Annotated in this window: 58 protein-coding genes (1 of these 58 running past the window's edge); 47 read left to right on the top strand and 11 right to left on the bottom strand. The window is 56.6% G+C overall.

What is annotated here, in order from left to right; all coding sequences use genetic code 11:
* From VAE57_RS13715 to VAE57_RS13675, 9 genes are all read left to right on the top strand, one after another.
* Positions 1 to 904, top strand: partial view of a M24 family metallopeptidase gene (locus VAE57_RS13715; RefSeq protein WP_322822435.1) — the 3' portion only. The gene continues 344 nt to the left of window position 1, outside the view; only the last 904 of its 1,248 coding nucleotides appear in the window; its start codon lies beyond the left edge, outside the window; it ends in the stop codon at positions 902 to 904.
* A gap of 74 nt (positions 905 to 978) precedes the next feature.
* Positions 979 to 2,355, top strand: coding sequence for an MFS transporter (locus VAE57_RS13710; protein WP_322822434.1), 1,377 nt, complete (start codon positions 979 to 981; stop codon positions 2,353 to 2,355).
* Positions 2,356 to 2,416: 61 nt separating this feature from the next.
* On the top strand, positions 2,417 to 3,562 hold the full coding sequence (locus VAE57_RS13705) for a glycosyltransferase (protein ID WP_322822433.1): 1,146 nt from the start codon (positions 2,417 to 2,419) through the stop codon (positions 3,560 to 3,562).
* A 98-nt stretch (positions 3,563 to 3,660) separates the two neighbouring features.
* Positions 3,661 to 4,293, top strand: coding sequence for a lipopolysaccharide biosynthesis protein (locus VAE57_RS13700; protein WP_322822432.1), 633 nt, complete (start codon positions 3,661 to 3,663; stop codon positions 4,291 to 4,293).
* Positions 4,272 to 4,925 (top strand): YveK family protein, encoded by a 654-nt coding sequence (locus VAE57_RS13695; RefSeq protein ID WP_012256017.1) that lies wholly within the window; start codon positions 4,272 to 4,274, stop codon positions 4,923 to 4,925. The genes VAE57_RS13700 and VAE57_RS13695 overlap by 22 nt, the downstream gene beginning before the upstream one ends.
* A 74-nt stretch (positions 4,926 to 4,999) precedes the next feature.
* Positions 5,000 to 5,644, top strand: a complete 645-nt coding sequence (locus tag VAE57_RS13690) for a CpsD/CapB family tyrosine-protein kinase (RefSeq protein WP_322822431.1) — start codon at positions 5,000 to 5,002, stop codon at positions 5,642 to 5,644.
* A gap of 63 nt (positions 5,645 to 5,707) precedes the next feature.
* Entirely contained in the window at positions 5,708 to 6,394 is a 687-nt protein-coding gene (locus VAE57_RS13685) for a response regulator transcription factor (protein WP_322822430.1), read from the top strand.
* A 36-nt stretch (positions 6,395 to 6,430) separates the two neighbouring features.
* Positions 6,431 to 7,477, top strand: a complete 1,047-nt coding sequence (locus VAE57_RS13680; RefSeq protein ID WP_322822429.1) for a sensor histidine kinase — start codon at positions 6,431 to 6,433, stop codon at positions 7,475 to 7,477.
* Between the two features lie 656 nt (positions 7,478 to 8,133).
* Positions 8,134 to 8,667, top strand: a complete 534-nt coding sequence (locus VAE57_RS13675) for a hypothetical protein (RefSeq protein WP_322822428.1) — start codon at positions 8,134 to 8,136, stop codon at positions 8,665 to 8,667.
* A 582-nt stretch (positions 8,668 to 9,249) separates the two neighbouring features.
* Here VAE57_RS13675 and VAE57_RS13670 read toward each other — a convergent pair.
* From VAE57_RS13670 to VAE57_RS13655, 4 genes are read right to left on the bottom strand one after another with little or no spacing between them, the layout of a single operon-like run.
* Complete coding sequence (locus tag VAE57_RS13670; protein WP_322822427.1) at positions 9,250 to 11,547, bottom strand: penicillin-binding transpeptidase domain-containing protein; 2,298 nt, start codon at positions 11,545 to 11,547, stop codon at positions 9,250 to 9,252.
* A gap of 45 nt (positions 11,548 to 11,592) precedes the next feature.
* Positions 11,593 to 12,132: a rod shape-determining protein MreD gene (locus tag VAE57_RS13665; RefSeq protein ID WP_322822426.1), complete on the bottom strand. Its 540-nt coding sequence runs from the start codon at positions 12,130 to 12,132 to the stop codon at positions 11,593 to 11,595.
* Complete coding sequence (mreC, locus tag VAE57_RS13660; protein WP_322822425.1) at positions 12,105 to 13,013, bottom strand: rod shape-determining protein MreC; 909 nt, start codon at positions 13,011 to 13,013, stop codon at positions 12,105 to 12,107. Before mreC ends, VAE57_RS13665 begins: the two co-directional genes overlap by 28 nt.
* A gap of 3 nt (positions 13,014 to 13,016) precedes the next feature.
* Positions 13,017 to 14,096 (bottom strand): rod shape-determining protein, encoded by a 1,080-nt coding sequence (locus VAE57_RS13655; protein ID WP_322822424.1) that lies wholly within the window; start codon positions 14,094 to 14,096, stop codon positions 13,017 to 13,019.
* 360 nt (positions 14,097 to 14,456) lie between these two features.
* On the opposite strand from VAE57_RS13655, the gene VAE57_RS13650 reads away from it, so the two are divergent.
* The 6 genes from VAE57_RS13650 to jag all read left to right on the top strand — a co-directional run bounded on the left by VAE57_RS13650 (position 14,457) and on the right by jag (position 20,614).
* Entirely contained in the window at positions 14,457 to 16,550 is a 2,094-nt protein-coding gene (locus VAE57_RS13650) for a putative cobaltochelatase (RefSeq protein ID WP_322822423.1), read from the top strand.
* A gap of 89 nt (positions 16,551 to 16,639) precedes the next feature.
* Positions 16,640 to 18,157, top strand: a complete 1,518-nt coding sequence (locus tag VAE57_RS13645) for a S1 RNA-binding domain-containing protein (protein WP_322822422.1) — start codon at positions 16,640 to 16,642, stop codon at positions 18,155 to 18,157.
* A 133-nt stretch (positions 18,158 to 18,290) separates the two neighbouring features.
* Positions 18,291 to 18,464: a 50S ribosomal protein L34 gene (gene rpmH / locus VAE57_RS13640; protein WP_012256029.1), complete on the top strand. Its 174-nt coding sequence runs from the start codon at positions 18,291 to 18,293 to the stop codon at positions 18,462 to 18,464.
* 93 nt (positions 18,465 to 18,557) lie between these two features.
* Positions 18,558 to 18,965 carry a ribonuclease P protein component gene (rnpA, locus tag VAE57_RS13635; protein WP_322822421.1) on the top strand — a complete coding sequence of 136 codons (408 nt, stop codon included), beginning with the start codon at positions 18,558 to 18,560 and terminating at the stop codon, positions 18,963 to 18,965.
* Positions 18,962 to 19,906 carry a YidC/Oxa1 family membrane protein insertase gene (locus VAE57_RS13630; RefSeq protein ID WP_322822420.1) on the top strand — a complete coding sequence of 315 codons (945 nt, stop codon included), beginning with the start codon at positions 18,962 to 18,964 and terminating at the stop codon, positions 19,904 to 19,906. Before rnpA ends, VAE57_RS13630 begins: the two co-directional genes overlap by 4 nt.
* Positions 19,907 to 19,945: 39 nt before the next feature.
* Positions 19,946 to 20,614 (top strand): RNA-binding cell elongation regulator Jag/EloR, encoded by a 669-nt coding sequence (gene jag / locus VAE57_RS13625; RefSeq protein ID WP_322822419.1) that lies wholly within the window; start codon positions 19,946 to 19,948, stop codon positions 20,612 to 20,614.
* A gap of 567 nt (positions 20,615 to 21,181) precedes the next feature.
* Here the strand turns inward: jag and VAE57_RS13620 are convergent.
* Positions 21,182 to 21,565, bottom strand: coding sequence for a globin (locus tag VAE57_RS13620; protein WP_322822418.1), 384 nt, complete (start codon positions 21,563 to 21,565; stop codon positions 21,182 to 21,184).
* A 120-nt stretch (positions 21,566 to 21,685) separates the two neighbouring features.
* On the opposite strand from VAE57_RS13620, the gene VAE57_RS13615 reads away from it, so the two are divergent.
* From VAE57_RS13615 to VAE57_RS13515, 21 genes are all read left to right on the top strand, one after another.
* Positions 21,686 to 22,561 carry a hypothetical protein gene (locus VAE57_RS13615; protein WP_322822417.1) on the top strand — a complete coding sequence of 292 codons (876 nt, stop codon included), beginning with the start codon at positions 21,686 to 21,688 and terminating at the stop codon, positions 22,559 to 22,561.
* Positions 22,562 to 23,002: 441 nt separating this feature from the next.
* Positions 23,003 to 24,202 carry an ArsA family ATPase gene (locus VAE57_RS13610; RefSeq protein WP_322822416.1) on the top strand — a complete coding sequence of 400 codons (1,200 nt, stop codon included), beginning with the start codon at positions 23,003 to 23,005 and terminating at the stop codon, positions 24,200 to 24,202.
* Between the two features lie 82 nt (positions 24,203 to 24,284).
* Positions 24,285 to 24,527: a bacteriochlorophyll c-binding family protein gene (locus VAE57_RS13605; RefSeq protein WP_012256036.1), complete on the top strand. Its 243-nt coding sequence runs from the start codon at positions 24,285 to 24,287 to the stop codon at positions 24,525 to 24,527.
* 60 nt (positions 24,528 to 24,587) lie between these two features.
* On the top strand, positions 24,588 to 25,676 hold the full coding sequence (locus VAE57_RS13600) for a hypothetical protein (protein WP_322822415.1): 1,089 nt from the start codon (positions 24,588 to 24,590) through the stop codon (positions 25,674 to 25,676).
* 42 nt (positions 25,677 to 25,718) lie between these two features.
* Complete coding sequence (locus tag VAE57_RS13595; protein WP_322822414.1) at positions 25,719 to 27,068, top strand: hypothetical protein; 1,350 nt, start codon at positions 25,719 to 25,721, stop codon at positions 27,066 to 27,068.
* Between the two features lie 46 nt (positions 27,069 to 27,114).
* The gene (locus VAE57_RS13590) at positions 27,115 to 28,338 is read left to right on the top strand and encodes an ArsA family ATPase (RefSeq protein WP_322822413.1); all 1,224 of its coding nucleotides are present in this window, start codon (positions 27,115 to 27,117) and stop codon (positions 28,336 to 28,338) included.
* A 71-nt stretch (positions 28,339 to 28,409) separates the two neighbouring features.
* Positions 28,410 to 29,513, top strand: coding sequence for an ArsA family ATPase (locus tag VAE57_RS13585; protein ID WP_322822412.1), 1,104 nt, complete (start codon positions 28,410 to 28,412; stop codon positions 29,511 to 29,513).
* A gap of 14 nt (positions 29,514 to 29,527) precedes the next feature.
* A complete protein-coding gene (locus tag VAE57_RS13580) occupies positions 29,528 to 30,535 on the top strand; it encodes an alpha/beta hydrolase (protein WP_322822411.1) in 1,008 nt (335 codons plus the stop codon).
* Positions 30,536 to 30,547: 12 nt separating this feature from the next.
* Positions 30,548 to 31,429 carry a hypothetical protein gene (locus VAE57_RS13575; RefSeq protein WP_322822410.1) on the top strand — a complete coding sequence of 294 codons (882 nt, stop codon included), beginning with the start codon at positions 30,548 to 30,550 and terminating at the stop codon, positions 31,427 to 31,429.
* Between the two features lie 15 nt (positions 31,430 to 31,444).
* Positions 31,445 to 32,164 (top strand): hypothetical protein, encoded by a 720-nt coding sequence (locus tag VAE57_RS13570; RefSeq protein WP_322822409.1) that lies wholly within the window; start codon positions 31,445 to 31,447, stop codon positions 32,162 to 32,164.
* A gap of 3 nt (positions 32,165 to 32,167) precedes the next feature.
* The gene (locus VAE57_RS13565; RefSeq protein ID WP_322822408.1) at positions 32,168 to 32,854 is read left to right on the top strand and encodes an esterase/lipase family protein; all 687 of its coding nucleotides are present in this window, start codon (positions 32,168 to 32,170) and stop codon (positions 32,852 to 32,854) included.
* 8 nt (positions 32,855 to 32,862) lie between these two features.
* On the top strand, positions 32,863 to 33,576 hold the full coding sequence (locus tag VAE57_RS13560; protein ID WP_322822407.1) for a lipase: 714 nt from the start codon (positions 32,863 to 32,865) through the stop codon (positions 33,574 to 33,576).
* A gap of 33 nt (positions 33,577 to 33,609) precedes the next feature.
* Positions 33,610 to 34,110: a hypothetical protein gene (locus VAE57_RS13555; protein WP_322822406.1), complete on the top strand. Its 501-nt coding sequence runs from the start codon at positions 33,610 to 33,612 to the stop codon at positions 34,108 to 34,110.
* 30 nt (positions 34,111 to 34,140) lie between these two features.
* A complete protein-coding gene (gene bchU, locus VAE57_RS13550; RefSeq protein WP_322822405.1) occupies positions 34,141 to 35,205 on the top strand; it encodes a bacteriochlorophyllide d C-20 methyltransferase BchU in 1,065 nt (354 codons plus the stop codon).
* Between the two features lie 58 nt (positions 35,206 to 35,263).
* A complete protein-coding gene (gene bchG / locus VAE57_RS13545; protein ID WP_322822404.1) occupies positions 35,264 to 36,181 on the top strand; it encodes a (bacterio)chlorophyll synthase in 918 nt (305 codons plus the stop codon).
* 22 nt (positions 36,182 to 36,203) lie between these two features.
* A complete protein-coding gene (locus VAE57_RS13540) occupies positions 36,204 to 36,494 on the top strand; it encodes a hypothetical protein (protein ID WP_322822403.1) in 291 nt (96 codons plus the stop codon).
* 38 nt (positions 36,495 to 36,532) lie between these two features.
* A complete protein-coding gene (locus tag VAE57_RS13535; protein ID WP_322822402.1) occupies positions 36,533 to 36,970 on the top strand; it encodes a hypothetical protein in 438 nt (145 codons plus the stop codon).
* 194 nt (positions 36,971 to 37,164) lie between these two features.
* Positions 37,165 to 38,334 carry an NAD(P)/FAD-dependent oxidoreductase gene (locus VAE57_RS13530; protein WP_322822401.1) on the top strand — a complete coding sequence of 390 codons (1,170 nt, stop codon included), beginning with the start codon at positions 37,165 to 37,167 and terminating at the stop codon, positions 38,332 to 38,334.
* 15 nt (positions 38,335 to 38,349) lie between these two features.
* On the top strand, positions 38,350 to 38,805 hold the full coding sequence (locus VAE57_RS13525; protein ID WP_322822400.1) for an SRPBCC family protein: 456 nt from the start codon (positions 38,350 to 38,352) through the stop codon (positions 38,803 to 38,805).
* 165 nt (positions 38,806 to 38,970) lie between these two features.
* Positions 38,971 to 39,255: a hypothetical protein gene (locus tag VAE57_RS13520; RefSeq protein WP_322822399.1), complete on the top strand. Its 285-nt coding sequence runs from the start codon at positions 38,971 to 38,973 to the stop codon at positions 39,253 to 39,255.
* Between the two features lie 86 nt (positions 39,256 to 39,341).
* A complete protein-coding gene (locus VAE57_RS13515; RefSeq protein ID WP_322822398.1) occupies positions 39,342 to 40,304 on the top strand; it encodes a peptidoglycan DD-metalloendopeptidase family protein in 963 nt (320 codons plus the stop codon).
* A gap of 740 nt (positions 40,305 to 41,044) precedes the next feature.
* Here the strand turns inward: VAE57_RS13515 and VAE57_RS13510 are convergent.
* Together VAE57_RS13510 and VAE57_RS13505 are read right to left on the bottom strand one after the other, a co-directional pair.
* Positions 41,045 to 41,800: an ABC transporter permease gene (locus VAE57_RS13510; protein WP_322822397.1), complete on the bottom strand. Its 756-nt coding sequence runs from the start codon at positions 41,798 to 41,800 to the stop codon at positions 41,045 to 41,047.
* An 11-nt stretch (positions 41,801 to 41,811) separates the two neighbouring features.
* A complete protein-coding gene (locus tag VAE57_RS13505; protein ID WP_322822396.1) occupies positions 41,812 to 42,759 on the bottom strand; it encodes an ATP-binding cassette domain-containing protein in 948 nt (315 codons plus the stop codon).
* A gap of 352 nt (positions 42,760 to 43,111) precedes the next feature.
* Between VAE57_RS13505 and VAE57_RS13500 the strand changes: the two genes are divergently transcribed.
* Entirely contained in the window at positions 43,112 to 43,531 is a 420-nt protein-coding gene (locus tag VAE57_RS13500) for a YccF domain-containing protein (RefSeq protein WP_322822395.1), read from the top strand.
* Positions 43,532 to 44,241: 710 nt separating this feature from the next.
* Positions 44,242 to 46,092, top strand: a complete 1,851-nt coding sequence (locus VAE57_RS13495; protein WP_322822394.1) for an APC family permease — start codon at positions 44,242 to 44,244, stop codon at positions 46,090 to 46,092.
* 16 nt (positions 46,093 to 46,108) lie between these two features.
* Here VAE57_RS13495 and VAE57_RS13490 read toward each other — a convergent pair whose 3' ends face one another.
* The 4 genes from VAE57_RS13490 to VAE57_RS13475 all read right to left on the bottom strand — a co-directional run bounded on the left by VAE57_RS13490 (position 46,109) and on the right by VAE57_RS13475 (position 50,005).
* Positions 46,109 to 46,939 carry a PfkB family carbohydrate kinase gene (locus VAE57_RS13490; RefSeq protein WP_322822393.1) on the bottom strand — a complete coding sequence of 277 codons (831 nt, stop codon included), beginning with the start codon at positions 46,937 to 46,939 and terminating at the stop codon, positions 46,109 to 46,111.
* Between the two features lie 359 nt (positions 46,940 to 47,298).
* The gene (locus VAE57_RS13485; RefSeq protein ID WP_322822392.1) at positions 47,299 to 48,195 is read right to left on the bottom strand and encodes an alpha/beta fold hydrolase; all 897 of its coding nucleotides are present in this window, start codon (positions 48,193 to 48,195) and stop codon (positions 47,299 to 47,301) included.
* Between the two features lie 102 nt (positions 48,196 to 48,297).
* Positions 48,298 to 49,371, bottom strand: a complete 1,074-nt coding sequence (locus tag VAE57_RS13480) for a DUF4097 family beta strand repeat-containing protein (protein ID WP_322822391.1) — start codon at positions 49,369 to 49,371, stop codon at positions 48,298 to 48,300.
* A gap of 112 nt (positions 49,372 to 49,483) precedes the next feature.
* On the bottom strand, positions 49,484 to 50,005 hold the full coding sequence (locus tag VAE57_RS13475) for a protein-tyrosine phosphatase family protein (RefSeq protein ID WP_322822390.1): 522 nt from the start codon (positions 50,003 to 50,005) through the stop codon (positions 49,484 to 49,486).
* Between the two features lie 108 nt (positions 50,006 to 50,113).
* On the opposite strand from VAE57_RS13475, the gene VAE57_RS13470 reads away from it, so the two are divergent.
* From VAE57_RS13470 to VAE57_RS13430, 9 genes are all read left to right on the top strand, one after another.
* Positions 50,114 to 50,608 carry an NYN domain-containing protein gene (locus VAE57_RS13470; RefSeq protein WP_322822389.1) on the top strand — a complete coding sequence of 165 codons (495 nt, stop codon included), beginning with the start codon at positions 50,114 to 50,116 and terminating at the stop codon, positions 50,606 to 50,608.
* A gap of 4 nt (positions 50,609 to 50,612) precedes the next feature.
* Complete coding sequence (locus VAE57_RS13465; protein WP_416208458.1) at positions 50,613 to 51,476, top strand: class I SAM-dependent methyltransferase; 864 nt, start codon at positions 50,613 to 50,615, stop codon at positions 51,474 to 51,476.
* Positions 51,469 to 51,852 (top strand): dihydroneopterin aldolase, encoded by a 384-nt coding sequence (folB, locus tag VAE57_RS13460; protein ID WP_322822387.1) that lies wholly within the window; start codon positions 51,469 to 51,471, stop codon positions 51,850 to 51,852. Before VAE57_RS13465 ends, folB begins: the two co-directional genes overlap by 8 nt.
* Positions 51,849 to 52,514 (top strand): RibD family protein, encoded by a 666-nt coding sequence (locus VAE57_RS13455; RefSeq protein ID WP_322822386.1) that lies wholly within the window; start codon positions 51,849 to 51,851, stop codon positions 52,512 to 52,514. The genes folB and VAE57_RS13455 overlap by 4 nt, the downstream gene beginning before the upstream one ends.
* A 25-nt stretch (positions 52,515 to 52,539) precedes the next feature.
* On the top strand, positions 52,540 to 53,562 hold the full coding sequence (locus tag VAE57_RS13450; protein ID WP_322822385.1) for a zinc-binding dehydrogenase: 1,023 nt from the start codon (positions 52,540 to 52,542) through the stop codon (positions 53,560 to 53,562).
* A 192-nt stretch (positions 53,563 to 53,754) separates the two neighbouring features.
* Positions 53,755 to 54,135 (top strand): 6-carboxytetrahydropterin synthase, encoded by a 381-nt coding sequence (locus tag VAE57_RS13445; protein WP_322822384.1) that lies wholly within the window; start codon positions 53,755 to 53,757, stop codon positions 54,133 to 54,135.
* 4 nt (positions 54,136 to 54,139) lie between these two features.
* Positions 54,140 to 55,189 carry a glycosyltransferase gene (locus tag VAE57_RS13440; protein WP_322822383.1) on the top strand — a complete coding sequence of 350 codons (1,050 nt, stop codon included), beginning with the start codon at positions 54,140 to 54,142 and terminating at the stop codon, positions 55,187 to 55,189.
* A gap of 107 nt (positions 55,190 to 55,296) precedes the next feature.
* Positions 55,297 to 56,457, top strand: coding sequence for a hypothetical protein (locus VAE57_RS13435; RefSeq protein WP_322822382.1), 1,161 nt, complete (start codon positions 55,297 to 55,299; stop codon positions 56,455 to 56,457).
* A 477-nt stretch (positions 56,458 to 56,934) separates the two neighbouring features.
* Positions 56,935 to 57,237 carry a hypothetical protein gene (locus VAE57_RS13430; RefSeq protein ID WP_322822381.1) on the top strand — a complete coding sequence of 101 codons (303 nt, stop codon included), beginning with the start codon at positions 56,935 to 56,937 and terminating at the stop codon, positions 57,235 to 57,237.
* The last annotated feature ends 434 nt before the right edge of the window (positions 57,238 to 57,671 follow it).

Here is a 57,671-nt window from a genome sequence, read left to right as displayed (position 1 = left end):
TGAGTACGATCCGCAACGCATCGGTATCAACACCTCAGCTACCTTCGCCTTCGCCGATGGCCTTTCCCACCGCGAGTACGAACGCTTGCTGGCGGCACTCGGCCAACTCGCTGCCCGCTGTGTCAGCGCGGAGCCACTGGTCATCGGCTGGCTCGAACGACGTATCCCAGCGGAACTGGCTGTGTATGCAGAACTAGTTGCGCTTGGGCATCGGTTGATCGCTACCGCCTTCTCCCGTACCGTCATCACGCCCGGTATCACGACCACCGACGATGTCGTCTGGTGGCTACGGCAGACGATGCACGAGGCCGGTTTACGGGCATGGTTTCAGCCTACGGTCAGTATCCAGGCGCGTGGTATGCCGTTCAATACACCCGCGACGCGCAATCGTATCTGGCCCGGCGACCTGCTTCATTGCGATGTCGGTTTTTGTCATCTCGGTCTGTGTACCGATCAGCAACAGCACGCTTACGTTCTCGCCCGTGGTGAAACCGCACCCCCGCCCGGCCTGATCGCTGCCCTGGCACAGGCCAACCACGTACAAGATATTGTCATGGCCGAAATGCAGGTTGGACGCACCGGTAATCAGGTGCTGGCAGCCGCCCGTGAGCGGGCTATCAACGCAGGATTACAGCCGTCGATCTATTCGCATCCCCTCGGCTTTCACGGTCATGCGGCTGGCCCAACAATTGGCCTCTGGGACAGGCAAGATGGCGTTGCCGGTGCCGGTGATTACCCGCTCTACGACGAAACGGTTTACGCGATTGAGCTGAATAATGTGGCAATCGTGCCTGAGTGGGACGATCAGCCGGTACGTATCGCCCTGGAAGAAGACGCTGTGTTAACCGATGGTCGCATGGAGTGGCTGCACGGTCGGCAAACTCAATTACACGTGATCGAGTAACCTGACGCCGCCCGCTTAACCGGCAATTGCATGATCAGATCATAACAGCATTGACCAGCACAAAAGGAGGTCTCATGGCTTCAGTGGCTGTGCCTGAAACTGATACCCGCCGTGCCATTATGACGGTGCTGTTTGTAGGCGTCTTTATGTCCGCTCTCGACTCGGCGATTATCGGGCCGATAGTACCGGCGTTGCGCGCAGCATTCGCAATTGACAATACCCAGGTTGTGCTGGTCACCATCATTTTCACGCTCTGCTCACTCAGTAGCACGACGTTGATGGCGAGTCTGAGTGACCGCTACGGACGCCGCAATGTCTATCTGTTGAATGTGTTTGGCTTTGCCCTTGGCTCTCTGATCATCGCCCTCTCCCACGACCTGACGATGGTGCTGATTGGGCGGGCATTGCAGGGTGTCTGTGCCGGTGGAATTACGCCCACGGCCAGTGCTGTAATCGGTGACGTGTTACCGTCGGCGGAACGGGCGAAGGCGCTGGGTTTGATCGGCGCCACGTCGGGCATGGCCTTCCTGGTCGGCCCGGTGCTGGCGTCGCTCATCCTGGCGGTGGCCGCCTGGCAATGGATCTTTCTGCTCAATCTACCGGTCGCGGCTGCGGTTATTTTTTTAGGCTGGCGTGCGCTACCCCGTGCGACTGCCGTGCACCGGGCAACTGCCGCCACTGCCTTTGACTGGCCGGGACTGGTATTGCTGGTGCTGATTCTGGTCAGCATCACCCTGGGAATTAACCAGCTTCTTGATCGCTTGCTGGGTTTGACGCTCTGGCCGTGGCTCTTCCTGCTGGTTGCTCTACTCACCCCACTGCTGGCATGGCGTGAGGTACGCGCCCCGGTTCCGTTGCTGCCACCGCGTCTGTTTACCAATCGCCAGTTGCAGATCGTCTACCTGCTGGCTGCCGGTTCCGGGATTGCAATGGGCAGCATTATCTTTATCACCTCGGTAGCGGTCAACTTTGGCGTACCAATCAGTCAAGCCGGCTTCTTCTTGCTGCCGCTGGTCTTTCTGGCGTCTGTAACGTCGATCATCGCCGGACGCCTCCTGCCACGGATCGGCGGTCGCATGGCGATGCTGATCGGTTACGGTCAACTGATGATCGGGACGGGGTTGCTTGGCCTGCCCACCGCCCCCTTCTGGCTCTTTATTCTGGCAACGCTGATTATGGGGAGCGGCCTGGGCATCGTGGTCGGTGGCACCCTGCGCACTCTGGTGCTCGAAGAGGTTGCCGCCGGTGATCGCGGCGTAGCCCAGAGCGTCATTAACATCGCGATTAGCATCGGTACCCTGATCGCCGTTGCCCTGATGGCCAGTATCGCCGACGCCTTTGATCTCTCTACTGCATACCTAGCCTGCACCGGCGCCATGGCGTTGATGACCGCCATCAGTCTGGCCCTGCGCCGTCAATTCAGTCCACCATCCACACCCAATGCATCATAACTACCAACTTGTGCTATCCTATCCGGCAACGGCAATTGGCCGGGTAGGATAGGTATTGACCATGCGGGTCGCTCTTGTTCACGACTATCTCAATCAGTACGGTGGCGCCGAGCGCGTGCTCGAGGCGCTCCACGATCTTTTTCCAACGGCGCCGGTCTATACCTCGATCTTTGATCCAACCACCATGCCGGCTGCGTATCGAACCTGGGATATTCGCACCTCGTTCATGCAACAACTACCGGCCTGGCGAACCCAGTTTCGCCGTTACGTTGCCCTCTACCCAACCGCCTTTGAACGGTTTGATCTGAGCGGCTACGATCTCATTATCAGCAGTTCGAGCGCTTTTGCCAAAGGGATTATTCCGCGTCCGGGTGCGTTGCACATTTGCTATTGCCACACCCCGATGCGCTTCGCCTGGCGCACCGATGACTACGTGGCCCGTGAACAGATTAACGGTATCCAGGCCCACCTGCTGCCATTCCTGTTGAATTATCTCCGCATCTGGGACACGGTGAGCGCTAATCGGGTTGATCTGTTCGTGGCCAACTCGCACGAGGTTGCCGGACGAATCGCCCGTTACTATCGCCGTCCGGCAAAGGTTATTCCGCCCCCGGTCGATCTACCGCCGTATGAGCCGCAGCCACCTGAAGAGTTTTACCTCGCCGGTGGCCGGTTAATCCCGTACAAACGGCTAGAACTGGCGATTGAAGCATTTAATCGTTTACGGTTGCCGCTGAAAATCTTCGGTGATGGCCGCGACCGCGCCCGGCTTGAGCGGATGGCCGGCCCGAACATTGAATTTTTGGGGTGGGTCGATGAAGCCACCCGCCTCGATCTGTTCGCCCGCTGCCGTGCCTTCATCTTCCCCGGCGAAGAAGATTTTGGCATTACACCACTCGAAGTGCTGGCTGTAGGCCGCCCGGTCATTGCCTACGCAGCCGGTGGTGCGCTGGAAACTCTGATCGAGGGTGTCACCGGTCGCTTTTTCTATCAGCCCACCGCCGCCGCTTTGGCCGCTGCCGTCGCCCTCTCACGGACTGATACGATTGACCCGCTAGTACTCCGTCGCCACGCCGAACAGTTTAGCCGCGAGCGTTTTCTCAACACCTTCCGCAACTTTGTCACCGAAGCATTGACGGCACAGCGCGAAGGGCAGCTCTTCGAGTTTGAACAGTGCATGACCGGCCAACGCTTACTGTCCGTCTGAGCGATTATTTTTATGTCTACTAAACCACGTCATCTCGCACGACGCGGCAAAGTATAGTAAGATGGTGACGATAACAACGATGGGACTATTGCACGACTATGGAATTGACAACCCTTCTTCGCATTGTGCGCCGTTTCTGGCTGTTAATGCTCGTACCGGCGCTGCTCGCCGGTGGGCTAAGCCTTTGGCTAGACCTGCAACAGCCTCCCCGCTACACGGCCACTGCCCGGCTCTTGATTACCTATCCAGCGACAACAGCAACCGACTCGGCAGAGATCTGGCAGATAACCGAATATATCATTGACGATATGCCACAGGTGGTGAGCAGTGCCAGTTTTGCGGCAAAGGTTAGCCCACTGTTGGCAACACGTAACATCAATCTCACGCTGGCCGAGATTCAGCAAGGTTTGCGAATAAATCCGCTGCACCGTGCCGTTGACATCTCCGGCGAAGCATCGTCACCGGCGGCGGCACAGGCATTAGTCGAAGCGGCGATTACCGTGTTGCAAACCGAAGGTCTGGCATTCTGGGGTCGCACCGACACCCAACTGAGCGTGGTTGTTCTTGATGGCGTCGGCACTCCCCAACCGGCCACGTCACTGCGCTCAGTCGTATTTGACGCTGCCTTGCGCACGGCGCTTGGACTGATCGCCGGGTTCGCGCTGGCAGTTGCTGCTACTGTGCTCTACGAACGCAGGGAGAATCGATTATGGAAATCCGCGACTATGTAAATGTCCTGGTAAAACGCTGGTGGGTGATCGTGCTCACCGCTATCGCCGCGGTGGGCAGTGCCTATGTGATCAGCAAGCTACTCCCGCAAACCTATCGCTCGCAGGCGGTCTATCTGGCGCTGGCCAATCAGGCTGACAACGGCCTGAACATTGTGCTGCGTAATTCGATGAACAGCTACCGCGAGCTGGTGATGCAGCCCAGCGTGCTCGACCAGATCAGTCAGCAGATTGGGCTTGACATCAGCGGTGAACGGTTAATGGAAGATGTCAACATTCAACCGCGCCCCGATGAGCAGAAGATCGTGATCGAGGTCGATTTGCCCCGTCTCGATCAATCGCAGGCGCTGGCCGATGCCGTTGGCGAACGGATCGTCGCCGAAGTAAATCGAATTAACGCTACGCTGGAAGGCACCGCTCGCATCAACGTGACCCGAATTCAGCCGGCGCGTCTGGTCGAGATTCGCCCCAACACCCGCATCAATATGCTGGCCGGAGCGATTCTCGGCCTGGTCTTAGGGATCGTCCTGGCCTTCGTGCTCGAATATCTCGACGATACCCTGAAAACATCTGAAGATGTTGAACGTTTTGTTGGGCTGCCCACACTCGGCGCTATTCCGCTTAGCGAACGGTAGCAACTCGTCAGTCCGACCATCTTGTTGCGAGAGTGTAACCCGCGCTATGCATTGGGTTTGAACAGGTAGGAGTCATGATCGTGACCTCGTCGTCTGAGCAGGTGCTGATTACCTTGCGCGAACCGGCCTCTGCCGCTGCGGAAGCATATCGCACCCTTCGTACCAATATTCTCTTTTCGAGTCTTGACAAACCAATTCACACTCTGTTGATCACATCAGCCGAACCGACCCCAGAAAAGAGCCTGACCGCAGCGAATCTGGCCGTTACCATGGCCCAGGCCGAACAGCGCGTGTTGCTGGTCGATTGTGATCTGCGCCAGCCGATGCTGCACACGATCTTTGGGCTAGCCAACGATCAGGGACTGACCAGCGCCATCCTTGACCAGGAAGCACCGCTGGCGATTCAGCCCACTGAGGTGCCGGGACTGAGCCTGCTCCCAAGCGGCCCGCTTCCACCCCGTCCTGCCGATCTCCTCGGGTCACGGCGTATGGAAGGGCTATTACACCGTCTGCGCCAGGCCGCCGACATTGTCATCTTCGACACCCCACCGGTGCAGAACGTTACCGATGCGCTGGTGCTATCTACCCGTGTCGATGGGGTGCTCCTGGTGGTGCAGGCCGGTCGCTCGCGCCGTGATCGCGTGCGCGAGGCCCGTCAGAAACTTGAGAAGGTGAAAGCCAATCTCCTTGGCGTTGTGCTTAGCAATGCTCGCCTGTGAGATGTAGAGCGATAGTAGATAACGTCTCTACTACGTGAACAGCCAGTATCCGTGCGAGGGTGTATGCAGCAGACCATTCTCGTTGTCGATGACGAAGCCAGTATTCGCAATGTCGCTAAAGCCTACCTTGAACACGCCGGGTACCGCGTCTTATGTGCAACGACCGGCTCGGAAGGGTTGCAGATGGCGCTTGATGAGCAGCCTGATTTGATCATTCTCGATCTGATGCTGCCCGGTATGGACGGCATGGAGATCACTGCCCGCCTGCGCGAGCGTTCAGATGTCTACATCCTGATGCTGACTGCACGGAGCGACGAGATGGATCGGGTCGCCGGCTTGCGCGTTGGCGCCGATGACTACCTCACCAAGCCCTTCAGCCCACGCGAACTGGTGGCACGGGTAGAGGCTATTTTACGACGGCAACGCAATAAAACGGCCAAAAGTTCGCTGATGCGCTTTACGCACGTCGAGATTGACCCGGAAGCCCGCGAGGCCCGGGCCAATGGTCAACTGTTGGAGCTAACACCGACTGAATTCGATCTCTTGCTGGCCCTGGCCCGCAACCACAATCGTGTGCTCAGTCGCGAAGACCTGATTGAAAAGGTGTGGGGTAGCGATTTCTTCGGCACCGACCGGGTTGTCGATGTGTATGTCAGTCAGCTTCGGCGCAAGATCGAGGCTATTACCGGCGAAAATGTTATTCGGACGGCACGCGGCGTTGGCTATCGCTTTGTTGATACACCGGCTTAGCTGATGTCAATGCGATAATGGTGAAAGTGGCAAGTCATGCGCTTCTGGCGACAACTACGCTGGCAAATGATCGGTGCTCAAATGCTGGTGGTGGTGGTTGGGGTAGTGACACTCAACCTCACCGCCAATATACTTATCGAACAGAGCATCGCCCCAGACCAGGTTGCCACTGTACGTACCGCGGTCGTGCAAGCCTTAACGGTCGCCGCAGTGGCTGCTACCATTGCCGGTCTTACCACCAGCATTCTGTTGGTTCAGGTCATTCTGCGTTCGCTGCGCAGCATTGCCCGCAGTAGTCGCCGCATTGCTGCCGGACGCTACGATGAACGGGTTACGGTTCCCGCCAGCGACGAACTACGTGCCGTCGCCGAGAGTTTCAACCAGATGGCCGAGGCACTGGAGCAGATTGAACAACGGCGCATCACCATGATTGACAACGTCGCCCACGAGTTGCGCACACCGCTCGCCGGCATTGAAGGCTACCTCGAAGGGTTGATCGACGGCGTACTACCCAACACCGCCGATACGTTCCTCGACATGAAACAGGAAGTACGTCGTCTGCGCCGGCTGGTTGATGATCTTCAGACCCTCTCGCGAGTTGAAGCCGGTCAAATCGCACTCCACTTCACGACCTTCGATGTCAACGACGTCATCCGGCGGGTCGTGGCGCAAATTCAACCACAAGTGCTCGACAGTTGTCTCCAGGTACAGTTTGCCCCTGACCAGCAACTGATCCTGGTTCATGCCGACGCTGACCGTGTCGCCCAAATCCTACTCAACCTGCTAGGCAATGCAGTACGCTACACCCCAGAAGGCGGTTGTATTACTGTGCGTTCCGAACTCAACAACGACAATGTACAGGTCATCGTGGAAGACACCGGGATCGGGATTTCTGCCGAACACCTGCCCTTCATCTTTGAACGCTTCTACCGGGCCGACCCTTCGCGCACCCGTGCCAGTGGTGGCAGTGGGATCGGTCTCACCATTGCCCGCCATCCATTGCCCGCCATCTGGCCTGGGCCATGGGTGGCGACATCAGCGCCGCCAGTGCCGGCATTGGCAAGGGAAGCACCTTCACGCTGACATTGCCGCGAGCAGGGTAGAACTTATCTCTCAAAGCGGTGCGGTCGTGCTACCCGATCATCGCACAGGCATATAAACGTCTGCTAATCACCAAAGACTGCCTGTCCTGCTCACAACCCATTTATGCAAGAGCGTCGCTCCGGTCGTGCCATCACACGCTGGATTGGTTGTCTTGTCCGCTTGTCATGTATGTGTCGCATCGTTTGGAGTGCGGCAGCCATGCTGCCGCAACAGCCGTGCTCACGATCCGGCGTGTGTCACAGCGTTTACCCTGCTGGTCACAGGGATGTGTGTGTTATCGTCACATTCTGGAGTCTGTCAGTAATTGACAACTTCCAGTGTGTCTGAAGCGTCCTGCCATACTGAATATGACGACAACCCCACCTCACGTTGTCCCCCCTCCAACACAATATGGGAAATACCTGGTATACACCAACCTGCGTTGCGTTGTGAGGAAGAGTGTCAGCAGGGTATAATGCCAGAAGAAGCATCAGAACGACTCACTTTTACCCAAAAGCCTCTGTAACTGGCACAGCTTTACCGCTGGAGCAAGTTGTGCAAACGCTATAACCCAAAAACCCGTATGTTCGCATTCCCGCCGTCGTGCTGCCAGAGGTAACGGTTCATCGGATGCATTTCTGGATCGGAGAACCGCTTTGCAACAATTACCAGACTTATCGCGGATATTACACCACATCCGTTGGGCACTGGTTGGTGCAATAGCTCTACGCGCCTACGCTCCAGAGCGTCTTACTCAGGACGTCGATATTATCATTCATGCTCGCGATGAACAGGTAGCACGAGCGGCGTTTACCGCTGCCGGCTATCGCATTGACAACCCCTTGCCCATCAGCAGATTTACGGCACATTCACAGGATGAAACCGGTTACAGTATTGATGTGCTGGCATCGAACGAACCCTGGCTGGACGAAACACTGGCGCAGCCAGTGTACGATTGTGCCGGCTTCCCGGTATTGGCGCGACAATTTCTGATCCTGATGAAGCTCCAGGCAGGTCGGGCACAGGATATTGCAGACATCACCCGTCTGCTGCGTCGCACAGATCACACCGAACGCTCAATTGCCCGTACAACTGTAGCCACATATGCCCCCGATCTGATCGACGACTTCGATGCACTGGTTGTACTGACCGATTTGGAGTTTGGAACGGGATCATCAGCGGCAACGTAGCACTTCTCTGGCAAGGTGGCACCACCCAAGAGAACGCTGGTATAGTTCATCGCTCACGCTTATGCCTGTGGTGCGTGGCCTGGAGTGTAGAAACCATACCCTCGCCCTGGCCGTGATCTACGTCAGGCGTATGTCGCATCGAGCAGTGGCCAATTGAGAGCACAGAAACACGGCATAATCCACTCTGACGTTGCCCTTGAGCACGAATGTGGCAGTCGTCTCCCATACCCGTAACCACTCATCAGCGGCTCACTGATAGCGTTTCAGCACAGGAATGCCCCCTGATACCATATCGTTCAGGTGTGCCTCCAGGCCGTAGGGGCGACGCATGCGTCGCCCCTATCGTCCGGCAGTGCCTCGTTCTGGTGCAATAATAATAGCTGCCCGGTTTGGCCTAACCTCATATTCTGCTAGATTTGATATGATGATGCCCATTTGTGAGCAAGAGGCGGGTATAACCTTATGAACTGATGAGATGAACTGACATTATCAGGTGATGAATCACGCAACAGCTATGAGTCACATCTCTCGTCTATTCTGCTCATCCAGTTACACTGGCACACGTTCAGCATACCGACGAGATCACTCTCCCGGCAACACCGGGCAGATCGCCGGTCGGTTAGCCGGTGGCGTGATCCCAAAATAGGACTGCATGATCTGTGTTACCGCCGGCACGGCAATCGTTGACGAGCCATCGTTCAGGTCACCAACACCCTCAACCAGCACAGCCACCACAATCTCCGGGTTTTCGTAGGGGGTGAACCCGACAAACCAGGCGTGGCTTTGCCGCACCAACCGCCCATCCGCCGTCGTCAAGAGTGGGCCAAACTCCGCCGTTCCGGTTTTGCCGGCAATGCGTAAGCCTGAACAGACTTCACGGGCTGCAATACCCAGACCATTAGTGATCGACGCAAACAGTCCCTCACGGATCGTCGCTAGATGTCGGGGGTCAACCGGCACTTGCCCAATCGGTTCCGGCTGCATCTGCTGAATAAGCTGACCATTTTCATCGACAATTCGATCAACCAGATACGGACGGTACAGAGTACCATCTGTTGCGATAGCCCCCGCTGCTACCGCCAACTGGAGCGGCGTCACTTCCAAATAGCCCTGGCCAATCGCAGTGTTATAGGTATCACCGGTCGTCCATGCTTCGCGTAGAACCTGTGCCTTCCAGGCCTGGGTTGGCACCCGTCCACTGGCTTCACCAACCAGATCAACCCCGGTTGGTCGGCCAAAATTGAACCACGACAGCCCTTCCACCAGTTGGTCGATGCCAAGACCGGTAATCCGTAATGCCCGCTGATCCAGGTTGATCGCCTGATCGTTTCCACCAGCTATACTGGCAAAAAAGACATTTGATGAGAGCCGCAACGCATCACGAACGTTGATCAGGCCATTATCACGATTACGCACTGAGTTGGGCAAAATGAACTCCGCACCACTGCGCTCGATCAACCGCAACAAACCGGGATCACGGAGTTGGGTATCAGCCGTAATGATGCCCTGTTGAAGTGCAACTGCGCCAACAAATTGCTTGACTGTCGAGCCGGGTGGGTACAGACCGGCAATCGCTCGATTGGTGAATGGTGCCAGACGTTGCAATGTCTGCCGGGTCTCGGCATCAGGCGGCGCCAGAAGGGCCTGCAACTCAGCGATCCGCGCCGGGTCGACCCAGATGTTGTTATCGTAGTCGGGGAGACTGACCATTGCCAGAATTCGCCCATCACGTGGATCGAGCGCGACCGCTACGCCGGCGACTATCGGTTCATACGCCCGTTTATGCGCTTCCCGCGCTGCCAACCGTCGCTCTTCGCCAACATTGATCCAGCGCTGGAGAATGCGCTCGACCTCGGCCTGAAACCGGGCATCGATGGTTAAGATCAGATCATGCCCATTAGCCACCGCTCGCAGTGTGGTAACCCCGCTAACCGGACGCTGCAACGCATCGACCAGGAGCGAGTCAATCCCCATCTGGCCACGCAATACCGACTCGTAAGCACCTTCCAGACCATCTTTGCCTATCTGATCACTCGACAAATAGGGCGGTAAACCAACGCTGGTTGGTTCAATCGATTTTGCCATCAGGCCACACGTTGGCGCGTTAGCGGTGATGTCAGTCAATGCCCGCAACCAGGAACTTGCCGGATTAACCGCTACCAGCTCACAGGCATTGATCCGTCCGACATATCCCAGCAGGTGCGATAATGAAGGTATCTCACCACTCAACGGGTAGCGCCGGCGAAAACCTTCGACGACACGGGCACCGGGCAGGTAATTGGCATTTTCGCGTAGTGCCAGTGCCAGTTCCGGTGAAATGTCTTCTTTGATCACAATGGGCTGGTAGCTACGCACATTTGCCTGCACGAGAAGCTGCTCAATCGGGTTGACCAGTATTGCCACATCGCGGTACTTTTGACTCACATCTAGCGCCCGCAGGACATCGGATGGTGCGATAGTCATGGTCACCACATCACTTGCCGTCGGCAAGCTGCCAAATGACCTGAGATCACTGCGCAAGCCGGGTGTGGTGTCAATCGCAGTACCGGGATCAATCACCAGTGTCGCCGGTAATTCGGCAATCTGCGCTAGCCGCGCCAGGGTTAATGCCCGCTGCTCTGGAGCAGCGCTGGCAGAAGGCAGTTGACCGGGAATAACGGCCAGGTTATAAATCGGCACACTTTCGGCCAACAGTACACCACGGGCATCGAATATTTCTCCCCGCCGTGGCTGGTTGGTGAGATAACGACGGGTGGTAACTTCGATGTCGGCACCGAATCGCTGCGTATCGGTCTCAATCAGTTGTAGTTGGGCCAGCCGGGCCACCAGCACTACCACAACCAGTAACAGGATACTTCGCAGAGCAATCAGTCGTGCCATGGCTGTTCATCACTCTTTCCAAGAGATAGGCTGAATAGAACGCCATCATTGATATTCGGTATTGCGCACCAGTCGATGCACTATAGCCACCACCGGCAGAGTTGGAATAAGTGCTAACAACAACGATGGTAGCATCACAATCAACCCATAGGTCTGCCAGTCACTAATGGGCGGCAGTACGATCAGCCAGAGAATTGCCTCATAAATCAACGTACCAAGCGCTACAGCCAGCAGCGGCACGATTGGGCGTTCAACCGCGAATCGCCGTGTTGTCAGCCCAACGACGATAACTGACAGCAGTTGAGCGATCGCATGACTACCAATCGGCAATGCCCCCAGGACATCCAGTGCCAGACCACCGTAAAAAGCCCACCATAGGCTTCGCATCAGTCCACGTACCGGTTCAGCGGTGCTTGATCCAACCAGTGCTCTGGCAATTGCTAACACCAGCAGAACCGGCACCGAAAATCCCGTCGGGCCGGTTAAGAGCGTCACCTGAATCAGTGCGATCACCAGCAGGATCAGCAGCAAACCCAGCTCGCGGGCCAGGCGTTCTTCTAATCGTCTTGGCTGAGAATTACCCACACGTAGCGCACCTGATCCGGATCGACGAATGGCCGAATCTCGCCAATTTGACGTTGACCTTCCTGACGCACCGCTTCCACAACCCCAATCGGTACTGCGGTCGGCGTTGATGCCAGATCGAGCGGAAGATTAAGTGCCCCACTAATACCGGCTGTAACCACGTGATCGCCTTCGTGCATGCTCTTACCGCGATCAATCAACTCTACTTGCATCCGTGATCCTCGCTGCCATTGCCCTTGCATAAGGCCGAGCGGTGCCGTATCGGCTTGCAGCAGACGCACACTCAATTGACTGCTAATATCGGTAATCATCAAAACATCAGCAGTTCGTGGTCCCACCGCTTCCACCACACCGATCAGCGCTGGTGGCCCACCCGGCTGCTGACCGATCACAGCCATCCCAACGCGCACCCCATCGTCTGCGCCACGAGCAATGGTTAAGACCCGCCGTGCTGCATCGGGGGCACGAATCATCACCTCTGCGCCCAAAATAGTCCAGGGGTATGATTGCGTAATCGCGAGTTGCTGACGCAGGAAGATATTCTCAACCCGTGCCTGCTCAAGACGCAACACTTCAGCGGCAAGACGAGTGTTTTCCGCTTCAAGTTCAGCAATTCTGGCCTGCATCGTGGTTACATCACGCGGCGTCGTCCACCATGCTAGCACATCACTGCGGCGCTGGGTTAACCAACCGGCAAGCGGCTGGATCGTCTCTCGTACCATCAGCCGTGCAGGTGTAATGACGCCCTGACGATCAAGGACAATCAGCAGGAAACTGACCAATACCAGGCTCAAGGCCAGCGCAAAGACCCGCCAGTAGCCACGATCACCAGCTACTTCACGCCGCAGTTTCAACGGTCGTTCGTCGAGAAAATCGCGCATGGACTATCTCCGCACCCGCCGCGTCGCTTGGGTACGCATCAGAATATCCTGGTAGACCCTATTGTCGAAGTGTTCGACCATCTTCCCCGCTCCGCGTGCCACGCACGAAAGCGGGTCTTGGGCGATATGAACCGGCATTTTGGTTTCAGCGGCAATTCGTTTGTCCAGGCCGTGTAGTAACGATCCGCCACCGGCCAGCATAATCCCGTGCTCCATAATATCGGCGACAAGTTCGGGAGGCGTCTCTTCCAACGCAGCCCGCACCTCGGCGACAATTGCATTGACCGGTCCGGCAATCCCTTCACGCAACTCAACCGAGCTGACTTCAATAGCCTTCGGCAAACCGGTAAGGAGATCGCGCCCACGGAGCACAACTTTGATCTCTTCATCAAGGGGATACGCCGAACCGGCGGCGATCTTGGCTTTCTCCGCCATGCGCTCGCCGATCAGCAGATTGTATTCCCGGCGGGCAAATTGAATAATTGCCTCGTCGATCTCATCGCCAGCAATGCGGATCGAATGATTGATGACAATGCCACCCAGGGCAATCACGGCAATCTCAGTCGTACCGCCACCGATGTCAACAATCATCGAGCCAATCGGCTCCTCAACCGGCAGCCCGGCACCGATAGCCGCAGCCATCGGCTCTTCGACCACGTAAGCCTCACGAGCCTTTGCATTCAATGCCGCCTCGCGTGCTGCTCGCTTTTCGACTTCGGTCACACCCGACGGCACCCCAACCACAACCCGTGGTCGCGGATCGATCAGGGGTAGGGCAGCATACGTATGGGCTTTCTTGATGAAGTAAGCCAGCATCTGCTCGACCACATCAAAATCGGCGATCACCCCATCCTTGAGCGGGCGTACCGCCACGATATTGGCCGGTGTCTTGCCGACCATCGCCTTGGCTTCGGCACCAACCGCGTGCACCTTCTTCGTGCGGGTGTCAATTGCGACGACCGATGATTCGCTAATCACAATCCCTTTACCCTGCACGTGTACCAGGGTATTGGCAGTGCCCAGATCGATACCAAGGTCACGGCTAAAAGCACCAAAGATCGTATTAAAGGGGTTGAGGCCCACAGATATACTCCACGTATTACCAGGCGGCGAAAACGCTGCCTGAGCCAGACGAATACACTTCTTTATTTACCATCCGGTCGGCCCGGATTACATCGCTTCATTATAGCATACCGCCAAACCTTGTCTTTACATCCCGTCCTTACTTCGCCATCGCGAATACAATAGTTGAACCATTTGACTTTTCGGCGGCTTTGTGACACAATTGCTATGCTGCTTCGTTGCAAGCAAGCGGACGTGTTCGCTGTGAGCATTGCCGTAGGTCAGGTTCGCCCGTCGGATGAAGAACATGCTGCATCTAAAACTGTGCGGCATTGCTGCTATGGCTTCTGGCTCACGCTGAGCTAGAAGATTTTTGTTGTCGTGAATATCACAAATCTTCCGCAACGACCGGTTTATCCTTTCTCCGCCATCGTCGGCCAAGAGCGTTTGAAGCGTGCACTGATCCTCAACGCGATCAATTCACGGATCGGTGGCGTGCTGATCCGCGGCGAGAAAGGAACAGCAAAATCAACTGCTGTACGTGCACTAACCCGCCTGTTACCATCAATTACCGTGGTGGTTGATTGTCCGTACAGTTGCGACCCCGACACCCCAGCCGCCCTGTGCGCCGATTGTCAGGAGCGTTTGCGGCAAGGGCCGCTGCCAACGATGGTTCGTCCGATCCGACTGGTTGAACTACCAGTTTCGGCATCCGAAGATCGAGTCGTTGGTTCGCTTGACCTCGAACACGCGATCACGGAAGGCCAGCGCCGCTTTGAACCAGGACTTCTGGCACAGGTGAATCGTGGCGTCCTTTATGTAGACGAAGTTAATCTACTCGACGATCACCTGGTAGACCTTTTGCTCGACGCTGCTGCGATGGGCATCAATACGGTCGAGCGCGAGGGGGTGAGTGTCTCGCATCCAGCTCGTTTCATCCTGGTTGGCACAATGAACCCGGAAGAGGGAGAGTTACGCCCGCAACTTCTCGACCGGTTTGGGCTGGCGGTAGAAGTCGTCGGTCTCACCGATGTCAACGACCGGATCGCCGTGATCGAGCGCCGTATGGCCTATGAAGCCGATCCGATTGGCTTCATCCAGCAATGGCAGGCTGCCGAAGAGACATTAGCCCAGCGGATCGCGGCTGCCCGTGCGTTGTTGCCCCACGTGCGGATTGATCGTACCGATATGGCAGTGGTCGCCAGCCTGTGCATCGAAATGGGGGTCGATGGTCATCGAGCCGACCTGACCATTCTGGAGACGGCACGCACTCATGCCGCCTGGAGCGGCCGGCGCACACTGGTAGCCGAAGACATTCGTCTCGCCGCCGAGCTGGCGCTGCCACATCGTATGCGCCGCCAACCGTTCGGTGAAGTCAAACTTGATGAGCAACGATTGGCGAGCATTCTCGATCAGTATGGAAAACGAGTGGAAGAGGTGAGTGCACAGGCAGAAGTAAAAAAAAACCCTGACCTCACTGATGTAAGTGATACAACAAACGACGAGGGTGGCAACGAGAGTGGTGGAGGTAGCGCAACAATGCCTCTCGGCGGCACTGGCCAACCTGAAGCATCAGCTCCTGCGGGGGAGCAACAAACTGGTGGGACGCAACATCGTGCTGGCGAAGTCTTTAAGCCGCGTCGTCTGGAAGCAACCCCTGACCGCACGCAACGACGTGCCCCTGGCCGACGTTCGCGCTCGCGCACGACCCGGAAGCAGGGCCGCTATATCACCAGCCGCCGTGCCCCAAAGGTAACCGACCTGGCGCTCGATGCGACATTGCGTGAAGCAGCCATTTACCAGCGCAAGCGGCGTACCGAGTTGTTGCATACCGTTGGTATGCCTCATCGACGCCGACCGAAGATATTGATTAAGCGTACCGACCTGCGCCAAAAGGTGCGGGTGCGCCGGACACGCAATGCGGTCTGTTTTGTGGTAGATGCCAGTTGGAGCATGGCTGCCGAAGAGCGGATGCAGGCAACGAAAGCGGCTGTTCTCTCGCTGCTGCGCGATGCGTATCAACGCCGCGACCAGGTTGGCCTGGTCAGTTTCCAGCGCGACTACGCTCGCGTGCTCCTACCGCTCACCAATAGCGTCGAACTGGCGCAACGGCGCCTGCAATCGATGCCAACCGGTGGCAAGACGCCATTATCACGCGGGATGCTAACTGCGTTCGAGTTGCTTGAGCGGGCACGCCGCCGTGATGCAGAGGTAGTACCGTTGATGGTTCTTTTGACCGATGGACAGGCAAATGTCTCTATCTCCGATCTGCCTCCTCAACAAGAGGCGTATCGGATTGCCGAGATGATTGCTGAACATCAGATTCATGCGATTGTCATCGATACCGAACACCCACACTTTGAACGAGGGCTGTCACGACGACTGGCAGAGTATCTGCGCGGAACATATTACCGGCTGGAAGACCTCCATGATGATGGTCTGGTGCGGGCTGTGCGGCAACAGATGCGATCATAAAGATCGTCGGTAAGCGTCGGGCAATCCTGTCGTCAGACGCTACAAGCATAATCGGTTAACCTGACATTACGCGAGGAGGAAGGTAGGCAATGACGGATCAGGTACGTAGGGAAGAGGTCGCTGCGGGCGAGCTGCCTGACACACCTCACACGGCAGCCAGCGCTCCGGCGGCTGAAGCTGCCGTCGCTGCACATGAACAGGCGGCGGAGGCGGCAGCGCCTACCCCTGAAGAGGAGGCGGTTTTGCCCGCCGCCACAGGGGAGGCTGACGCTTCAGCAACGGCCCCGACCGCAGCGGGTGAGAGCGCCTCAAGCGGCTCTGAGGCAACGGGCGCCAGCTTTACACCGGTCAGCGATGATCAACCACACAAGCCACGACGACTGAAAGACCTGCAGCCCGGTATGGAGCTGGAGGGGAAGGTTACCTCGATTGCGCTCTACGGAGTATTCGTTGATATTGGCGTTGGCCGTGACGGCCTCGTGCATATCTCCGAAATGAGCGACCGCCGTATCGAGACACCTTCAGAGGTGGTTCAGATCGGTGATACGGTGAAAGTGTGGGTCAAGAGCGTTGAGCCAGAAGCACGGCGGATTAGCCTGACGATGCGTGATCCTGCGCGGGCCGAAACCCCGCGGCGGGCGCGTCAGTCTCAGCCACAACAGCAGCAACCGCGCCGGCAAGAGGTTGATCGCGAGAAGCTGGCTGCACTGCGTGTCGGTGATGTGGTCGAAGGAGTGATTACCGGTTTTGCGCCTTTCGGGGCCTTTGCCGATATTGGTGTCGGCAAAGATGGTTTGATCCACGTGAGCGAACTGGCCGAGGGCCGGGTCGAGAAACCAGAGGATGCGGTCAAGGTTGGTGAGCGCTATCAGTTCAAGATTCTTGAGATTGATGGCGAAGCTGCCCGTATCAGCTTGAGTCTGCGGCGAGCACTCCGCACGCAACGCATGCAGCAGCTCGAGACCGGCCAGATACTCGAAGGCACGGTGAGCGGTATCGCACCTTTCGGTGCCTTCGTCGATATTGGGGTTGGCCGCGACGGTCTTGTCCATATCTCGGCGCTTGCCCCTCATCGGGTAGAGAAAGTTGAAGATGTGGTCAAGGTTGGCGACAAGGTCAAGGTGAAGGTGCTCGGCGTTGATCAGCAGAGCAAGCGGATCAGTCTGACCATGCGGCTCGAAGAGGAGCAGCCCGCTCCAGAGAGCGCCACTGAACCAACAGCCGCTCCTGCTGAGCCTGCGTCAGCCCGTGCCAGCCGGAGCAATATGGAGCGTTTTGCCGCCGCGGCCCAGGCCGCTCGTGAGCGCAGCGAGCGCGGTGAGCGCAGCGAACGTGGCGAGCGTAATGAGCGGCGTGACCGTCGAGACCGCCGGCCAGCACAGACAGCGCCTGAAACCTATGTCGTTGGTGAAGACGATGACGAGACCTTTGAGGGTAATGCAACCCTTGAAGATCTGCTGACCAAGTTTGGTGGCTCCAGCAATCGCCGTGACCGCGACCGTCGCCGCCGTGATTACGACGATGAGGACGAAACGGAGCGACCAACCAAGCGGCGTCAGCGTGACGCTATCCGCCGCACGCTTCAGCAGATCGGTCACGACGAATAAGTCTACCTATTGAAAACTTGTGGCCTGCCAGCCTGCGGGTTGGCAGGCAACTATTTGACATCAATCTGCTGTGACGGGTATAATGGCATCAGCTTTTGGCATACTATAGATAACACCTTGAGGAGTACATACAATGCCGAAACGAACCTGGCAACCAAAGCGCATTCCGCGCCGCCGTAAGCACGGCTTCCGGGCGCGTATGGCAACCAAAGATGGGCGAGAAGTTCTTCGCCGCCGGCGCTTGAAGGGGCGCTGGAAATTGACTGTCAGTGATGAGCGGCGAGCTGTGCGCCGCGGCCACCGCTAAGCGCAGAATGGGACGGGTTATCACCAACAGAACCGGGCAGCACGCTGGAGCAGCAGGTCATCTGTGGGCGATAACCCGTTTGTTTTCTTATCCATGCGACGTGCATATCGGCTACGCCGACCCGAACAGTTTCGTCGTGTGCGTCAAGAAGGACGTACATTCACCTCGCCGTGGCTCATTCTTACCGTCGCACCGGCCCGCCGGCGTGCCTTGCGCTGCGGCTTCGTTGTCAGTCGCCGGATCGGCGGCGCCGTGCAACGTAACCGTGCCCGCCGCCGCGTGCGCGAAGCTGTGCGCTTGCTGCTCCCACGACTGACGTCCGGTTACGATATGGTGTTCACCATTCGCACACCAGAGGTGATTGACGCACCATTCACGCAATTACAAGACGATATTACTGCGCTACTGCGGCAAGCTTGTCTCCTGCCGGCACCCACAAATGAAACAGTGTCACCGGTTTCAGATACACCACTTCCACAACACGAACGAGGATCGCAATGAACATTTGGTCGGCATTTGTTGGATTGCTTGAACAACTCTTACTCTTCTTCTCGTCGTTGACCGGCAATATGGCACTGGGCATTGTGCTCTTCACGATTGCCGCCCGTCTCTTCATTCTGCCGCTCACCCTTAGCTCACTCCGCTCAAGTCGCCGGATGCAAGAGGTGCAGCCGATTTTGAAAGAGATTCAGCGCAAATACGGCAAAGACCCGCAACGGCTGCAAGAAGAGACCCTGCGCGTTTACCGCGAGTACAAAATTAACCCAGTGGGTGGATGTCTCCCGCTCTTGTTGCAATTGCCGATCTTCTTCGGCGTTTATCAAGCGGTCTATCACCTGATGGTGCCTGAGCAGCGGGTGAATCTGAGTGTGGCGGCGGCTGAAATGCTGAAAGACGAGCGGCTGGCTCAGATCCTGGCCGCCCCCTTCTTTGGGATGGATCTAGGTGTACCGGCGTTCGGGCCGAATGGTTTTGCCGGTTTTGCGTATCTGATTTTGCCGGTGCTTTCAATTGTTTTACAGTTGATGCAACAATTGATGGCTACACCACGAGTACAGGACCCGCAACAGAAAGCCTTTACGCAGGCAATGTTGATCATGCCGTTTGTCTTCGGCTATATCGCATTTACTTTTCCGACCGGAGCAGTATTATATTGGGTGGTCAGCAGTGTTGTGGGTGTTGTGCAACAGTACTTCACGTCAGGTTGGGGGTCGCTGGCCAATTATCTGCGCTTTCTACCGCCCGACAACCGTCCAACACCGACGTTAGCACTGGCATCAGCATCGACAGGAAGCACGTCTGAAAGCCAACCTGAAACGCCAAAAATTGATTTCTGGTCAGTTATGCGTCCATTGACAGAAGCTGCCGTGGAGGAGAGTGATCCGACGCCCGCGGAACAGCGCCCTTCACGCCCGCACCCCAATCCCCGTCGCCGTCGTTAGCAAGATTTGTAAGACGGTCACTATGACCGAGAGGTGTCTATGAAGCGCATCGAGATCAGCGCACGCACCGTCGCCGAAGCTGTCGAGCTGGCGCTCGCCCAACTGGGCCGTGATCGTGATGAAGTTGCGATTGAAGTGCTGGATCCGGGTGAGAATGGTGATGAAGCATTGGTGCGTGTCACTGTGGTTGAAGACGAGGAAGAGGCGCCATCTGTAGAAAAAGTGAGCGAAATTGCGCAGCGTGTGCTTGAAGATCTGCTTGAGCGCATGGATATTCACGCCTATGTGACGGCGGTTATTTCGCATGCCACCGGTCCAAATGGCGAACCTGAAGCAACGATCACGCTCCATATCGAAGGCGCCGATGAAGAAGCAATGGGTCTTTTGATCGGACGGCGCGGTGAGACTCTCCGCTCTCTACAGTTTTTACTCAACTTGCTGGTGAGCCGCCGCGTGCAGAAATGGCCACAACTGGTGGTTGACGTTGGCAATTACCGCCAGCGCCGCCAGGAGTCGCTGGAAAGCCTGGCCCGGCGGATGGCTGAACGAGTACGACAGACCGGTCGGCCAATTATGCTGGAGCCAATGGCAGCTTACGAACGACGAATTGTTCATCTCGCTCTACGTAACGACAAGACCATTTATACCGAAAGTTCGGGTGAGGGCGAAAATCGTAAGATTGTGATCTATCCGGCCAAGCATTCGTAAAACACGATTGAGGTGAGATCGCCACCGTGACCTGACGTTGCATCAGGTCACGGTGGCTTTATGATGCACGTTTCACACAGAAAACCAATCGGAATGGTGAGCGAATAGATACCGCTTTCGCCCCCTTATATTAACCTGCATGATCATGATATGGTCTGGTTCCGTAGGGGCGGGTTCAGAACCCCCCCCTACGTGGTACACGTATCTGTTCGCATTGCCATGCGAGGGATGCGGCGAACAGAAAGGGGACATCCCGGATCGCACCATGGCATCGTGTGTTTCGGATTTGATATTAGAACCTGTTTCAAAAAAACATCTGCTATGAAGTTATCTCGTTCATTGCCGACCGATTCCTTGATCGTGACGAGCACACCCGGCATCCGCGTGACCAGCCGGGTCGACGATGTGACACGTGCAGATCGTGAGCACGGCTGGCACGGCAGCATGGCTGCCGCACGCCAAACGACGCAACACGCGGAGATGAGCGATCAAGGCAACCAATTCAGCGCGTGATGGCACCGGAGATGGTTATTAGAGCGCGACAGTATAGCTTTTATGAAATAAGTTCTAGTCTTCCCCCAAACGATTCATCATTGCCTGTGCCGCATGGCGAAAATAGTTCTCCATCACCGAACGGGCCGGCTCCGGAACACTGGCTTCATTGAGCGCAGCCAGCATATGTTCCAGCCAGGCATCGCGCTCACGTGGCCCGATTGGAAATGGCGCATGCCGCATCCGTAACCGCGGATGTCCGCGGCGCTCGCTGTACGTGCGCGGACCGCCGAAATATTGCATCAAGAAGAGGCGCTGATGCTCTTTGCCCGGTTCGAGATCAGCCGGAAAGAGATGGCGCAAACGTGGGTCGGCTTCCACCCGCGCATAAAAAATATCGACGATCCGCCGAAAGGTTGCCTCACCGCCTATCTGCTCGTAGATCGTTGGCTCATCCATTATGTAAACCTCTCTATAGTGCGGTTGAACGTCATACACGATTGCATGCTACCATGAGAAGCCGATTCCATTCCGGTAGCACCGAGTTCACCTGAAGCCTGCGTGCAGAGAGATACCCGTATGAGCTATGAAACCCTGACGATCACATCACGCCGTTTACGTCTGACAGTGCTGGCAGCCGGAGGCCCTCGTATTCTCGCGTTGCACCTTGACAACGGCCCAAACCTGCTGGCCGAAACCCCAAACGCCCGCTGGGAGACGCCGTGGGGCGAGTTTGTGCTCCTCGGTGGGCATCGGCTCTGGCATGCGCCTGAAGCCTTTCCCCGCAGTTACTGGCCTGATCTCAATGGCCCTGCGGCAGAACAGATCGATCACGGCGTCACGCTGCGCAGCGCTGTTGATCCGGGATATATTGCGAAGAGCCTGACTGTAACCCTTGATCCTGAACAACCACGGTTACATCTGCAACACACTCTCACCAACCATGGGCTGTGGCCGGTGGAACTGGCGCCGTGGGCGATTACCCAACTGGCACCGGGAGGAAAAGCTATCTTACCATTACACAATGGCCAGCCCCCTGCTAATCCTTTGCTTCCTAATCGCCACATCGCCTTCTGGCCTTACACCCCTCTGCCCGATCCACGACTCGCCTTCTGCGATGACTTCATCCTGATCGATACCGCAATTGCCGGGCCACCGGCCAAGGTGGGGGCGCATAGCGCTGCTGGCTGGTTGGCCTATCTCCATCAGGAGACCCTCTTCATCAAACGGACGGTGTACCAGATTACTGCCCATTACCCAGACAACAACTGCAATCTTGAAATCTATTACGACCGCGGTTGTACCGAACTCGAAACACTGGCCCCGCTCTGCCGCCTCGATCCCGGTACCTCGGTGAGCCACGCTGAAATCTGGCAGGTCATCCCCTGGACGGACGACATAGATCAGTCCGATCTGTTTAAAACACTCGCTCAAAGAGCAGCAGAGATGGTATAATATAAGTACATGACACGTCAAAATTGCAACTGTGATGCAACAGACAAACCATCTCGACAGGGTGCCAATCGCGCTCTGTTTCGTATGCTCGTTGCAAATCATACTACGAACCCTATCGCGAGCGTGATCAGAGACGGGTTAGATTCCCGTTATTATATTGCAATAAACCGTCAAACTCTACTGCATTGACAAACGTCAAAACACGGCTTACACAGTATCAGAAAGGCATCAGACTGCAATACGAGCCTGATGCATATGAGAAAAATTTGTTGACACATGCGGATATTCGTGCTACTATTGCGGTACAGGCCAAAATCAGCGGGAGGAAGAAGGGTTTTGGCTTTTAAGCAAAAACTTCATGTCGTTTTCGATTGCAGACCTCATTAACACCGTTTTGTGGCGGTCGTTACTAGCCGAGCAGTAGCTCCTGGAAAGGCCCTGATGCGCACTCTAATCTTCACCGGCAAAGGCGGCGTTGGCAAGACAAGTGTCGCCGCAGCAACAGCTCTCCGGGCCGCCGATCGAGGCTTGAAGACGCTGGTCATGAGCACCGATCCGGCCCACTCGCTGGCTGACTCGCTCGATTTGGAAGGACCACTCGGCCCGGAACCGGTTCGGATTACCAAAAACCTCGATGCGCTGGAAGTGAGCATTTATCACGATATCGAGAGCAACTGGGGTATCGTGCGTGAGCACTTCGCGCAACTGATGGCCGAGCAGGGCGTACAGGGCATTCTGGCCGACGAAATGAGCGTCCTGCCAGGTATGGAAGAGGCTTTTCCGCTCATCCGCATCAAGAAACACAAAGAGCGTGGCGACTACGATCTCCTGGTTATCGACTGCGCACCAACGGGTGAAACGCTGCGTCTGCTCTCAGCTCCAGAGACGTTCAAATGGGCAATCAATATGCTGCGCGGTGCCGAGCGCTACGTCATCAGGCCGTTAATCCGGCCCATGAGCAAGATTACGCCCGGCCTCAACAAGATGGTTGCCCCACCCGAAGTCTATGATGCGGTTGATGAGATGTTCCGCCAGATGGAGGGGGTAACGGCAACGCTGGCCAACCCGCGGGAGACATCGATTCGCCTGGTGATGAACCCGGAAAAGATGGTGATCAAGGAGAGCCAGCGCGCCTTAACCTACCTGTCGATGTACGGTATGACCGTCGATATGGTGGTGGTGAACAAGATTTTGCCCCTCGATCAGGATAGCGGTTATCTGAACCACTGGCGCGATGTGCAACAGCGCTATCTCCAGGATGTTGAACATGCCTTCGTGCCGTTGCCTATCCGTCGGGTACCGTACTATCCCGAAGAAGTGGTGGGACTGGAGAAGCTACGCCAGATGGGAGATGACATCTACGGCGATATGGATCCAACTGCCGTGCTCTACGACCGGGCACCGCTGGATATTGCCAAAGTTGGTGATAAATCGTACCGGGTCAAGATCCGCCTGCCATTCGCTGATGTATCACAACTCGATCTGTATCAGAACGGCAACGAGCTGGTGATACAGATCGGAGACTTCCGGCGGGTCATTACGCTGCCGACCAGTCTGGCCGGTCTGGAGGCCGGTCAGGCCGAGATGGAGGGTGAATGGTTGATTGTACCCTTCATGGCACCGCAAATGGCGCAACGCTAAGGCAGCCTGCACTGTGGGGTTTCTCGGAGGCTTGCCTCCGGTGACCTGAATAAAGGAGTCCGTTTGATAAGGAGGTGTGTGCATGGCGACGAGAGGCTGGTTCTCGGAGTCGTCGGCGCAGGTGGCGCAAATCGGCGACATCATGTTCCAGGGCCACTGGCAATGGGTCTCGAATGCGCTACAGGCCACCGCGGCAGCGGTTGACAACATCAACCGCAATGCTTACCCGGGCGTGTCCCGGAGCGGCTCGGGCGAGGGAGCGTTCAGCAGCAGCCCGAGCAACGGCTTCCGTCCGAAGCGCATTCGCTCGCGCTTCAACCGCTAGGCTGGCGGGCAGGCGTGAGGCGTGCGTTCTGTCGCCTCACGCCGATCCCTCGGGAGCGTTATGATTAATCTGCTCTACTACAGTCATACCACCGTACCGGCTCATCTGGAAGAGATTACGCGACTAGATGTGCTCGATCCTGACGAGCAAGTGCTAGTCGCGATTGATGGCGTTTTGGTCGATCAGCAAGGACAGCGGCTGAGCGGCCCGACGCTGCACGATTATTGTCTGATCACCGATTTGCGGGTGATCCTGTGGGCACGAGATTATGGCCGGCATTTGTGTTATGCCTTTCCATTGCATGAGCTGACGTTGATTGATGGGCGCGGGATTGATCCGATCCACGGCGCAGTGACGATGGGCTTTAGTGCGCCAGATACCGATGATCAGATTTTTACGCTGACTCTGGTAGCACAGGCGTATGTGCCGGCCTTGATGGTATTGTTGCGAACGGCAGCCGAAACGGCAAGATCGGCACTTGCTGCCGGTATCGATGCCCGGCAAGCCGCCCCTGATGTGATGACAGCGCTTGGTGCTGCTATTTATGGTTCTGAAGATGCGTTGCGCATAGATGAAACTCCATACCGCTGGCCGGGAGGTGCTGCACGCACCCCGGCAGCGCCAAATGCACTCTTTGCGATTGATCCGGCTACCCTGCCGCCAAATCAAATCTTTACTGCTGGTCGCCTCGCTCGTTCGGCATGGGACACGCTGCGGCGAACGTTACGCGAGGCGGATTTGCCATTTGATTTAAGTCCGACCAGTATTCGTGAATTGACCGATGCTATTCGTGCTGTCAATGATTTAGTTCAGACTGTCGCAAATAATCCGGCAGCTCAACAGATTGCGCTGGCGTTCCTTAACCGGCAGATGGGGAATCAGCCGTCAACTGCACCTTCACCACCGGTTGAGCCACTAACGCCTGAAGCAACACAAGCACCGCCTCGTTACCATGAGATTCCGCTGCGCCGACGAACCACACCCCCGCGCGAACCGGCGACGACTCAGCCGGCTGCAACGGCTTCAGCACCATTGAACATCACGGATCGGCGCGAGATTCCGCTCCGCCGTCGGACAACCCCTCTCCACCGCACGTCGCTGGCAGCGTTGAGTGGATCGGGTGATGCCGATCAAGATCGAACGACATAAGTGTTGCAATCATCGGCGGTCGCAACCGCCCAAGGAGCAGGTATGAGACCATTTCTCGGAGTTAATGTGAGTATGGCCAGCGTCGAAGAGATGCAGCAACGCGGTTTGCTTGAAGAAGGCGAGACCCTGCTGGCACTGTTCGATGGCACGCTCCTCGACGAACAACGACGTCGCGTTGGTGGCCTCGCACTCGCCGATTTCGTTGCGCTGACCGACCGGCGGCTGATTCTGTGGGCGCGTGGTTTTTTTAATGATACTGTTGATGGCTTTCCGTGGAGTGATGTTGACGTGGTTCGCGCCGAGACCTGGGATCCGTGGCACGGGCGGGTAAGTCTGGCCCTGCGGATACCGGCAACGCCACCGCGCAAACGCCGGGTGGCCCTCGGCGAAGTCCAGGAAGCCGGTCAACCGGAGCGAGTCATTATCAATACACTCGATTATATGCCGGTTGAGGACGTGGATGTGCTGGCCAAAATGGTGGCCTGGGTCGGTGATCAGGTAATAGCCGGCATCACCGATGAAGAGCTAGTCAAGGCATTTGAAGCAGAATTTCCGGCAGTTGAGCGAAAGCCGCTACCTCCATTTTTCCTGGCTTCTGAACCAACACCACCACCGATGCCTGATCCAGCACCGCAACAACCAAAGAAGAAGCCGTGGTGGAAGTTTGGCGCGGCTGATAAGGAAGATGAAGCAACACCGGCCTCGCCGGGGAACCTGATTGCAGCTTACGAACGTCAGCGCAGTGGGAGTGGTATGTCGCCAGAGACACCACCGGCACCGGCACCGGTTGGCCCATTGCCGACCCTGCCCGAACAGCCAAATATGTACGAGGTGAGTCGTTCGCTGCGCCTGATGCTTGAAGTTCCGCGTGGTCTTGCCCGCGGGATGCGGCGAGCGAGTGAAATCCTGAGTGGCGCAACCGAGCTGCTCAATAACATGCAAGACCCACGGGTGCGGCGCAATGCGATGCGTGGTCTCTACTACGCTGCGGCGCAGCAAGAGGCTGAAGGTGGCCCACTGGCACCGGTCGGACCGGTTGTACGAGCGGCAGTGCGGTTTGCCGAACCTACCGAACAGCAATCGACCGCTGAATCAACTCAACGGCGGATCGCCGTGCGGGCAGCCGTCCGCCAATCATCGCCAGCCCCTGTATCAGAGCCAACGACAACCGCTCCAGCTGCCGCAGACAACCCGGCAACACCGGCGACCCAACCAGTACGACGGGCCATCAGTATCCGTCGGGCGGAGACGCTTGATAGTGGGCAGGATGGGTCGATGCCGGTACGACGAATTGTTGTTAATCGCACCGACCGTCCGGCAACGGTGAGTGGCAGTGGTACAGGCATCACGCCTGAGACACGTAACGGCCACAACGATAGCGATGCCGAATAAAGTAATGGGGTTGGGGTATCACAATACAGCAGGCACATGAGGAACTATGACGCGCGTCATTATCTACTCCGGGAAAGGCGGCACCGGTAAGACAACCCTCTCGGCGGCGACTGCGGTGATGCTGGCGCAGGCCGGTCGCCGGACATTGGTGCTGTCGAGTGATCCGGCGCACTCGCTGGCCGATGTCATGGGGATCGCGATTAGTCGTGATCGACCAACGCCACTGGCACCTCATCTATATGGCCTTGAGGTGGATACCATTTACGAGTGGCGGCAAAATCTGGGTGGCTTCCAACAATTCGTAACCGCCACCTATTCAGCGCGAGGGATCGAACGCTCGACGGCTGCTGAGCTGGCTAATCAACCCGGCCTTGATGAAATTCTGGCTCTGCAACGAGTCATGGACGAGGCCCAGAGTGGACGTTGGGACGCGATAGTGCTTGATACAGCACCTACCGGTAATACCCTGCGGCTCCTGGCGTATCCCGAAATGATTATCGGTGGTGAAGCTGGCAAACGCCTCTTCCGGGTGTATCGCGGAATAGCGAATGTTGCGCGTCCCTTCCGTCGCGATCTGCCCGACGACCGCTTTTTTGAAGAGGTTGGTAAACTGCTGGAGCGGATGGATCAACTGGCCAATTTTTTAGTCAGCTCGAATGTATCGGTACGGCTAGTATTGAATCCTGAACGATTACCCCTGCTCGAAACCCGACGGGCGTACACCTTCCTGAGCCTGTATGGCTTGCAATTAGATGCCGTGTTGGTTAATAAGATTTTGCCCCATCGCACCGATCTCGGCCCGTACTTCGACTACTGGGTAAATCTCCAGCAGCAGTACCTGGCCGAAATTGAAAGCAGTTTTGCCCCAACACCAATCTTCCGCACAGTGTTGCAGGGTGGTGAGCCGATTGGGGTTGAGGCGCTGCTACACGTGGGCCGGCTGACGTTTGGCGAGGTTGATCCAGGTGCATTGTTGTACGACGAACGCCCAATCTGGCTGGAGCAATGGAGTGATGACGGCGAGCCTGGTCAGTATGATCTCTGTCTGCGCCTGCCATTTCTTGATCCTGGTGAGGCAATTGAGGTAACTCACAGTGGCCCCGACTTGACGATTGTCGTTGGGCGCCTGGAGCGTACCATCGCTTTGCCGCGCGTTTTGTACGACTGCACCCTTGGTGATTATCGGTACGAAGATGGAGTGTTGCGCCTGGCCTTCTATGAGGCAAATGTTGTGCGCACCGCCAATAAGCAGCAAGTGGAAGCAGCCTGAGCGAATTGGTTTGCTCGGGGTCGTATGGTTGATTATGCCGGTTGCCTTGAGCACCGGTCGCGAGCACTCGCATGCGCACACTGATCTTTACTGCTCATCATCAGCTCCAACAGAGCGCGGCTGCGCTCACAACGGCCTGTCACGCCGCCCGTCGCGGCTATCGCACGCTGCTGGCGTCGAGTGGGCCAGGGCACCTGATTGGGCATCTGTTGCACCAGAGCCTCGGTGCCCGCCCACTCGAACTTGAACCGAATCTCGCGGCAATGGAAATGCATCCCCACGAGGAGGTCGCACGCCGTTGGGAGCAGGTGCGTCCCTCGCTTCGGAGTGGGTTGGTTGCCCGTTTGCGAGACCTCGGTCCCGATGAATTACCCGCTTTTCCCGGTATTGATGCGGTAGCAGCAATGCTGGTTGCCGAACGTGCCCGGCAGTCAGGTCGCTTCGATCTGCTGATCCTTGACGGCCCGGCACCCGATGCATTGATCCGGGCGCTGACACTGCCAGATGTGTTGCGATGGGCAGTCCGTCTCATCTTCGGCCTCGACCGGGGACCAGGAAAATCACGCGCTTCTCAGGAACAGGCGATGATCCCGGCGGCTATTCTGGCCCCAAGTGCCACAGCCCCCCTGCAGGAATTACGTATTGAGCTGGAGACTCAACGGGCACGGCTGGAAACCGAAAGCGGTGCACGGGTGCGCATGGTTGTCCTGCCACCAGAGTTGCGCCTGCCGCCACTACGTTCGGCTTTGACCGCCTTTGGCCTCTATGGTATGACCAGTGATGAAGTCATTGTGAATGGATCGCCTGACCAGGTTGATGACGAGAGCCGTCACGACTTTAGTCATGAAACCAGCCGGGCCAGGCCATTGCTGCGGATCGGAGAGCTTGATCTGACTCCAACTGATCGGGATGCATGGGCATTGCGCGGAGCAGCACTCTACCGCGATGGCGACATCTTTACGACTGAGCCACCGCGTCCACAAAGCAGCGAGCGAGACATACGCCTCCTGATTCCATTCCTCGATCCCAAAGCGCTTGACATTGCTGTGGCCAGCGAAGAAGTCGTTGTCCAGCTCGGACAGATGCGTCGCCATGTACTCCTGCCTGGTCTGGTGGATGGTGGGCGGTTACGGGCCAGAGTTGAAGGGGAACAGCTTCGGTTGTGGGTAGAATAGCGAAGGGGGCGCGTATGTCAGTCCTTGCCCAACCTGTTCCGTTTGAGCGACCGCCGGCACGACCGGTTGATGCATCGCCAACGGCAAAGTATGTCGCTTACGCGAATGAAGTGGCAACTCGCCTTGCCGGTCGCCTGAGTGGACGCGAACGGCGACGACTGGAAGGCGAACGAGCGCTCCTGGCCCGTGCCCGATTTATTGAGTTGAACGGTGTTGTGCATCACTACCAGGATGTTGGTCCACCTGATGGTCAGCCACTCGTGCTGATCCACGGTTGGGACTGTTCGTCGTTTTGGTGGCACCACGTGGTTGATCCGCTGGCTCAGGCCGGCTATCGCGTGATCAGCTACGACTTAAAGGGACATGGCTTCTCGGATACTGATCCACGCCAGAATTACACGGTGGCCGGCTTTAGCGCCGATCTCCAGGCGTTAATCCGTACCCTCGATCTCGGCCCAGTGCATCTGGCCGCTTTTTCGCTCGGTGCGTTCGTCGGATTACACGTCGCCGCACATCACCCGAATATGGTACGCTCGCTCATCTTCTTCAACTTCAGCCTGCTACCGTACAACAAACTGGCATCAGCGTTTGTCCCGCGTCTGCTCGATGTCGTGTTTAATCGAGTGCTACGGCCAATCGAACGACGAAACCTGTGGTGGCTCCCGTTCATCTACGCACGACTTGTCATGGCGCAACATACACCGTCAATTAGCGATATTCGACTTGGCACACTGGGGTTACGCTACTGTGATCCGGCAGCAGTCCGGGTATCGGCAACCGAATTGTCGCGCCCGGAAATCCTCAACGCAGTAGCCGAACAGGCACGGATGATCCGCCAGCCATTGTTGCTGGTAGCCGGTGCAAATGATCCCATTATGCGTCCGGCTGATGGCCGCAAACTGGTTGCCCTGACTCCAAACGGCTCATTCCTGGAAGTTCCAAAATGTGGTCATTTGATTTTATTTGAGTTGCCCGAACAGGTTATTCAGATTATGCGCCTCTTTTTGAAAAGTGTTCGCTAGGGAGGGTCGTCTATGCAATTGTTGCTTCGTTCCGGCGGTCAGCAATTGATCATTGACATGGAACGTGCCGATGACCGTCCGCTGACGGTGGGTCAGTATACATACCGTCCACGCCGCCTGGCCGGCAAGGTGCGGCGGCTGGCGACCAAAATGTGGCCTGATATGCCGCCGACAGTGCTCGCCGAACGGCTCACCTTCGAGGCCATGGATACCGTTCGCGACACTGCCTGGAGCGATAGCGGGAGTTTTTCACCACGTTCCGGTTCAGTAGTGCTGCTGGGGCGCTGGGACGAAGATGGGAGTGTTGGTATTGCACTCCACGAACTGGCCCACGAGATGCATCTGTACCACGGGGGATACGACGATAGTGATGGTGTGGTACGTGAAGCCGTGGCAATGCTGGCCGAGCGCGAAGCCGGTCTACGTCGCACCTTTGAACGCGAACCGTACCACTCAGCATGTCAGTTAATCGAGCAGTTGGAGTCATTGTCGGCTTTTAATCGCCTCTCGTTTCCCAAGCGTTGGGCAGAGGTGATCAGCGTAACCTCAGTAGTTGGATTAGCCGATCTGGTGAACTATTACCTTGATCGGAGTGAACGACTGGGGCTTGCCCGCTGGCTGGATCGGTTAACCAAAAATATTGACGTGCGCGATCAACTACTGGCCCGGTTAGCAACCACATCATTACGCTACAGCCTGGCACTACGCCGGGTATTGATTAAAAAACTCGTGCGCTGCAAGCCAGAAACACCGGTTGAACAACTACTCTACGTGCTCGACTCAATTGCGACACTTGATCGTCGCTATCCCAACGATGATCTGGAACAGATTATCAACTTCTGCTTTGCACCGTATGTGCCGCAACGTCGCCGTCTCTTTGCCTTTGGCTCGTGATAGAGAGGAGCGGGTATGAATCGCTTCAATGAGGACAATGACACCGTTCGCTGGCTACCCGGATTTGTCCGCCGATGGTTCGGTCTGACCGATGAAACATCACAGCGCCGGGAAGCCGCCGGCCCCGGCTGGATGCCCGGCTGGCTCCAGCGCTTTTTCGGGCTGACCTACGAAGAACCGGTACGTTACTCCGATGAAGGGACACCGTCGGTGTCATCACGCACGGCCTACACACCACCGCCACGCTCATACACACCCGGTACTCCCTCGTTTACGCCGACACCACGCGGGTTTGCGCCGGCGAGTTATCGACCGGCAAGCGATGGCGAGGGTGCGCCTTCGACACCGATCCAACGCAGCCTGGCCGGTGATGAATTACCAACGGATATTCAGCCCATCGGCTATCTCTTACGATCGTATACCCGTGGTGCTCTCCCACCACAAGGACTGGAAGCTTTCACCCGTGAAGTGCGTACCACCACCGAAAAGGTCTTCAACTTCTACGGCCACTGGCTGCGCTTCCAGACCGAGGAACTGTTCCGTATCGGTGGCGATCTGTGTAACGCCGTCATCAACGCCTTGCCTGGCGAACCGTCCAAACCACAGAATCAGACGATTCGGCGGATCAAGGTCGTGGCCGATAACGGCAACGGTAACAGCAACGCCACATCGACTGCACAAACCAGTTCAACCGAGGCCACGACTGAACCAGAGCGTTCTGAGGATAAAGAGTAAGCTATGATTCGTCCGGTGGTGATCATGGGCGGGTGGCTATCGTCACCCGCCGATTACTTCGGAATGGCGCACATCCTGGCTGCGCCGCCGTACAATCGTATCGTCTACGTCGTCAATTTTAGCCGGCTTGACTGGCTGGCACTGCGCGACCCCAACTTTGGCCCGGCGCTTGATGCCCTGGCAGCAACGGTGCAGATTGCATTACGCGAAACCGGCGCCGATACAATTGACTTAATCGGACACAGCGCCGGTGGCCGGATTGCCCGTGCGTATCTGGCCGATGAGCCATACCAGGGTGTGCGTTATGCCGGGCACAAGGTGGTAGCAAGTTTGACAACGTTAGGGACTGCCCACGCCACCTCAGAGGTATGGGTGAAGCAATTTGCCGACTGGCTCGAAGCCCGTTATCCGGGTGCGGCATTTCCCCATATCAGGTATCGGGCTGTTGCGGGGCGTAGCGTGCGTGGGCGACGCTTTGGCTCACCGGAGGAGATGATTGCCTATCGTTCCTATGAAGTATCGTTCGGCAACGGCAATCTCATCGGCGACGGTATCGTACCAACTGCGGCTTGCTACCTGGCCGGCGCCGATAACCTGATCCTGGAAGGTGCCCGTCACGCACCGTACAATGCACCGGCAACCTGGTACGGCGCACGTGATGTGGTACCACTCTGGTTTGATGCCGGGTGAGGGTAAGTATGACTCGTCCATTGGTCATCATCGGTGGTTATCTGACCAGTCCGAACGACTTTAGTGCGCTGGCCCAGGCGCTAGCACGGCCCCCATTTGATTTTCGGGTCTTCGTGACCCCCATCGGACGCCTGCGCTGGGCCTTGACCCGCGACTGGGATTTTCGCCCGGTATTGCGGATTGTCCGTGAGACGGTCGCCCAGGCTCTGCGCGAAACGGGTGCCGCGACCGTCACGATTCTGGCGCATAGCGTTGGTGGAACCGTAGCCCGCATGTATCTTGGCGACCAGCCTTATAAAGGTGAGATTTATGGCGGACATCGCTTCGTCGATCACCTGATCATGCTCGGTACACCACACCACAGTCAGGAATTCTGGACTCGACAAACTGTTGGCTTCACCAATCGCAGTTATCCAGGTGCATATTACCGTCACATTCGCTACACCTCGATCATTGGGCGAAGCATTCAGGCCAATCGCAAAGGACGCTGGATTGAACGGATGGCCTACAACAGTTATGTCATGATCGATGGGCCTGCCGGCGCTCAAGCGTGGGGAGATGGCATTACAACGCTCCGTTGTGCAGCGTTGGCTGGAGCTGAATATCTGGTCGTACCCGGCCTTCATCATTCACCCATCCACGGCCGTCCCTGGTACGGCGACCCGGATGGGTTGCGAGAGTGGCAACGCGTGTTGATGAGATCATCACCACTTGTTGTTTGAAATGTCGCCGATTTGTACTATAATACAAATTACATGAACTCAACGCACTTTGACCGAATTATTCTGTACGTCATGGCCGCTGTGTCGGGGGTGTCGCTCGCATGTTATACCGCAGTGCTCTATCTCTGCCGGCAGGAGGCTCGTGGATCGCAACCAACACGAGCAACGCTGCGCACCCGTCTTGCCAATCTGGCGCATGCGCTCGATTGGTTGATGAACCTGCTGATTGCACTGGTTGGCATTGGGCGACTCTTTCGCGAAGAGCAATTTGGCGGACAACACCAGCCGCGCTGGTTGAAGGTCTATTTTATGATCACCGGCCCTCTACCAACTATCGGTATGGTCGGCGCGATGATCACCGGCCATCGCTGGGAACAAACGATGCACCATCATCCGCATCAGCAGCGGTTACATCGCATCTTTGCCTGGGTCGGCTATTTCAGTTGGTGGCTCAGCTTTATTCCGATCTTCTTCCAGCCCTGGCTCAACCGAATGGCTGCCAGGACCAATGACTCGACTTCAGTTCTTTCATAGTGGCACACATCTGTGCACGAGGGGGAATGCATGACGACGGTACCATCAGTGGATGCGACAAAAACGAACGGAACAGAACTGACCCAGCACGATCTGTTTGCGGCGACCAACCGCGCCTACGATATGGTGTTTAAAGGCACGGTTGACTTCTTCGTGATTAAAGCCGCCAAAGATTTGGGTTTGTTTGATCTGCTGGCATCTGCCCCGCGCACCCTGGCCGATTTAGCAACTCTTACCGAGACGGTACCTCCGCGTCTCGAGAAGTTTCTGATTACCATGGAACAGATTGGTCTGGTAACGCGGCAGGGTGACGTCTGGCAGTTGACACCGTTTGCCAATCAATTCTTCGCCGATCCCGAACGCCATCGCAATATGACGATGGTACCTTTCGTCGATTACATTGCCGACTTGATCGAACATTACTATTTGCGCCTTGCCGATGTCGTGCGCGGGAAGGTCGATTTTACCAGCATCGTGCCACACCCACCCCGTACCCGGGAAGATAGTCTGTTCTACGAAACCCTACACCGCTCGAATATTCAACTGTTCACTGAATTGTTGATCAAACGCGCCCGGCTTGCCGATGTGCAGACCTTAATCGATGTTGGCGGCGGCATTGGCGATATTGCGGCTGCACTTTGCCAGGCATTCCCCCAACTCAAGGTAACGCTGATCAATCTGCCCAGCGCCCTTGATCTGGTACGTGAAAATGTGGCAGCTAAAGGGCTGGCCGACCGCATAACGCCCGTCGCTATTGATATGTACCGCGAGCCATACCCACCTGGCGACGCCGTCCTCTTCTCGCGCATTCTCTACCCGATGAATGCGCAGTTCTGCACGATGTTGCTCAGGAAGGCTTACGATGCCCTGCCCAGCGGCGGACGAATTCTGATTCTGGATATGGTGATCAGTGATCCGAACCATCCCAACTACGACTACCTCACCCACTACCTGTGCGCGATTGGGATGGGCTTCTCGGTACTGGAATTCAAAGATCACGCCATATATCCAGATTTGTTGCGCCAGGTTGGATTTACCGATGTCACTCTCGATGAAGGGTACGAACACGTATTGTATCAGGCGGTCAAGCCGTAACGCGGAGTCGTGGTTTTGTGACCGGTGCAGATTCTGCCCGGCAATGCGGTAAGCAATTATGATTTCGACTGAACAACGTGTCTCGCTCAGCCGAAAAATCCGGGCACATATTGAACTTGCCGATCCGGTGACATGGATCTCGCCAGTGCTGGTCTGCTTTTGTGGCGCCCTGGCATCAGGCTACGAGCGAGGTTTTGATTGGACGCGACCCGATCACTGGTGGCTCATGCTACTAGGGGCATTAATGACCGGCCCGTTGGGTACCGGCTTCAGCCAGAGTATCAACGACTACTTTGATCGCGATCTCGACGCGATCAACGATCCGCAACGGCCCATTCCTGCCGGCATTGTCTCGTTGAATGAAGCCCGCTGGAACTGGATCGTACTCGGCGCAGCCACCCTTCTCGTCTCACTGGTCTTCGGCAATCCACTCATCGTCCTGTTTGCTGTGGTCGGGATCGTGTTGTCAGTGATCTACAGCATGCCACCAATCAAGCTCAAGAAGCACTTCTGGCTTGGGCCACCGGCGGTGGGGCTGGGCTATGTCAGCATGAGCTGGATGGCCGGACATCTGATCTTTGCCCCGCTAACCTGGCAGAGCGTGGTGGTAGCGTTGATCAATGGCGGTCTGGCAGCCGGCTTGCTCTTCCTCAACGATATCAAGAGCGTTGAGGGCGACCGGAAGCTGGGTTTGCAGTCGCTCACGGTAGCGATCGGGGTGAAACGCACCCTGATCGTTGCCTACGTCACCATTAACAGCTTCGAGGCAATGTTGATGATTCTGGCGCTAATTTGGGGACAGTATTGGGTAGCGGCATTTATGTTTCTGGCCCTGGTCGCACCGATCTATAATCAGATCAAACTCTACCAGGAACCAACCCAACAAAACTACGTGCGCTATCTGCTGGCCTCAAATCCATTCGTCGCGTTGATTCAAATTATTTCGGGTTTTCTCGTAGGCGGCTATTTTGGCTGACCGTATTTGAGGAGGTGCAACGATGACAGAGACTGAAGGCGAGGTGCGGGTACGCAGCGTACCGGTGCGACGCAACGATAGCTTCGTTGAGTCGGCGATGGAATTCGGCGGTGGTATTGTTCGGCTCGGTTTTTCGGTATTTACCCTTCCCCTGGCCCTGCTGCCGCCAGAGTCGCGCCAGCACATGCGTAACGCCACCAAAGAGTTGATGTACGCCTTTGCTTCATTACCACGCGATTTCGCCGAGATCGCGGGTAAGAGCATCGAGAAATGGGCGGCTGAGGGTGAAGAGCCAAAAGAAGAGGCGAAGTAGGGCCATTTGCTCTCTTCAGAGCAGAGGAGGACTGTAGTATGAGCAATGAGACGACAAACGAGCGCGATGGGCTGTTTGAGATGGCTGCCGGCTTTGTCGGTGGTGCTACACGGATTGGATTGACGGTAGCATCCGTACCGCTGGTCTTGCTGCCGCGCAACTCGCGCCGCCGGGTACGGCGAGCAATGGCTGAAGTGGCAATGGCCGTTGTAGCTTTTCCCAAAGAGCTGGCCAATGTCTCTGAACGAGTGGTCGACGACATCTTTGCCGCCGATCCACCCCAGATCAACCTGCCCAGCCCGCAGCGTGTCGGCGAACAGGTGCGTTCGTTTACCGAGCGCCTGGCCCGTGCGGCAGAAGAGTTGGGCACCAGCTTTAGCCGGGCTGCCGATCGTGCCGCTGATGCCGTCGAACAGGGTGCGGCTAAGGTTGATGAGTGGGTCGAAACACCACCCAAGACACCACCAGCGCCGTGATCGTTTATCGCTTGCTGAGTGACGCAGAGGTGTAGGATGGGCAATTGAACATCCTGGCCTCTGCGTTTGCCACTCTGAGAGAAATGTCGCTCTGTTACAAGGTTGACCGGCAACCAGACCGTGGTATGCTGTAAAGAGAGGGATACGATGACTATGCCTCTGCAATCGCGATTGTTCCACGGAGCATTGTCACTATGCGGATCGTAATTCTCGGTGCCGGTTACGCCGGTTTACGGACTGCGCTTGATCTGGCCCGTCTACGTCGGGCATACGGGCTGGAAATAACTATTCAGGTCGTCGATCAGAATCCGTATCATCAGTTGGTACAGTTGCTCCATCTCACGGCAACTGCCGGTATTACCGACCAGAAGTCAATTTATCAGTTGGACACCATCTTCCGGGGGCGCGAAGTCGAGCGGATCGAAGGTCGCGTCGAGGCTATTCATCCGCTTGAGCGGCGAGTCGTGCTCAACACCGGTCAAACGCTGGAATACGACCGGCTGGTCCTCGCTTTGGGGAGTGAAACCGCCTTTCAGGTACCCGGTGCTCGTGAATATACGCTCCCCCTGCGCACCTTTTCTGATGCGCTTAAGCTGCGCAAGCACCTGATTGAACAGTTCACCCGTGCCGCATCGCTCAGCGATCCCACTGAATTGCGGATCACGATGACAACCGCGATTGTCGGCGGTGGTTATACCGGTTGTGAGCTGGCCGGTGAACTGGCGGCCTGGGCCGATGATCTTTGTCGTCAGACAGGCGCTCCTCGCAAAGAGGTACGGATCGCTCTGATCGAGCGTGAAGACCATCTACTGCCCCATCTCGGTGTCTGGGCAAGCAACGAGGCTGTACGCCGCCTGGAACGCCTCGGTGTTAACATCTTCTTGCAGACACCGGTTGTGCAGGTCGAACCGCAACGTCTGCGCTTCGCCGATGGTCGACTCTTGCGGGCCGGCACAATTGTATGGGGGGCAGGTGTACGCGCACCGGCCTTGCTCGCCGACGCAGGCTTTCCTACCGACCGCCTCGGACGGGTGCTGGTTGATCGCTATCTGCGTGTACAGGGCCATACCACTATCTTCGCAATTGGTGATTGTGCGGCAGTGCCAGACGGACGGGGTGGCACCCTACCACCAACGGCGTCGTATGCTATGCGCCAGGGTGAACATCTGGCTGAGGTATTGGCTGCCGAAGCCCGCGGAGAAGCACCTCGTGCCTACGAGCCGGTTGAACTCGGCGAGGTGGTATCACTCGGCCCAAATGATGCTGTTGGCAACCCCCTGGGCGTGCCGATTACCGGTTATCCGGCGCTCATGCTGAAACGAGGCATCGAAGAGTATTACCGCGCAACGATTGAGAGTGCTTAGTCACAGGAGAGACGTATGATTGTCCAGGAACAGTTTGTCTCAATTAAAGCGCCACCCGCTACCGTCGAGCGCTACCTGACCGATCCCCAACTGATGATGGAGTGGCGCTCACCGCTAGTCGTGCTCGACCCAATTGAAGGCGAATTGATGACGCTGGGAAGCAAGCACAACCTGCGCTTAAAATCACTGGCGCTGGCCGGCTCGACCTACACCGTTACTGAACGCGATAGTAACCATATCCTGCTCACCATCGATGGTCTTTGGCGTGGGCAAGAACTCTGGCGCTGGTTTGCCGATGGCGACCGCACGATTGTGCAAAATCGGGTTGAGTATGAAGTGCCCGATCCGAGTCTGCGCGTCTTTGTTGTCGGTCTTGGTCAAATCTTTGCTTCACTAGACATGCGGATTCAGCTCGACCGTCTACGCATGCTGATTGAGGGGAGAGGACAGCCCGCAGCACAGGCCCGGTAGACTGTATGGGGCGACTGACCGTTGCCCCTTTTTGATTGGACACGTTTGACATAAAAGCACAGAAATTGCACAAAAAGTGCATAGTTTCACCTACTACCATCCGCCGGGCGCTTGTGCTAGCATAGACGTACAGGTTTGGCAGTTCCCCACAAACGAGGTACACCTATGGCGCGACAGCAACGGTTCAGTCCGCGGGATGAAGTCTACTTGACCAGCACCAGCTTTGAAGTGTACATGGCTGCCGGTGGCGTATTTATTGGTCTGTTCGGCCTGCTGTTTGCGATCAGTATCAAAATCAGCTTTGCGTGGTTGGTGTGGCCAGCACTCTTCGTATCAATCCTGGCCGGTTACATCACCCTAAATCGTCTGGAGAAGCGTGAGCGCAAGCGCAAACTGGCCGAGCTGGAAGCTGAGTACGCCGCGAAAGAACAGATGGCAAAGGGTGATTAAAGCGTCATTTGTCTGCATTCTGTCATCTTGCCCGCTGCACGATTGTGCTATCTTCAAGCTAATCGTGTTGTGGCAAGAGGACAGGTATGCAGACACTTCGCTCTATTCGTCGAACCCGTGATCTGACGTTTGTTGATCTGGCTCTTCTGAGTGGAATTCCTGCACGTGCGATTGCTGAGGCAGAGTATGGTCTGCGTCACCTCAGCAATCACGAAGTCGAAGCAATTGCACTGGTGTTGGGACTTTCGCCGACAACCCTTTTCCCCCCATTCCAGCAACGTTCTTCATCACCCTATCTAACCCCACTTCTCCTCACAGCCGGTCTGGCAACATCGCTGGCACTTAGCCCGCTGGTGATGACCGAGTGGCAACGTGCGCAGCAGCAACTGCTCAGCACAACCATACATCACGTCGGCGTGGACCTCAATGCCTCTGGCCGTCAGCCAACCCCTGACATCATTCGGCCATCACCAACTGCTCCGCATGCCGCTCGCTCAATACCTGCCACGCCAACTGCTGATGTGCTGGCCCCCCTGGTCGCACCACTCCCGCCACGGACGCCTACCCCAATCCCCACCCCCAGCTTTTACCTCGATGAAGCCGGTCCCCACGGTTGCCCGGTACAACCCACAACGGGACAGGTGGTCATCACGCAGGGATACGGTGTGGGAACCCATGCCCCGGCCCAGGTGTGGGGTGCTGTCGATCTGGCAGTTGATGGCAACGGCGACGGGATTGCCGAGCCGGGATCAAGCTGGTATACCCCGATTGTCGCTACCCACAATGGTGTTGTTCGCGTGACCCTCGATAGTTACCCCGCCGGGCATCACGTCTGGGTCATGGCGCCGGATGGCATCTGGCGAACCGGTTATGCCCACCTCGCGGTAGTTACAGTTATCGACGAGCAATACGTACAGGCGGGTGATGTGATCGGCCTGATGGGCAATACGGGCTTCGCCAGCGGCCCTCATCTCGATTACCAGGTCTGGCGTGGTGAGGAGAATATCGATCCGACCACGCTGGTGGGGTGTGGTACTATCAAACCCTGACCACCTGTACTACCATCACAGGACAAATGCAGGGGGCAAGCATCCAGTCTGCCCCTCGATCCGAACCACCGCTCACGTGCAGTCTGCTCATCACGGATGGTTAGACCAGAAAGACGCGCTCTAGACGCGTAGTATCACCATGACCCGTACCGCTGCACCCCACACCTGATCGCGAGTGCGGCTGGTGCGGCAGCATGGCTGCCGCACTCCAAATGATGCGCCACGGGCAACACTATCTAGCAACAGTATTCTCCAGAAAGTGTGCATCGTCCAGCAGTGATAAGCGGCAGGCCCCCACCCTCACCCTCACCCGCTGGGGGCAGGGAAGCGCTGGTGCGTGATGACTCCCGCTGTCGCGAGCTGATTGAGGGCAGCCGGTTGTTTCCGGTGGTGAGTGCGCCTCCGGCTCGCTTACCCAGTAGGCGATCAGTAAGCGAGCCGGAGGCGTGTGCTCGCAGGGTATGCAGACCCACCCTCACCCTACCTTGACCCCGCTGGGGGTAGGAACCGGCGGCGCCGGATAGCGCAGGAGAGGAGCGCGCCAGAGGTGTGCGCTCCCAGCGCTGCCGGTGAGCGAGCCGCAGGCTTGCGCTTCCAGCGTATACCAGCGCTTACCCACCGTGGCATAGCGCTCACAACCACAGAGTCAGGGTGACGGTAAATAGCGTGTTATGACTGACACTAAACCAGATTTGAGACAAGCTCTAAGCGGTTATACAGCCTGCACGAGGCGAGATGATCTATGCCCGCAACGAGCGCTGAAAGAGCGTTAGCGCAAACATCATGCTGACAGCAGCAAAGCCGATCAGGATCAGGCCACTAAGCCAGAGCGGTAAGGTAGCCGCAGTACCAAACGCCAGTGCCCGTACCGCATCAATGAAGTAGGTAGCCGGATTAATCAGCACAATCACCCGCATCCAGCCTGGTAATACATCGAGCGGGTAGAGTGCGTTAGAAGCGAACAACAGGGGTAGGTTAAAGAGAAAAATCATCCCGTGATACCCGGCAATACTGCGCGAGATAGCCGCAACTCCGAGAGCCAGGCCACTGAAACCAATAGCAAATACCGCCAGTAACGCCAGTGCGCCCAGCCAACCGATAGGATTCACGCTCAGGCGTGCTCCCATTAGCAAACCAACTACCAGCATCAGAGCAGCCTGGAAGAGGGCTTTAGTTGCAGTACTGGCGGCACTTCCCAGCAAAATACTCAGACGCGGAATTGGTGCTGCCAGATACTCTTTGACAATCCCACGCAGTCGCTCGTCGAGTAAGACCATGCCGCCGCCAACGGCACCACCAAGTGCGCTCAGGGCGATGATGCCCGGCAGGATAAACGACATATAGTCGTTGCCACCAACCGCACCGATCATGCCACGCATCCCAACCCCAAAGAGCACCACCCACAACACCGATTGGAGCGCCAGGCCAAACAATTCTTCGGTCTGCTGAACGAACTTGCGCATGTGGCGCGTCCAGATAACGTAGGTTGCGTACATATCCCTTTCACCTAATCACGTAACGCCGTGCCGGTATAGTGCAGAAAGACATCACCGAGCGATGGTCGCGCCAGGGTGACATCTTCAATCGCAAAGCCGTTGCCACTTACAGCACTCAAGACCACCGGCAAACGCCGGCTCCCATTGTCGGTGTAGATGAGCATCAATCCTTCTGTTGGATCGGTCTCAACCCGCTGCACGCCGTCAATACCACATATCACGCTGGTCAGATGGTGAGAGTCACCCTGCCCTCGCACCCGAATCACATCCGAACCGAGGGATGCGATCAAGTCGGTTGGTTGACCTTCAACAATCAGGCGACCGTGATCGATTATTCCCACCAGATCGGCCAACGCTTCCGCTTCGTCCATCGCATGCGTGGTGAGCAAGATGGTCATACCCCGCTGCCGGTTCAAATCACGCACATACTGCCAGATATTCACCCGGTTTTGCGGATCAAGACCCTGCGTCGGCTCATCGAGCACCAACACCTGCGGATCGGTCATCAAACCACGGGCCAGCTCAAGGCGACGCTTCATACCGCCAGAATAGCTCTTAACCGGACGATCAATCGCGTCAGTCAACTGAACCAGCTCCACCAGATCGCGTATCCGTTGTCGCCGCACTGCTGCCGGCAAGCGATAGAGACGACCATGAAAATCAAGCGTCTCACGACCGGTCAGGAGAGGATCGAGCACCATCTCTTGAAAGGTTACTCCGATGCGACGGCGCACCTCGGCAGCCTCGCGACTGACATCATAGCCGAGGATGCGTGCCGTACCTGCCGTTGGCGGCAACAATGTGGTCAGGATGCTGAGGAGTGTTGTTTTGCCGGCCCCGTTTGGGCCAAGCAACGCATATATCTTGCCAGAGGGAGCCTGTAGATTGACATGATCAAGGGCCGTGAGGTTGCCATAGCGCTTGACCAGATCAATTGTCTCGATTGCCGGTGTATCCATAACGTGGCTCGCATGTAAAGAGCGTGATAATTGTCACTTTTTGATTATATCACTACTCGCAGATCGAGTAACTTGAGCGCGATAGGACACTCTGCCCAGTGAACAGCACTACAGGATGGAACAACCCCGGTATCCACGGGCGAAACTGGTGTGTGGACGTGATGCTGTTACATTCACCACACGCCATACCGAATGCCTGATACATGACCAGCCTGTTATCACACATAATAACACCATCGAATCTATTTCCTATCTACTCATTTTCTATTTTCTATGGCAACGTTCACTGCTGCAACTTACTGACATTTCTGGCGTATCAGTAAATGTACAGATACTGGAAAGGAGGCAACCTGTGCAACAGCAGCCAATCAAGATTGAACAACGCAGCGGCCCTCATATCCTGATCCGCGTTATCTATTTCTTCGTCTTCGGATTATGGTTTAGCGGGATTTGGGCCGCAATTGGATGGATTTTGTGCGTAACCATTGTTGGGCTACCGGTTGGGCTGTGGATGCTCAATCGGATGCCGCAGGTGGTCACGCTTGCCCCGCAGCGAAATAACCTTGTCATCGTCGGCAATCAGGTCTACCAGAGCAGTGTCCCCCAGCGTCCATTCCTGATCCGTGCGCTCTGGTTTGTTCTGGTGGGATGGTGGCTGAGTGCGCTATGGTTGTTGGTCGCGTGGGCATTAAGTGTTTCAATCATCGGTATGGTCTTCGCGTTCTGGATGTTCGACCGGGTGCCGGCCATTATCACACTCGCTCGTCGGTAGGGGAACGCCGGTTATGCAACTGTAGGAATAGGAGATGAAGCGTCTTCAGCTCACAAATCTATGCTAAAATCAGCTTACCGGACCGGCGCATAGAGTAAATACGTGACGAGCATACCCGGCATCCCAGTGACCAGCAGGGCAACAGTGTGAAACACGCATAGCAAGAAGCACGGCTGCCGCACTCCAAACGCCGCGATACGCGCATGACGAATGGGCAAGGCCATCAATCCGCGTGACGGCACTGGAGATGGTTGCCGACGCTGCTCGCTTCCATACCGGCAAACCAGGGGCAGGACAATCCTGATGCTGCACTTGAACGATATACCGCTAGATGACAGTAGGGGCGACGCATACGTCGCCCCTACAACGCCGACGATAACTCATGCGTGCGAAGACTGCGATAGCTGCGTGCCCATCCCGTGGTGATGGCCACTTCGTGTGAGGAGATGAAGCGCCTTCATCTGAATTCTATGCCAAAAGCAGTTTACCGGATCAGCTTACGAAGTGATATTTGCATCAGAACCACCCCATTGACGCCAGGGAACAAAAGTGCTATGATCGCCCGGTGAGCGTCAAGGATGATGCGCAGGTTGATGATCTATCGACTCTGCGACCGACAGCCGACGGAACGCCGACTGCCGTGCGCGGTTTGCGTTCCGTTTTTGTATGGAAAACGCTATCAACGGCACTTTAGCAAGGAATTTGTGGCTATGTTCGCCCAGCTCAAACGCATTCTCGTTGGAAGACCGATTGCAACTGAACACCAACATCACGAACGTCTTAACAAAGCAACTGCCCTGGCTGTCTTCTCTTCTGATGCGTTATCCTCGGTTTCGTATGCAACAGAAGCAATCCTTACGATCCTGATTTTAGGCGGCAGTGTCGCATTAGGACTTTCGCTACCAATTGCGGCAGCGATTGCCGGATTGCTGATCATTGTTGGCTTTTCCTACCGGCAAACAATTCATGCCTATCCGCAAGGCGGTGGTGGGTACATCGTCACCCGCGACAATCTGGGCGATCTACCGGGTCTGGTTACCGCCGGTGCGCTGCTGATAGATTATGTTTTGACGGTTGCTGTAAGTATCTCTGCCGGAGTTGCAGCCATTACCTCGCTCGCAACGAACTGGGGCTTCCCAACGCTGCGCGATCATGCCGTTGAGATTGCGTTGGTTTGTATTTTGATCGTTACGATTGCCAATCTGCGCGGTGCTAAAGAGAGCGGTTTCATCTTCTCGATCCCAACCTATGCGTTCATCAGCGGTATCTTGTCGATGATTGTCTTCGGCATCGCCCATGATTTCATGTTCGGTGCTGAGCCTGTTGTTCACTCGATTGATCCCGATATTCCACCGACCGGCGAGGTATTATCGCTCTGGCTCGTCCTGCGCGCCTTCGCCGCCGGTTGTACGGCGCTCACCGGGATTGAGGCGATCAGCGATGGCGTGCAGGCGTTCAAGCCACCGGAGGCGCGTAACGCTGCTATTACGCTGACCTGGATGATTAGCCTGCTGGTGACGATGTTTCTGGGGATTACCTGGCTGGCCTATACGCATCAGGCAGTGCCAAATGAGTTTACCAACGAGACGATTGTCTCGCAAATTGCCCGCACGATCTTTGGGGTAGGGCCGCTCTATGTCTTCATCCAGATAGCGACCGCCCTGATCCTGGTACTGGCCGCTAACACCGCCTTTGCCGATTTTCCGCGCCTCGCGTCGTTTCTATCGCGTGATCGTTTCTTGCCGCGTCAGTTCTCTTCGCGCGGTGACCGGCTGGTCTTTTCCAACGGGATTCTGGTGCTTGGACTGTGTTCAGCAGCGTTGGTTGTGATCTTTCAGGCAAATGAGATCGCGATGCTGCCTTTGTACGCGGTGGGTGTATTCACTTCATTTACCCTCTCGCAATCAGGGATGGTGCGCCGGCATTTTCGCCGTAAGCAACCGGGCTGGCATTACAGTGCGATGATTAACGGTATTGGGGCTACGCTGACGGGCATTGTGCTGGTGATTTTGACGATTACCAAGTTCGTTCATGGCGCATGGATGGTGATTACAGCGATACCGATACTGGTGATGGTCTTCCGTGCCATCAATCAGCACTACCAGCGTGTGGCGGAGCAGTTGTCGCTGAGCGGTGCCATCTTGCCACCGGAACTGCGTCGGCATACGGCAATTGTGCTGGTAAGTGGGATTCATCGCGGTGTCCTCCCCGCTTTACAATACGCCCGTTCGATTGCGCCCGATAATGTGACAGCGGTGTATGTCGATCTTGACCCGGAAGCGACGGCGAAGCTCCGACAACGCTGGCAGAATTGGGGATGTGATATTCCACTCGTAGTGCTTGAGTCGCCGTATCGCTCGTTGATCAACCCGATCTTACGCTACATCGAAGAGGTTGAGACACGCTACGGTGATGATGTGGTCACGGTCATCTTACCCGAATTTGTGCCGGCACGATGGTGGGAGCATCTCTTGCATAACCAGACCGGGTTGCTGATCAAAACGGCTTTGCGCTTGCGCGGTACAGTCGTGACCAGCGTACCATACCGCTTAGCGCGTTGATCTGCTCGCAATGGCGCTAGCCGTGATCGGGTATACGTGCCATCCGTTGGGCGATCTGTACCCGATCCGGCAACGCCGCATCACCCACTCCCTCAACAACACACGCCGCCGCGGCAGCAGCAAATTGAGCCGCTACTACCGGATCGCCGGTTTCCCACAGCCGAATCAGAAATGCGGTGGTGAAGACATCACCGGCACCGGTTGGATCACTCTCTTGGGCGGGAAACGCCGGGATGCGATGAGGTTTACCGTGGATGAAGAGGGTGGCACCTGCTGCCCCGTGGGTCACGATCCCGATTGGTACCAGCCGAGCGTAATACGCAGCCAGCTCATCATCACCCGCAACATCTTCACTGCTAAGCGTCAGCACGTGGAGACGACTCAGTTCCGCCGGTGTCGGTCGCCAGCGGCGGGGCCGGATCGGCGCCGGCAGTTCGGTATTCCAATCGCGTAACCAGCCTTGCGCAGTTGCACCAATCAGGGCACCAGGAAACGCGCCGGCCAGGTCTGGTGAACACTCGTGCAGTACCGGCCCCAACAGCACGATTGGCGTTGTCCGCCACGCCGCCGGTAGAGCGGCGACCGGGATAGACGGCGCAATTGCGTGTAGCCATTGCTGCCGTCCGGCAGGAGTGTAGCGATTCTCGAAGGTAGAACTAACCGTTGTGGGCAGGCTGATCCAGGCAACGCCAGGCGGAGCAGGCTCGGCGCTGGCCGTCACAATGGCTGCACGCAGACCGAGACGCTGGGCCAGCAGAGCAGCAAAACGAGCTGTACCGCCAGGAGCAGTAGTATGCTGCGGTAACAAATCACGGGTAACGTGGCCGATGGCAACAAAGTCGATCATCGTGGAGTGACTCCGATAACATCGAACTATGCATAATGGTGTGCAGATTATACCAGAGAGGTGCGCGAAGGCGAGGTTGGTGGGGATTGACGAGTGAGGGAGGTCGGGGGGTGAAAGGATCGGCGGGTTGAAACCCTGTCTTACGTCATGCAAACCCCGGCGGGGCTGCCGGGCGGCGGGGTATGGGTGCACCTTAGCCCCAACGGAGCTTGCACGCTGTCAGGTAGGGCGTTAGCCCACCTATCCCGGTGGGTTTTGCAGAGCGTGGAGCGTTGTACCCTATAGCCCCGCAGGGGCTTGCACGCTGTCAGGTAGGGCGTTAGCCCGCCTATCCGGGTGGGGCTGGCCTAGCTGCGGCACTAAGCCACCACAGTCTGCTCGCCAACCTTGCGCAACCACGGCAAGAGAATGTCGAGAAATGCAGCCGGTGTCTCATCGAACGGACAATGACCACTGTCGGGAATAATTTTGATTTCAGCATGTGGGATCATCCGTTGCCTGATAATTTCGGCATGGGCGGGCGGAATTGAACGATCTTCGGCTCCCCAGATGAGCAGCGTGGGTTGTTTGATCTCGCCGGGCGTGAGGTCGAGAACCAGATTGGCAAATTCACGACTGACTTTCAGGTATGACCCTGCTCCGTAACGGCGAAGCGGGCCGCTAAATAGCTCAACCAGCTCAGGAGTAACACATTCTTTGCGATGGTACGCCGACAACAACCCCTGCCGTACTCCCCAGCGATTGCCGAATACGCCGGCTAGAGCCTCGCCGATGAGCGGTGAACCTATAGCATCGAGCATCAACCGATCAAAGGTGCCAAGCGGACGAGCCTGTAATTGGGCGCCTGAACTGTTGACAAGCACCAGCGCGTGTACCAGTTCGGGGTAGGCACGTGCCAGTTGAGCGCTGACCACACCGCCCATCGAATGACCAACCACCACCGCCGGACGGCCAATCGTATTGCGGATCAGTGCTGCGGCCTGGGCTGCCCACCGTTCGCGACTGGGCCGACCGGCAGGCCGCGCCGAGTAACCGAAATAGTAGAGATCAAGAGCGTATAGGGTCTGTTCACTGGCAATTGCTCTCATCACCGGACGCCAGTGTTCGATGAGGGCGCCATACCCGTGAATCAGGAGCACCGGCAGACCCTGGGCCGGCGAGGACATCCAGACCCGCATTAAGCCATCAGGGCCACTGCGGTACTCCTCGCGAATTTCAAATTTGCGGGTGGTATTGATTTCGACTGGTCCTGACATAATCTATATCCTTAGCCTAATGGACATCACTTAAAGAAACAAACGTGGTATGCCTGTTATCAGGATACCACGTTTGCAAATACTATGCACAGACTTTGGCTATTATTTGTACAGGCGCAGGGTAATGTCCCCAGAAGTTGTGTTGGTATTCAGAACGGCTCGGCCCTGGCCGAACGTGGTCGCAAACGAGCGTGAGTTAGCTGACAGAGAAGACAGTTCGGACGGGATGTTTATCCTTCCGCTCACGGTTGTGAATGTTAGCTGTGTATCAAGTGGCTCTCGCAGAACGAGTTCGACATTCCCAGCAATCGTCTCTATCTCCTGACGTTCGGCTGCCGGTTGGCCGGTAAAGCATACATTACCGCTCGTCGTACTGATGGTAAGCCGGGATACCTCGGTAGCTTCGACAGTCACACTGCCGGAGACGGTATCAATCAAGGCGGTATTACATGAACCTTGTAAGGTAACATCACCATCGATAGCCTGAATATCAAGATCAGTGAATTGACCACTCGCCTCCGTATCGCCACCAACGGTCACAACGTTTAGGCCACCCCGATGATCGCGCAGTTCAATATCGCCACCAGTTGTGTTCACGGTCAGTTGACCGCTAGTACGGTCGGCAACCACATCACCGCTGACGGTGGTGATTGCTCCGCTCGCCTCAATCTGGCGCAGCGTTACATCGCCCGAAACTAATTCAACGTTGAACGTTACATCGGGTGGTAGTGCCAGTTCGAGGCTTGCATACGGATCGCGGCCAAAATACCACATTATCTGCGGCTGACGGCGCACATGGACGAAGAGAGTATCACCCCGCTGTTCGACCTCTATTGTAATCTGGGCAGCAGCCGCAGCCGCAGCGTTGGCTGCCCACCCAAAACCACGCCGCTCGCCACGGAGGATAACCTCTTCACCGTCAGTTGCCGATAACGTCACCTGATCATTAACACCGGTCACTTCCACGCGGCTGACGGCGAAACGCTGGACTGGTATCGTCTGAGCGCTATTTTCACGGGCCAGTTGCAAATCAAAGCCGGCAATTGAGCCGCGACTGACCAGTTCAAACAGTAACCAGCCCAGTCCACCTATGATTAGCATAATCCCTAACAGACGGCGTCGGAAAGGATATTCAGGTGGACGTTGTGGGGAGACAGGCGGTTCAACGGTTTTCATAGTTTATTCCTTACACATTATTGAACATGAACATTGTAACAATGCAAAAAACATCTTGTAACTGTCAGGTCAAGATGTCACAACCCTACGCAGAGCGGCTGGCTGCCAATCTCTACTCCATCCGACGCCGCACCGACGATGAGAGTTGCAATGTCGGCCAATTCAGCACATACGCACACTGATCTGGTGTTTCAGGACTATGTGGATGCCTGACAGCCCTGGCCACTGTTTGCCAGTGACGAGCCACTGTTGCCAGGGCTTCATCACCAGTTGCGCCGTGACGCACCAGCCAGCAGCCAACAGTCATGCCGGTACGGCCAACTCCGCCCAGACAGTGAAGGTAGACAATCGCTCCCCGGTTGAGCTGTTCGTCTATGGCAGCGAGGATGGCTTGCATCTGGGCCGGGGTAGCAGGCAGACCGAAATCGGGAATACTGAAACGCTGATGGTGCATGGGTGATGGTAATGCGGGCGCGTAAGACCATGCTTCGCCCGGTGTGGTAAGATCAATGAAACAGGTGACCCCTGCGGCCTGATACCACGCAAGCCGCTGGATGTCAGCAGCGGTTGGAAAAGGATATTCCCCGGCGATAAATCTCTCTGCCACCAGATATGCGTTGGGATGAGGAAGCATAGCGTAGAACGTCGATCAATCAATCAAGGAACTATCATTATCAACGTCACCAAAAGCAGATTATGCATATTCTGCTTTAACCAATCACTCTTCAGGTACAATACAGACATGCCTATTTTAATCGATGGCCACAACCTGATCGGTCAAATGCCCGATATTGAACTCAGCGATCCCGATGACGAAGCAAAGCTAGTCGCTAAACTACGCCGCTATGCCGCCAAAAAGCGTGGTCGAAAAATTGTGGTTGTGTTTGACGGTGGTGTTTATGGTCATCCCCAAAATCTCAATGGGTTCGGGGTTGAGGCACGCTTTGTTAAACCACCACAGAATGCCGACCACGAGTTGATCCGGCAAATTCGGGCGATTCGCCGTTGCGATGAGTGGCTAGTCGTCTCCTCGGATCGGGCAGTTGTTGGCGCAGCGCAAGCCCGTGGCATTCGGGTGATGTCGTCCCAAGAGTTTGCCCGCCGTTTGCAGATGCTCGATCAGCCGCGTATCAATGCGCGTGATAAACGGGGCGACCGCCCTTTGAGTAAGGCCGAAGTCGAAGAATGGTTACGCTTTTTTGGAGTTGATGAGGACGAAGATACCTTATACTACTAACGCTATGCCAGACCCGGTTACAGAACAAAACCGTCGCTCGTGGAATGCGGTTGTGCCTGCCCACGTCAGCCATCGCGCCGATGAAGCGGCGTTTCTCCGGCAGGGCGGCTCAACGCTGTTCCCTGAAGAAGTAGCCCTGCTCGGTGATGTGCGCGGTTGTCGGCTCCTGCATCTCCTCTGCAATACGGGTGTCGATAGCCTGTCGTTAGCTGCGCGTGGCGCTGTTGTGACGGGGGTCGATTTGAGCGATGCCGCTATTGCTCACGCACGGGCATTGAGTGTTGCCAGTGGTATTCCGGCTACGTTCGTACAGGCCGATGTGTATGAGTACCTGGCTGCCGCTGCCGCAGCCCATACCCGCTTTGAACGTATCTATGCCGGCTATGGTGTTATCTGCTGGTTGCGCGACCTCACGGCCTTTGCCAATGGCATCGCCGCCTTGCTGACACCTGGTGGTCGGTTTGTATTGATGGAGTTCCATCCGGCATCGAATATGTTCAATGCCGACTGGCACCTGGTTTACGATTATCCACATGGTGGTCAAACGCTGACCCTACCCGGTGTCGGCGATTATGTTGGCGCCGCCGACGGTGGGTTATCACCGTCCGGGTTTTTGCCCGGAGTAGGCGATTTTGTCAACCCAGAACCGTGTACCCTCTATCGGTGGGGGGTTGGTGAGGTGGTGACTGCCCTGGTGCAGGCCGGATTGCGCCTGCAAGTATTACGAGAATATTGTTATGTCAATGGCGAGCGACCGTTCGTGCGTATGGTAGCAACTCCAGAGCGCCGGATGTACCCACCGGCAGATGTGCCTGCCATCCCGCTGATGTACGGCCTTGCGGTAGAAAAGGACTCTAACGATGGATGAGTGGGGGATTGGGCACGACCGGATCATTCTGAGCGGGATGCAGTTTATCGGTTACCACGGCACCCGCCCCGAAGAGAACCGGCTCGGCCAACGCTTTGTGGTGGATGTAGCTGTCCAGCTTGATTTGCGGGCAGCCGGCGTAAGCGATGATTTGAGTCAGACGGTGGACTACAGCCAGATTCACGACCGGGTACGCGAGATTGTCTGTGGGCCACCGCTTCAACTGACCGAGGCCGTCGCCGAACGAATTGCCTCTGCCGTCTTGCACGATCATCCGACGGTAGTCGCAGTGGCGGTACGGGTGACGAAACCGGGAGTGCGGTTAGGCGAGACAATCCTCGCCGGTTCGATTGTAGAAATTGTGCGGCGAAGATGATGCGACCTCGGGTTACGCTATGTTTTGCCCAAACCCTCGATGGTCGGGTGGCAGCCGTTGACGGTAGCTCACAGTGGATCAGCGGCCCCGAATCGCTCCGCTTTTGTCATCACTTACGCGCGAACAGTGACGCGATTATGGTTGGAGTTGGCACGGTGTTACGCGATGATCCTCGCCTCACTACCCGGCTGGTGACAGGGCCTGACCCCTTGCGGGTGATTGTGGACACCCATCTCCGCACACCAACGACGGCTGCCGTCATTCGCGATGGCGCCGGCGCGGGTACGCTGCTGGCCTGTACTGCTGCGGCGCCGCTTGAACGACGCCTTGCCTTGCAGGAATGCGGGGCGGCGGTGCTGATCTTGCCGGAAGCGGCTGGCGGCGGGGTCGATCTGGCCGCACTCCTCACCATGCTCGGCGAACGGGGTGTGGTGAGCGTGATGGTTGAAGGTGGTGCACGCCTGATCACAAGCCTGCTGCGTGCAAACCTGGTTGATGCGCTGGCAGTCACGATTGCGCCGATCATCCTCGGTAGTGGACCGTCAGCTATCGGCGATCTGGGCATCCTCACGCTAAACCAGGCGCTGCGCCTGACAAACGTCACCTGGACGACGTATGGCGCCGATGTGGTGATTGAAGGCGATCTGGTGCACCATCAGTAGCAATCAGCGAAGCAGTCAACACGGTATGAAACCCTTACCCGCACAAGCCATCTGGTTTACCGCCCCCCACACGGTGATCATCCGTGATGAGATTGCCCCACCACCGGCTTACGGTGAAGTGCGGATCGCCGCCATCGCATCGTTGATCAGTCACGGCACCGAACGCCTGGTTTATCGCGGTGAGGTCGAGCCAACCCTGGCCCTCGATCTGCCAACGCTGCAAGGAAGTTTTGCCTTCCCCATCAAGTACGGTTACGCCATCGCCGGCAGAGTCATCGATGTTGGCCCAGGGGTTGAGCAGTTTCAGGTTGGTGATCCGGTCGCGGCACTCCATCCGCACCAGACAATCTTTACCCTACCGGCGCATCTGGTCAAACGGCTACCAGATACTCTTGATCCGGCATTGGGTGGGTTCTACGCCAACGTCGAAACAGCGCTGACGATTTGTCATGATGCCGCACCAAAGCTGGGAGAAACTGTTGTTGTGCTGGGCCAGGGTGTGGTTGGCTTACTGGTAACTCAGCTCTTGCAGCGAACCGGTGCGCAGGTGATTGCGGTTGAGCCCGATGCGCATCGTCGGGCGCTGGCCGCCCGGTTCGGTGCCACGACCCTTGTCCAGGCTGATTCGACAACAATTGCCGCACTCACCGATGGACGGGGGGCTGATATAGTGGTTGAAGTGAGCGGATCGCCGACTGCGTTACAACAGGCAATTGATCTAACAGCGGTAGAGGGGCTGGTGGTGGTCGCGTCGTGGTACGGGCAAAAACCGGCATCGCTGATCCTGGGCGGACACTTTCACCGTGGTCGGGTACGCCTGCGCTCATCGCAGGTTGGTCGGCTGGCCCCAGAGACGCTGCCACGCTGGGATTATGCGCGGCGGAGCGCTACCGTGATGAACCTCTTACCGCGCCTATGCCTGAACGAGTTGATCAGCCACCGCATTCCTTTTGCGCAAGCCGCAGCAGCGTATACCCTGCTAGATCAGGCAGCGCCAGGGCTGGTGCAGGTAATGTTGACGTATGCGGAAGCCGCACCACAAACGTGAACGGTGGGAGTGGTGTGCCCGCAGGAATCGCTCTCGTTCCCAGGCCACGCTGGTGTGGTGAACAGCCGCTGTGCAGCGAACGAAAACTATCGTCTGTAAGGATGTGATACATCCCAATATACACGGGCCAGTAGAAGATGGCCCGGATTTCTGGGAAGCGAAGACCTCACGCTCTGTGCAAAGGAGACACATATGTACGAAGTCGGCGTCATTGCCCAGTTTGAAGCGGCTCATCGTTTGGAAGGAAACTTCGGCCCGGCCACCCGGATGCACGGACACACCTACCGGCTAGAGGCGATTGTGAGCGGGGAGCGTCTGCAAGCGGACGGCACGCTCTTCGACATTACACGCCTGCAAGAGGCGGTCAACGCCATTGTTGCCGACCTGCACTACCGTGATTTGGGTACCGTTGCCGGTCTGGAGAACGTGAACACCACCGCTGAAAACGTGGCGCGCTATTGCTGGGATCGGATTGCGGCTGCCATTCGTGGATTTAGTTTAATCACGCTCACCGTGCGCATCTGGGAAAATCCGCAAGCCTTCGCCAGTTATCAGAGCAGGCTGGAAGGATGAAGGTATGGTCTTGCGCATTGCGTTTCTCACGGTCGGCGATCCGCAACGGCGTACCGGTGGCTACCTCTACCATCGCGAGGTCTTTCGGTGCTGGCAGGCTCGCAATCAACCGGTCGAGGAGATCGTGCTGGGACCGGCAGATGTAGCCGGACAGATCGCGGCCAGCGACCGTGCCGGCAAACTGGTTGAAGCAGGCCGCTATGATGTGATTGTTGTTGATGCGCTGGCGCGTGCTGTCGTGGCACCCTGGATTGCACACTGGCAGAGGCTACGTCCGGTGGTGACGCTGGTTCACGAACTACCGACAGTTGCCGGAGCAAGCGATCCGCGTGAGCACACATGGGAGCAGATGCTACTGCGGACTGATGCGCTGGTTGCAGTCAGCGATGATGGGGCTAACATATTGATTGCGCACGGTGCTGAACCTGCCCGCATTCACATTGCTGCTGGCGGTTGTGACCGTCTTTTGAGTCGGATGCCGACAGTCGAGGCGCGGGAAGAGCTGGTTATCGCCGTCGCCCAATGGATTCCACGCAAAAATCTGGCTCATCTGGTACGGGTGTGGGGGCAGGTAGCAGAGCATCCCTGGCGGCTGGAGCTGATCGGTGAAAGTGATGCCGATCCGGTGTATGCCGGCGAGGTCTGGCAGGCCATCCAGCGCTGTCCGGCCAACGTGATTGTGCGTGGCGTCCTTGCAGATGACGAACTAGCCGAACGCTATGCACGGGCCAGTCTGTTTGCCTTACCTTCGCGATTTGAAGGGTATGGATTGGTCTTCGCCGAAGCGTTAGCCTGTGGATTGCCGGTGATCGCCGGCGCAGTCGGGCCGGTACCAGCCGTGGTTGGCGCCGGTGGGATGCTCGTTCACCCCGATGACGAGCAGGCACTGAGCGTTGCCTTACGCACTGCAATGAGCGACGCACACCTGCGTCAGCAGTTGAGCACTGCCGCCCGGCAACGAGCAAATACACTCCCACGCTGGCAGGACACTGCCCAACACCTCTTACACGCCATCGAATGGGCATACGCGCAGCGACATCGCGTATCAACCTGACAAAATCGTCATCTTGCTCCCCTTGTGAGACCTTCTCTCGCATGCTACAGTATCTGGCGGTGTCAACCCTGGACGCCTGCAGTTATCGTAACAAGGGAGCAATTTCAATGACTGGAAAAAAAGCAATCCTCTCTCTGATCACCACCGCCCTTGTTCTGTTGCTGGCAGCCTGTGGTGGTGGCGCAACCAGCAGTTCACAGCCCACGCCAACGACCGAAGAAGCCCGCCCAACCCGCACCCCTCGCCCCACTGGAAATGACACATCACCTACTACTGCGCCGACCCCTGCTCCGGAAACTGCTCCGACCATCGCTGCCACTACACCGTCCACCAGTAATACCGGTAATACTGTCGAGCAACCGCCAGTATTGAGTACAAACGCTGACCTGACGGCACTGGGTAATGTGCAGATAGAGATGAAGCTGGAAGGAACATCACAGGAATCTGGTCAGGAGGCAGTACCGTTCAATCTGGTGATGCAGCAAATCATCCTCGCCAATGGTGATCGCCGTCTCACGATGGAAAACACATCGCCTGAATCCGGATTAGTTCGCGTTACCAGCGTTCAGGTTGGCGGTCAGGTGTACCAGTATGTAGAAGACAGCAATCAGCCCTACTGTATGTCCATGGGGAACATCGATCTGTTCAGTGGGAGCATGCTCACTCCCGACGCACTGATCGGTAGCATCCCAGACGTACAGCTCGTTGAGCGAGGGGTGCAGGTCAACGGTTTTTCCACTGATCGCTACACCTTTACTATCAATGAACAGACCCCCAATTATCAGGGTCAGGCCAAAGGCGAAATCTGGGCTGCCCAAAATCCGGCAGTTGTCGTACGGCATATTGGTGAATTTACCGGCACAATCACAGGTGTTACTACGGAAGAAGGTGGAGCACCGCTCCCCGACCAACTGGGCAATATCCGTTGGGAATACAACGTCACCCAACTGGACGACAATACCAGCATCACCCTTCCCGAAACCTGTGCTCAGCAGCAGGCCGCAGGCGCCGAAATTCCCCTACCGGCGAATATCAGCAACAGGGTTCAGATGGGCGACCTGATCAGCTTTGAAACCACCGAGCCACCGGATAACATTGTCTCCTTCTACCAAACCGAGATGGTGGCCCAGGGCTGGCAGGCTGGCGAAGTCAGTCAATACGGCAGCGATTACCAGCTTACCTTTAGCAAGGATGGGCGTAATGTAAGCATTCTTATCTCGGTGGTTAATAATAAGACCAGCGTGATCATTATGCTCGCCTCATCGTAAGGTGCAACCCATACGCAGGGAAACCTGTGGTCATCGTCAGCACAACTGAACGTTACGCCAAACCACTGCTCCAAGCGGGCGAAGCCACCACCTTCGCCCGCCCTTCGTTACCTGTATCAGCACACATTCTGTTTCATGAGCGGCTCACGAATTGCAGTACCAGGCATGAGAATACTTGAGTACTATTGCCAATTTTTATCGGTAATAGTAATATATTTCGTTGTATACACCACTGTATTCATGCCACCACATTGAAGCAAGGAACACTCAGCGTATGGTATGATGAAAAAGGGTATGGATTTATCGTTGACCCTGATAACGAAAGAATATTCGTTCACATTACCGCCTTTGGCCGCATTCCCCGTCGTCCAGTCGTAGGCGACACGATCTTCTACACCACCACTATTGATCGAGATGGCAAAATCCGCGCCGATTACGCCTGGATTGAGGGCTTACCTGCTCCCCGCCGTAGATCGTATGTTCATCAACACCACAAAAGGCCAGCCCTGGAGCCTCACCGATGTTGTGTTGCTGTTGACGGTTATTGTGCTCTTCTTTGTGGCGGGAGGACTCTTTACAGTTGCCTTTGCGGGCGATACTGTCACAACAACCGTGGCCCAAATCTTTGCCAAACGTCCCGGCCCGCCTGAGTGCGTCATCAAAGGCAACATCTCCATCGAAACCGGTGAGAAAATCTACCATCTGCCCGGTATGAGAGATTACGCCAGCACCCGTATTCGTCGGCGAGCGCTGGTTCTGTACCGAACAGGAAGCGATTGAAGCGGGCTGGCGGAGAGCGGGGAGGTAGGAAGCCCCGTATCCTGGAAAGCGGCTGACAATTCTCTTGTATCGGGTGTGAGTCGCTCTTGGTGGGGTGTAGTGAGGGGAGCAGAGTCCGGGGAGTGTGCGCTGGAAGCGTGCGCTCCCAGAGATGGAAGCGTGCTGTGGTGAGGAGACATGGGAGCAGAGGCGTGTGTTCCCAGCGAGGAATAGAACCTATTTCAAAAAAACATCTCCCATTGTTGACCGATTCCATAATCGTGACGAGCACACCCAGCATCTGCGTGTCCAGCCGGATCAACGACGTGACACGCACCGGATCGTAAGCACGGCTGGCGCGGCAGCATGGCTGCCGCACTCCAAACGTTACGCCACGTGCATGACAGGCGAGTAAGGCACCTAATCCAATGAGTAAGGGCACTGGCGATGATCGT

It is taken from the genome of Chloroflexus sp., from assembly GCF_034434295.1.
Classification (GTDB): Bacteria; Chloroflexota; Chloroflexia; order Chloroflexales; family Chloroflexaceae; genus Chloroflexus.
The sequence above is the reverse complement of the archived record's forward strand: the minus strand, read 5'-3'. Positions and strand labels throughout refer to the sequence as shown.

Coding starts and splice junctions, on each gene's coding strand:
- VAE57_RS13710 (WP_322822434.1), top strand. CDS start 979: ATGGCTTCAGTGGCTGTGCCTGAAACTGATACCCGCCGTGCCATTATG.
- VAE57_RS13705 (WP_322822433.1), top strand. CDS start 2,417: ATGCGGGTCGCTCTTGTTCACGACTATCTCAATCAGTACGGTGGCGCC.
- VAE57_RS13700 (WP_322822432.1), top strand. CDS start 3,661: ATGGAATTGACAACCCTTCTTCGCATTGTGCGCCGTTTCTGGCTGTTA.
- VAE57_RS13695 (WP_012256017.1), top strand. CDS start 4,272: ATGGAAATCCGCGACTATGTAAATGTCCTGGTAAAACGCTGGTGGGTG.
- VAE57_RS13690 (WP_322822431.1), top strand. CDS start 5,000: ATGATCGTGACCTCGTCGTCTGAGCAGGTGCTGATTACCTTGCGCGAA.
- VAE57_RS13685 (WP_322822430.1), top strand. CDS start 5,708: ATGCAGCAGACCATTCTCGTTGTCGATGACGAAGCCAGTATTCGCAAT.
- VAE57_RS13680 (WP_322822429.1), top strand. CDS start 6,431: ATGCGCTTCTGGCGACAACTACGCTGGCAAATGATCGGTGCTCAAATG.
- VAE57_RS13670 (WP_322822427.1), bottom strand. CDS start 11,547: ATGGCACGACTGATTGCTCTGCGAAGTATCCTGTTACTGGTTGTGGTA.
- mreC (WP_322822425.1), bottom strand. CDS start 13,013: ATGCGCGATTTTCTCGACGAACGACCGTTGAAACTGCGGCGTGAAGTA.
- VAE57_RS13645 (WP_322822422.1), top strand. CDS start 16,640: ATGACGGATCAGGTACGTAGGGAAGAGGTCGCTGCGGGCGAGCTGCCT.
- rpmH (WP_012256029.1), top strand. CDS start 18,291: ATGCCGAAACGAACCTGGCAACCAAAGCGCATTCCGCGCCGCCGTAAG.
- rnpA (WP_322822421.1), top strand. CDS start 18,558: ATGCGACGTGCATATCGGCTACGCCGACCCGAACAGTTTCGTCGTGTG.
- VAE57_RS13630 (WP_322822420.1), top strand. CDS start 18,962: ATGAACATTTGGTCGGCATTTGTTGGATTGCTTGAACAACTCTTACTC.
- jag (WP_322822419.1), top strand. CDS start 19,946: ATGAAGCGCATCGAGATCAGCGCACGCACCGTCGCCGAAGCTGTCGAG.
- VAE57_RS13620 (WP_322822418.1), bottom strand. CDS start 21,565: ATGGATGAGCCAACGATCTACGAGCAGATAGGCGGTGAGGCAACCTTT.
- VAE57_RS13615 (WP_322822417.1), top strand. CDS start 21,686: ATGAGCTATGAAACCCTGACGATCACATCACGCCGTTTACGTCTGACA.
- VAE57_RS13610 (WP_322822416.1), top strand. CDS start 23,003: ATGCGCACTCTAATCTTCACCGGCAAAGGCGGCGTTGGCAAGACAAGT.
- VAE57_RS13605 (WP_012256036.1), top strand. CDS start 24,285: ATGGCGACGAGAGGCTGGTTCTCGGAGTCGTCGGCGCAGGTGGCGCAA.
- VAE57_RS13600 (WP_322822415.1), top strand. CDS start 24,588: ATGATTAATCTGCTCTACTACAGTCATACCACCGTACCGGCTCATCTG.
- VAE57_RS13595 (WP_322822414.1), top strand. CDS start 25,719: ATGAGACCATTTCTCGGAGTTAATGTGAGTATGGCCAGCGTCGAAGAG.
- VAE57_RS13590 (WP_322822413.1), top strand. CDS start 27,115: ATGACGCGCGTCATTATCTACTCCGGGAAAGGCGGCACCGGTAAGACA.
- VAE57_RS13585 (WP_322822412.1), top strand. CDS start 28,410: ATGCGCACACTGATCTTTACTGCTCATCATCAGCTCCAACAGAGCGCG.
- VAE57_RS13580 (WP_322822411.1), top strand. CDS start 29,528: ATGTCAGTCCTTGCCCAACCTGTTCCGTTTGAGCGACCGCCGGCACGA.
- VAE57_RS13575 (WP_322822410.1), top strand. CDS start 30,548: ATGCAATTGTTGCTTCGTTCCGGCGGTCAGCAATTGATCATTGACATG.
- VAE57_RS13570 (WP_322822409.1), top strand. CDS start 31,445: ATGAATCGCTTCAATGAGGACAATGACACCGTTCGCTGGCTACCCGGA.
- VAE57_RS13565 (WP_322822408.1), top strand. CDS start 32,168: ATGATTCGTCCGGTGGTGATCATGGGCGGGTGGCTATCGTCACCCGCC.
- VAE57_RS13560 (WP_322822407.1), top strand. CDS start 32,863: ATGACTCGTCCATTGGTCATCATCGGTGGTTATCTGACCAGTCCGAAC.
- VAE57_RS13555 (WP_322822406.1), top strand. CDS start 33,610: ATGAACTCAACGCACTTTGACCGAATTATTCTGTACGTCATGGCCGCT.
- bchU (WP_322822405.1), top strand. CDS start 34,141: ATGACGACGGTACCATCAGTGGATGCGACAAAAACGAACGGAACAGAA.
- bchG (WP_322822404.1), top strand. CDS start 35,264: ATGATTTCGACTGAACAACGTGTCTCGCTCAGCCGAAAAATCCGGGCA.
- VAE57_RS13540 (WP_322822403.1), top strand. CDS start 36,204: ATGACAGAGACTGAAGGCGAGGTGCGGGTACGCAGCGTACCGGTGCGA.
- VAE57_RS13535 (WP_322822402.1), top strand. CDS start 36,533: ATGAGCAATGAGACGACAAACGAGCGCGATGGGCTGTTTGAGATGGCT.
- VAE57_RS13530 (WP_322822401.1), top strand. CDS start 37,165: ATGCGGATCGTAATTCTCGGTGCCGGTTACGCCGGTTTACGGACTGCG.
- VAE57_RS13525 (WP_322822400.1), top strand. CDS start 38,350: ATGATTGTCCAGGAACAGTTTGTCTCAATTAAAGCGCCACCCGCTACC.
- VAE57_RS13520 (WP_322822399.1), top strand. CDS start 38,971: ATGGCGCGACAGCAACGGTTCAGTCCGCGGGATGAAGTCTACTTGACC.
- VAE57_RS13515 (WP_322822398.1), top strand. CDS start 39,342: ATGCAGACACTTCGCTCTATTCGTCGAACCCGTGATCTGACGTTTGTT.
- VAE57_RS13510 (WP_322822397.1), bottom strand. CDS start 41,800: ATGTACGCAACCTACGTTATCTGGACGCGCCACATGCGCAAGTTCGTT.
- VAE57_RS13505 (WP_322822396.1), bottom strand. CDS start 42,759: ATGGATACACCGGCAATCGAGACAATTGATCTGGTCAAGCGCTATGGC.
- VAE57_RS13495 (WP_322822394.1), top strand. CDS start 44,242: ATGTTCGCCCAGCTCAAACGCATTCTCGTTGGAAGACCGATTGCAACT.
- VAE57_RS13490 (WP_322822393.1), bottom strand. CDS start 46,939: ATGATCGACTTTGTTGCCATCGGCCACGTTACCCGTGATTTGTTACCG.
- VAE57_RS13485 (WP_322822392.1), bottom strand. CDS start 48,195: ATGTCAGGACCAGTCGAAATCAATACCACCCGCAAATTTGAAATTCGC.
- VAE57_RS13480 (WP_322822391.1), bottom strand. CDS start 49,371: ATGAAAACCGTTGAACCGCCTGTCTCCCCACAACGTCCACCTGAATAT.
- VAE57_RS13475 (WP_322822390.1), bottom strand. CDS start 50,005: ATGCTTCCTCATCCCAACGCATATCTGGTGGCAGAGAGATTTATCGCC.
- VAE57_RS13470 (WP_322822389.1), top strand. CDS start 50,114: ATGCCTATTTTAATCGATGGCCACAACCTGATCGGTCAAATGCCCGAT.
- VAE57_RS13465 (WP_416208458.1), top strand. CDS start 50,613: ATGCCAGACCCGGTTACAGAACAAAACCGTCGCTCGTGGAATGCGGTT.
- folB (WP_322822387.1), top strand. CDS start 51,469: ATGGATGAGTGGGGGATTGGGCACGACCGGATCATTCTGAGCGGGATG.
- VAE57_RS13455 (WP_322822386.1), top strand. CDS start 51,849: ATGATGCGACCTCGGGTTACGCTATGTTTTGCCCAAACCCTCGATGGT.
- VAE57_RS13450 (WP_322822385.1), top strand. CDS start 52,540: ATGAAACCCTTACCCGCACAAGCCATCTGGTTTACCGCCCCCCACACG.
- VAE57_RS13445 (WP_322822384.1), top strand. CDS start 53,755: ATGTACGAAGTCGGCGTCATTGCCCAGTTTGAAGCGGCTCATCGTTTG.
- VAE57_RS13440 (WP_322822383.1), top strand. CDS start 54,140: ATGGTCTTGCGCATTGCGTTTCTCACGGTCGGCGATCCGCAACGGCGT.
- VAE57_RS13435 (WP_322822382.1), top strand. CDS start 55,297: ATGACTGGAAAAAAAGCAATCCTCTCTCTGATCACCACCGCCCTTGTT.
- VAE57_RS13430 (WP_322822381.1), top strand. CDS start 56,935: ATGTTCATCAACACCACAAAAGGCCAGCCCTGGAGCCTCACCGATGTT.